This window comes from Streptomyces sp. 71268, from assembly GCF_029392895.1.
In the GTDB taxonomy this organism is placed as follows: domain Bacteria; phylum Actinomycetota; class Actinomycetes; order Streptomycetales; family Streptomycetaceae; genus Streptomyces.
In genome coordinates this window covers 4,255,177-4,312,491 of record NZ_CP114200.1, presented here as the reverse complement: position 1 = coordinate 4,312,491, position 57,315 = coordinate 4,255,177, and the positions used below count along the sequence as shown (strand labels likewise).

Here is a 57,315-nt window from a genome sequence, read left to right as displayed (position 1 = left end):
CCTCGCCCAACGAGCGTAGCCGCGAGGGAATCCGAGACCGGGCAGGCGCCAGCGTGGCGACCGAACCGCGACCTGTGCCGGCCCGGGGGGGCGGGCCGACCCGCACCGCATCCGCCGGGAGCCGCCGGCGGACCCGCCGCAAGAGCGGCGCCGGGCACGGGCGTGTCCGGTACGGGCTGCCGGCGCGGGCGTATGCCGCCGGGTGTCGGGGACTGTCAGGACGCCATGAAGGGCGCGTCGTCACGCCACTTGAGGATCTTGTCGAAGCTGACGACGGTGCCGTCGCGCCCGGAGCGGTTCCGGTAGCGGACGCGGTCGGTGAGTTCCTCGATGAGGAACAGCCCGCGCCCGTGCTCGGCCAGCGGCGTGTCGCGAGGGGTGGCGGGCTGGCGGGCCTGGTGCGCGGGGGCCTGGCACGCGGGTTGCGAGGTGCGCGCGGCCAGCGCGCGGGCGTGGCGGCCCCGGGGGAGGCCCGGGCCCGAGTCGGTGACCTCGATGCGGCAGGTGTCGCCGTCGATGAAGGCCGTCACTCGGTAGTCGGTGCTCGACGCGTCGCCGCCGTGCTCGACGGCGTTGGCGCAGGCTTCGGAGAGGGCGAGGGAAAGATCGTAGGAGACATCGGGGTCCACGCCCGCCGTCTCCATGGCGCCCACCAGCAGGCGCCGGGCGAGGGGCACGCTCGCGGCCTCGCGCCGCAGATGGAGGGACCACCAGATGCTCATGCTCCAGCCTCCCGGTCGCGGCTCGACATATCGATACGTATTGCCTGTCCCGAAGGTCGGTAAGCCCGCCTCCGGTGTGACTACGCTCATTCGGCGGATGTGGTTGAGGGCGTAAGCGGTGTAAGGAGCTGGGGCGCGGGGCCATCCGTGTGACGCGGGTGGCCCTCTCCGACGGCCCGTGGCACCCCGTGCCGCGGGTCGCCGGTGGGGCGTCCGGGGCGGGGCGTACGCGCCGGATGTCGGAGCGAGCCCCGTCCCGAAGGCGTACGCGGTCCCGGGCGGGAGCCCGGGTCCGCGCCGCACCCCACCGCTTCCTCACTCACCGCATGCCGCCGCTCACGCGAGTCCCCCGGCACCCCGACGTGAAACGCGCCACCCCGGGATCGACTCCCGCCGGGTGGGACGGGCCGCCGTCCCGTGGGCCGGCCCGAACGCGCCGCCGCCACGTGGCCCACCCCGTACGCCCATCCGACGGGTGTCGGCGAGGAACCACCGAAAGGCCCCCACCCCTGCCGTGGGGGGACGTTTCGCCCGGTGGGATGATGACGCAGCCATGTTGTGCCGCACGTCGCCCCGCTTCCGCCCCTCGGGGAGCTCATCGCTCCGCGGGCGGATGGTGCGTGCCGGCGCCGGGCTGCGGCTGCTGCGCGCCGCGTTCTTCACCACCGTCTGTGTCGCGCTGACCGCCGGCGGCCACGTGCTGGCCTCGTGCGCGGCGGTGCCCGGGTGGACGCTGGGCGTGGCGTGGCTGGTGACCTTCGCCGTGGTGGCCCCGCTGGCCGGGCGGCAGCGCTCGCTGCCGGGCATCGCGGCCGGCCTCGCCGCCGGGCAACTGGTCCTCCACTCGCTGTTCGCGCTCGCCCAGCGCGGGGTGGCCGGCCTGCCGGCCGTCGGGCACGCGCACGGCGACGGCGCCCGGGCGCTGCCCCCCGGCGTGGCCCCCGACAGCGCCGACGGGCGGCTGATCGTCCTCGCCGCGCGGCTGGTCTGTGACGAGCCGGGCCGGATCTCGGTGGCTAAGGCGCGGCGGATCGTCGGCGACTCCGGGCTCGACCCCGACCGGCACGCGCAGGCCGGCACGGCCGTCGCGGGCGCGGTCCGGCACGGCTCCGGGTCCGTCCTGGACGCGGTGCTGCCCTCGCTGCCCATGCTGCTGGGGCACCTGCTGGCCGCGCTCGCCGCCGGCTGGCTGCTACGCCGGGGCGACGCCGCCCTGTGGCGCGTCGTCGCGCTGTCCGCGGCGCCCGCCCGCGAGGTGGCCGACGCGGCGCTGGTACGCACCCTGCGGGCCGCGTTCGCGCTGGTCGGCGCGGTGTGCGCGGGGCTGTCCCGGTCCGCTGTCGGGCCGCGCCCGTGGGTGGCCCGCGCCGGGGGCGAGACGCCCGCGCGGCCCCGGGTCCTCGCGCTGAACCACGCCGTGATCCGGCGCGGGCCGCCGCGCTACGACCTGGCGGCCTGACGCGAGACGCCCACTCCGGTAGTGCCGGGGCGGTGTCGCGCGGTCGCCCACCGCTGCGCTCACCTTCCCCGTAACGTCCCAGGAGTCCCTGTCATGAACGCCATGCGCACCTCGCACCCGGCGCCCACCGCCCCCGACGCCCACTCGACCCCAGCCCCGGACACGGCCCCGGCCGCGACCCGCGCCGCGCGGCGCGCGGGCGGAACGGGGCGGCTGCTCGCCGGCGCGGGCGCGCTCGCGGCCGGCGCCGTCCTGCTGTGCTCCGTGCCCGCCCTGGCGCACGTCAGCGTGCAGCCCGGCGAGGCCGAGCGGGGCGGGTACGCGACGATCAACTTCAAGGTGCCCAACGAGCGCGACGACGCCTCGACCGTGAAGCTTGAGGTCACCTTCCCGGCCGACCACCCGATGTCGTCCGTGATGCCGCAGCCCGTGCCCGGCTGGCAGGTCAAGGTCACCAAGGGCAAGCTCGACAAGCCGCTGGAGTCGCACGGCAAGAAGATCACCGAGGCGGTCAACAAGGTCACCTGGACCGCCGACGGCGACGGCGTGCGCCCGGGTCAGTTCCAGCAGTTCCCGCTCTCCGTCGGGCAGCTCCCGGAGAAGGCCGACCACCTGGTCTTCAAGGCCCTGCAGACGTACTCCAACAAGGAGGTCGTCCGCTGGATCGAGGAGCCCAGGGAAGGCGCCCCCGAGCCGGAGTCCCCGGCCCCGGTGCTCAAGCTCGTCGCGGCCGACGCCGCCGCCACGGGCGGCGCGACCGACACGAAGAAGAGCGCCACGGGCGAGGACGCCTCGGGCCAGCCGGCGAACACCGCCGCTGACGACGACGACAGCGACACCACGGCGCGCGTGCTCGGTGGCGTGGGCATCGCGGCCGGCATCGCGGGCGTGGCCTTCGGCGTCTTCGCCGGCCGCCGCCGCTCGGCCTGACCCCACCGCCCGCGCCCGCACCCGGGCCGCGCGCCGCCGCCCCGTCCGCCCGACCCGTCGCCCACCGTGCCCGCCGCCACCGCGGCGCGGCGCGGGACGCGCGCGGGCAGGCCGTACCGGGGTGAGCCGTGCGCGGGCGGGTCGCGCCGCGCGTACGCGAACCGACCGCACCACTTACTCACCCTCACCCGACCGTCCAGCACCAGCACCCTCTGGAGAGAACTCCATGCGTAGCAAGTCCGCGGGCGTCGCCCTGGCCGCTGTCACCGTGCTCAGCCTCACCCTCGCCGCCTGTGGCGGAGGCGACTCGGACGACAAGGGCGTCGCCACCGTCAAGTCCTCCCCCTCGGTCAAGGACAAGGGCGCGATCGTCCTCGACACCCCGAAGCAGAAGCCCGACCTGGTGCTCACCGACACCGACGGGAAGAAGTACGACCTCATCGAGCGGACCAAGGGCAAGCCGACCCTGGTCTACTTCGGCTACACCTACTGCCCCGACGTGTGCTCGATGGTCATGAGCAACGTCGCCCTCGCCAAGGCCAAGCTGCCCAAGGCCGACCAGGAGAACCTCCAGGTCGTCTTCGTGACCACCGACCCGGACCGGGACACCCCGAAGCGGATGCGGAGCTGGCTCGACGGGCAGGGCGGCAAGGACTTCACCGGCCTCACCGGCGACATCGAGACCATCCAGGCCGCGGCCAAGCCGCTCGGCATCTTCATCGAGAAGCCGAAGAAGGAGAAGGACGGCACCGTCACCGTCAACCACGGCGCCGAGGTCATCGGCTTCTCGCCCAAGGACGACAAGGGCCACTGGCTGTACATGACGGAGACCACCACCACCGCCTACAGCCGTGAGCTGCCCAGCATCGTGAAGGGGCAGAACCCGTGACCCGCCCGCCACAGGGCCCGGCGACAGCGCGGGGGCCCCGCGCGCGCCGGGTGTCCAGGACGGCGCTCGCCGCCGCCACCTCGTTCACCCTCGGACTCGGCGGGCTGCTGCTCACCGCGTGCGGGTCGGACGACGACAAGGACGCGGGCGGCTCCGCGAAGCTGGCCGTGGCCGGCGCGTACCTGCCGCAGCCGCCCACGCCGGACATCGCGGCCGGTTACCTCAGCGTGCGCAACTCCGGCGACGCCGCCGACCGGCTCACCTCGGTCACCACGGCGCTCTCGGACCGCGTCACCATGCACACGACCGAGGGCACCGCCATGCGCAGGGTGACCGAGTTCGAGGTGCCCGCCGGCGGCGAACTCGACCTCGCCCGTGGCGGCGACCACCTGATGCTGGAGAAGCTGACCCGCCAGCCGAAGGTGGGCGAGACCGTCACGCTGACCCTGCACTTCGCCAAGTCCCCGGCGATCGAGGTCAGCGTCCCGGTCAAGCCGACGTCGTACCAGCCGGAGGTCTGACCCGCATGCCCCAGCCCCCTGCCCAGGCCCCGTGGGACGAACGGTCGGCCGTGCCGGCGCGACCGGGCGCGCCCCGGGCGCGCCGGGCGCTGACCGTGCTCGGCGCGCTGCTCGCGGCGCTGCTGTGCGCGCTCGGCGCCGGCGCGTCCCCGGCCGCCGCGCACGCCGCGCTGACCGGTACCGACCCGGCGAAGGACGCGGTGCTCCAGCGGGCGCCCGAGCGCGTCACGCTCACCTTCTCGGAGGGCGTGCTGCTCTCGGACGACTCGGTGCGGGTGCTCGACCCCCAGGGGGAGCGGGTGGACGACGGCAAGCCGGCGCACGTGGCCGGCAAGTCGTCCACGGCCACCGTGGGGCTGCGCTCCGGGCTGCCCGAGGGCACGTTCACGGTGGCCTGGCAGGCGGTCTCGGAGGACAGCCACCCGGTGGGCGGCGCGTTCACCTTCTCCATCGGCGCGCCCTCCAAGACCTCCGTGGTGCTGCCGAGCGCCGAGCCCGACGGGACGGTCTCGGCGCTGTACGGCATCGCCAGGTACGCGGCGTACGGCGGGTTCGTGCTGCTGGTGGGCGGGTGCGTGTTCGCCGGCCACTGCCACGCCAACCGCGCCGTGCGGCGGGTGGCGGCGACCGGCTGGGGGACGCTGTTCGGCGCCACCGTCGCGCTGTTGCTGCTGCGCGGCCCGTACACCAGCAACGGCAGGGGGCTCGGCGCCGCGTTCGACCTCGGCCTGGTGCGGGACGTCCTGGACACCAAGCCGGGCACGGCGCTGCTGTGCCGGCTGCTGCTGCTCGCCGCGGCGGCGGTGTGCGTGGCGGTGCTGTTCGGGTCGTACGCGCCGGCCGGCGACGGGCGGGCCCGTGGCGGCGTCGGCCGACCCGCGCGGCCCGCGCGCGGTGGCGGCCGGACACCCGTGGCGGGGCCCGCCCTGGCCGGGCGGACCGACTTGGCGTGGTCCGTCGGCGTCGGGGGCGCCCTCGTCGCCGGTGGACTGGCCGCCACCTGGGCGCTGGCCGAGCACGCGTCGGTGGGCATCCAGCGGACGCTGGCCGTGCCGGTGGACATCGTGCACCTGCTGGCCGTGGCCGTCTGGTTGGGCGGGCTGACCGCGCTGCTGGTCGCGCTGCGGACCGAGGCGCGGCTGCCCCGGCTCGCGGTGCGCCGCTTCTCGCGGCTGGCCTTCGGCTCGGTGGTCGCGCTGGTGGTCACCGGGCTCTACCAGTCGTGGCGGCAGGTCGGCTCGTGGCACGCGCTGACCGACACCGAGTACGGGCGCTGGCTGCTGGTGAAGGTCGGCCTGGTGGTGCTCCTGGTGGGCGCCGCCGGCCTCTCGCGGCGCTGGACCTCCCGCCTGGACACCACCCCCGACACCGCGTCGTCACCGCGCGGCGCGGCGACGACGGCCAAGGGGACCGGCAAGGCGACCAACAGGGCTGCTGGCAAGGCCGCCGCCACGGCGGAAGCCAAGGCCAAGGCCGCGTCGGAGGCCAAGGCCGCGTCGCGGGCCAAGCCGGAAACCGAGCCGGAGCCCAGCCCGGAAACCAAGGCGACGGCCAAGACCAAGGGCACAGCCGGGGCCAAGGCGAAGCCCGGGGGCACCCCCGGGACCAAGCCCAAGGCCAAGCCCGGGGTTAAGGCCAAGGCCACCGGCGGCGACGCGCGGGCCGCGCAACTCGCCCGGCAGCGGGCCGCCGTCAGCGCGGCCCGCACCCGCCGCGAGCGCGACGCGGACCCGACGCGCTCCGGGCTGCGCCGCTCGGTGGCCGTCGAGACCGGCGTCGCCGTGGTCCTGCTCGCCGTCACCACCGTGCTCACCGGCACCCAGCCGGGCCGCGCGGAGACCGAACAGGAGGCGGCCGGGCAGAGCGTCACCACGGGCCCGGTCAGCCTCAGCGTCCCGTACGACACCGAGGGCCTGAACGGGCGCGGCACCGCCGAGGTGACGCTCGACCCGGGGCGCTCGGGCGACAACACCTTCCACGCCTACCTCACCAACCCCGCCGGCAAGCCCGCCGACGTCCCCGAGCTCAAGGCGTCCCTCACCTTGCGGGAGCGCGGCATCGGCCCGCTCGGGATCTCCCTCAACCGCGTCTCGGCGGGCCACTGGAGCGCGACCGGCGTGCAACTCCCCATGCCAGGCGACTGGCAGCTCTCGTTGACCGTACGCACCTCCGACATCGACCAGGTGACGGAGACCGACACCATGAAGGTCGGACCATGACTTTGGACTCCATCTCCCGCCGCCGCCTCCTCGGCACCGCGGGGGCGGCGGGCGCCGCCGGGCTCGTCGCCGGCGGCGCGAGCGCCGTGGCGGCGGACCGCGCGACCCGCGACGACGCCGGGACCACCGCGCTGACCACCATCGGCGCCTCGGCCGTGGACTTCGGCGGGCAGGCCCGCGCGCACGGCACGCCGCAGGCCGGCATCCTCGACCCGCACCAGGTCCACGGCCACCTCGTCGCCTTCGACCTCGCCCCGCGCGCCGACCGCAAGGCCGCCGCCGCGCTGCTACGCCGCTGGACCCAGGCCGCGCGGGCGCTGGTCGAGGGCCGCCCCGCGGACCGCGAGGACACCGGCAGCGCGCTGGACGCGGGCCCCGCGTCGCTCACCGTCACCATGGGCTTCGGGCGCACCTTCTTCGGCAAGGTGGGGCTGACCAGGCAACTGCCGCAGGCGCTGGCCCCGCTGCCGGACTTCTCCTCCGACGTGCTCGACAAGGCCCGCAGCGACGGCGACCTGTGGCTCCAGATCGGCGCCAACGACGGGCTTGTGGCCTTCAACGCGCTGCGCGTCCTGCAACGCGTGGCCGGCGACACGGCCAGGGTGCGCTGGCAGATGACCGGGTTCAACCGCACGCCGGGCGCCACCGACAAGCCGCGCACCACCCGCAACCTGATGGGCCAGATCGACGGCACCAACAACCCCAAGCCCGAGGAGGACGACTTCGACGCCCGCGTCTTCGTCCCCAAGGGCGGCGACGCCAGCTCACCCGCGTGGATGGGCGGCGGCTCGTACGCGGTGGTGCGGCGCATCCGGATGCTCCTGGACACCTGGGACCACCTCTCCCTGGAGCAGCAGGAGCGCGTCATCGGCCGCCGCAAGTCCGACGGCGCCCCGCTCTCCGGCGGCACCGAGACCACGCCGGTGGACCTGGAGAAGTTCACCAAGGACGGCTCGATCGCCATCCGGGGTGACGCGCACGTGCGGGTGGCCGCGCCCGAGTCCAACCAGGGCGCGGCGATGCTGCGCCGCCCGTACTCGTACCACGACGGCTTCCGCGACGACGGCCAGCCGGACGCCGGGCTGTTGTTCATCGCCTGGCAGGCGGATCCGATGCGCGGATTCGTGCCCGTCCAGCGCAAGCTGGACCGGGGCGACGGTCTCTCGCGCTTCCTGCGGCACGAGGCGAGCGGCCTGTTCGCGGTGCCGGCGGCGGCGAAGCCGGACGAGTACGTGGGACAGCCCCTGCTGGAGGGCTGACGAACGCCCCCAACTCCCCTTTGTAGCGAGGCAGTTCACGCACGCGACGTGAACCGGTGGCCGAGCCGCAGGGGCAGCCCGGCCCGGCCACCGGGGTGGTGGCGGGGCCGGGGCCGCCCCCCGAACGGTGCGGCCCCGGCCCCGCGGCTCAGGCGCCGGCCGGGCGTTGTTGGCCGGCCGCGTAGTAGGCGAGCAGTTCCGGTGCGAGCGGCGGCACGTCGAAGGGGGTGCCGCCGTCGCGCAGCGAGCGGGTGGCCATCTCGCCGGCGGCCACGCTCATCCGGGCGGCCACCGGTGAGGTGTCGGTGGCGCCGCCCTCGCGCACGAAGCGGCAGAACTCCGCGATGATCCGCTCGTCCGCGCCGCCGTGTGAACCCTTCGCCTCCGGCACCCGGAACTCCGCGTCGCCGCCGGACCGGTAGCCGGAGGGGCCGGTGTTCCACAGCTTGACCAGGTCGCCGGGGCCGTCGCCGAAGTTCTCGATGCGGCCCTCGGTGCCGATGACCGTGTAGTTGCGGAAGTAGTCGGGGCTGAAGTGGCACTGCTGGTACGCGGCGATCACGCCGTTGTCCAGCCGCATGTTCATCACCGACACGTCCTCGACGTCCACGACGTGGTGCAGGTCGCGGCGCGCGGTCGGCGGCCAGTCGAACTCGCGCAGCCAGCCGTCCGGGCGCGGCGTGTCCGGCTCGCGGCGCGGCAGGTCGCCGTAGACCATGAGGTCGCCCAGCGCGTTGACCCGCTCGGTGTAGCCGCCGGCCAGCCAGTGCACCACGTCGATGTCGTGCGCCGCCTTCTGGAGCAGCAGCCCCGTGGTGCGCCGCCGGTCCGCGTGCCAGTCCTTGAAGTAGTAGTCGCCGCCGTACGAGACGAAGTGTCGCACCCACACCGTCTTCGGCTCGCCGATGTCGCCCCGGGCGATCAGGTCGCGCATCAGCCGCACCACGCCCATGTGCCGCATGTTGTGCCCAACGTAGAGTCGGGTGCCGCTCTCGTAGCCGGCGCGCAGGATCGCGTCGCACTGCTCGACGGTGATGCCCAGCGGCTTCTCCACGTAGGCGGGCTTGCCGGCCGACAGCGCCGCGCGGGCGATGGTCTCGTGCGTGTCGTCGGGCGTGGCGACGATGACCGCGTCGATGCCCGGGTCGTCCAGGAGCGTGCGGTGGTCGGCGACGGCCCGCGCGCCCTCGAACCGCTCGGGCACCCGGGCGCGCACCGCCTCGTCGGTGTCGGCGACGGCGGCCACGACGCTGCCGTGGCCCGGCCGGTGCGCGGCGACAGCCAGGTTGGCGCGCAGCCCGAGGCCGATGACTCCGATGCGCAGGTCTTCCATGTCCTTCTCCCTCGGTGACCGGCACGCCCCGCCCCCGGGGGGGGGCGACGGCAGGGCGCGCCGGCGTGGATGGCCGGTCTCCCGGTGCGGCTACTTGGCCTGCTTGCCCTGCTTGCCCTTCTTCTCGCTGGCCAGCGACTCCTCGTACTCCCTGCGGATGCGGTCGCCGCCGCCGGAGCGCCAGCTCTTGAGCAGCCCGTCGAAGTCGGAGAGCGACTTGCGGCCGGCGATGATGTCGAGCACGCCGTCGTTGAGCGCCTTGGTCAGGGACGCGCCCTTGTCGGCGTTGGTGTCGGAGTAGTGGCCGATCACCGGGCTGGCCTGGCCGATCTTCAGGAGTTCCTGCTGCCAGCCGTGGATGCGGCGGGTCAGGTCGGCCTTGCCGGGCAGGTAGAGGTACTCGGGGGCGTTGGCCAGGAAGGCCAGCGGCATGGCGGTGGTGAGCGCCTCCGCGTTGCCCTTCTCGGTCAGGACGACGTCGCCGTCGCCGGTGCGCTTGTGGTGGGTGCCCTCGGCTCCGTTCTCCAGGAACAGCCGCTCCTCGGTGCCGAACGGCGCGGCGAGGAAGTCGAGCACGCCGAGCAGGGTGGGGATGCGCTTGCTGTCGGCGCCCTTGCTGATCGCGGTGAAGCCGACCGAGCCGGCGCCGAAGTCGAAGTGCGCGCTCACCCCGGGCTTGGCGGCGAACGGCACGATGACGCCGAAGGGGAACTCGTACGTCTTCACGTCCACCAGGAACGACGGGAAGGACTGCACGTAGGCGCCGAGGGTGCCCTGCGCCATCTTCTCGCGCGTGGTGGTCAGGTTCGGGTCCGGCCAGAAGAGGCCGGCCTTGAACACCTTGACCGCGAATTCCAGGGCCTCGAAGTACTCGTCGGTCTCGTACCTGGCGGTGAGCTTTCCGCCGTCGAGCCGCCAGGAGGAGGGCGCGCCGAACCACTGCGCGAACATGTTGTGCGCGTTCACGTACGCCGGTTCCAGGACGTACTTCTTGCGCCGCGTGTCGAGGAGTTCCTTGCCCTTGTCCAGGAAGTCCTGCGCGCTGTCGAAGGCGTATCCGCCGACGGGCTTCCAGAAGTCCTCGTTGACGACGTAGATCTGTCCCATGCGCCCGTACGCGACGGGAACTCCGGCGATCTTCCCGTTGATGACGGCGGTCTTCCACGCGTAGTCCGGGAGGTTGGCCAGGTTGGGGTACTTCTTGACGGCGTCGCCGGACAGATGCGAGGTCAGGTCGTGGAACTTGGCCTGCAGGAGTTGCGGGACCTTGCGCAGGCCCTGGTTGGGCGGGAACCACACCAGGTCGGGAATGTCGCCGCTGGCGATGATGGCGTTGAACTTCGTGAGGTAGGCGTCGGCGCCGCTGTCCACGACGATGTTCATCTTGAGCTCGGAGCCGAGCCGCTTGTTCAGCTCCTTCCAGTACCCGTTGCGGTCCATCGCGGGCGCCGGCGTCGTGAACGTCTCGGTCAGCGCGCTGATCGAATCCCCGTCCCCCGGCGGCTTCGGCACCGAGCGCACCAGCTTCTTCGGGTAGCGCAGGTAGGCGGCGTCCAGCCCCTGCGCGTTGCCGGCGAGGTCGGCGGGCGCGACGTTGGCGGGCACGTACGTCGGCAGCTTGACCTTGCGGAATCCCTCGGCGCCCTTGCCGGTGGCGCTCGTTCCGGTGGTGCAGGCGGAGAGCGTGCCGAGCCCGGTCACGGCGAGTCCGGCGGCGCCGGCGACGCCGAGGAAACGGCGCCGGTCGAGCCGGTTCAGGGCGCCGAACACGGACGCGGAATCCGCCAGCGGCGCGCGCTGACCTGTCGCCCGCGCGCTGTTCTCCTGCTGCCTGTCGGAATGCTGAGGGGGCATGGGGTTCTCCTGACGGGTGGTGCGCCGGGCAAAAGGGTGCGGGTGAGTGCGACGACGGGCTTTCAGCCCTTGATGGCGCCGGTGAGCACGCCCTTGGCGAAGTACTTCTGGAGGAAGGGGTACACGCAAAGAATCGGAATGAGCGCGAGGATGAGCACGGCCATCTGGAGCGAGATGGACGGCGGGAGCTGACTGACGCCCATCGCCTTGGCGTTGATGCTCTCGCCCTGTACGACATAGGAGCGCAGGACGACCTGGAGCGGGTACTTCCCGGAGTCGTTCAGGAACAGCAGCGCGTTGAAGAAGCTGTTCCAGTAGCTGACCCCGTAGAACAGGCCGACGACCGCGATGACCGCCTTGGACAGCGGCAGCACGATGCGGCACAGGATGGTCAGCTCGCCGGCGCCGTCGAGTCGCGCCGCCTCGTACAACTCGGTCGGAATTCCCTGGAAGAACGCCCGCACCACGATGACGTTGAAGACGTTCAACAGGACCGGCAACACCAGCGAGGCGTAGCTGTCCAGCATGCCGAACTCCTGCACCACCAGATAGGTGGGGATGATGCCGGGCGTGAACAGGAACGTGCCGAGCACCAGCAGCAGGATCGGCTTGCCGCCCACCATGCCGGGGCGGGACAGGCCGTAGGCGAGAGCGATCGTGCACAGGACGCTCAGCACCGTGCCGACGCCCGTGACCACGACGCTGACCATCGCCGCCCGGGTCACCACGCCACCCTGGAGCAGCACGTTGTACGCCTCGAACGTCGGGTGCTCCGGGATCAGCACGTAGCCGCCGTTGGCGTCCAGCTCCTCCTGGCCGGCGAGGCTGGTGCCGAGCGCGAGCAGGAACGGGTAGCCGACGGCCACCACGATCAGGACCAGGACGACCGCCTTGGCGCCCTGCCCGTACCAACTGGGCCGCTCCATCCACGGCGGGCGCTCGGGGCGGGCCCGGCGGCGCCGGAAGCGGGGGCCGCCGGGGCCGCCGGGGCCGCCCGAAGGGCCTGGGGCGGGCGACTTGCGCGGGGACAGCAGCGAGGTGGTCACTTGTACACTCCCTGCTCGCCGAAGCGGTGGGCCAGCTTGTTCGCGGCGAGGATCAGCACCAGGCCGATCACGCCCTTCATCAGTCCGGCGGCCGTGCTCATGCCCCAGTCGCCGTCCACGACGCCGTGGAAGTAGACGTAGGTGTCGAGGACTTCGGACGCCTCGGCGCCCACCGCCTCGCGCTGGAGCAGCATCTGCTCGAAACCGACGTTGAGGATGTCGCCCAGGCGCAGGATCAGCAGCATGATGATCACCGGCCGGATGCCCGGCAGCGTCACGTGCCACATCCGCCGCCAGGGCCCGGCGCCGTCCATCGCCGCCGACTCGTACTGCGCGGTGTCGATGGAGGCCATCGCGGCGAGGAAGATGATCGCGCCCCAGCCGCAGTCCTTCCAGATCATCTGGGAGGTGACGAGCAGCTTGAAGGTGTCGGGGTTGGTCATGATGTTGCCGACGCCGACCCCGTGGTCGTTGAGGAAGCTGCTCACGGTGCCGGTGCCGCCGAGCACCTGCTTGAACATCGCCACCACCACGACCCAGGACAGGAAGTGCGGCAGGTAGACCACGGTCTGCACGAAGCGCCGGAGCGTCTCGCCGACCAGCGAGTTCAGCAGCAGGGCCAGCGCGATCGGCGCGGGGAAGTACAGCAGCAGTTGGAGCGCGGTGATCTCCAGCGTGTTGTACACCGCCGTCCAGAACTCCGGCTGCTCGACGAGCGCGCTGAAGTTCCGCAGGCCCACGTACGGGCTGTGCTTGAAGCCCAGGAAGGGCTGGTAGTCCTGGAAGGCGATGACGTTGCCGAGCAGCGGCAGGTAGAAGAACGCCCCGAAGTACGCCACGCCGGGCAGGCACAGCGCCAACAGCACCCAGTCGCGCCGCAGTCGGTGGCGCAGCGGAACGCGACCGAGCTTGCGCTGAGCTCGCTTTCCCTTCGGGCTGGGGGCCGCAGAGGGCGGGGCTTCGTGCTGCGACGTGCCCGGACGGGCAGACGAGGAAACGGAAGCCGTCACATTCACCTCCGGCAGTGAGAGCGAGAGCGGATGCGGGGCAGCCCGCCCGGGACGCGCGGAGACCGCCGTGCGAGGTGAGGTGACTGCCGAGTCCTCGTGGTGGGAGCACGCCGGGGCGCGCGGCGGAAGCCGCACGCGGCGACGTTCACCACGAGGCGGCTTCATCTTGCACGCCACTGCTCGAAGGTGACAAGAGGTGTTCATAAAGATCTGTAAACGCGCAGAATCACACTCCACGGTGCGTGACCTGCGCGTGTCCGAGCGCTACCCGGGGAGGCGGCGCCTCCCCGGGCGGCCCTCACGCCTGGATCACGGTCACCCCGCGCTCCTCGAACCGCTTGGCCTGCTCCGGCGCGTTCGAGTCCGTGACCAGCACGTCGATGGCGCCCACCGCGCAGATCCGGGCGAACGCCTGCTCGCCCAGCTTGGAACTGTCCGCCACCACCACGAGCTTGCGGGCCTGGCCGGCAAGCAGCGCGTTGATGCTCGCTTCACCCTCGTCGTGCGCACTGGCGCCAAGTTCCGGGTGCAGGGCGCCCACGCCGATGAACGCGATGTCCAGGCTGATCTCGCGCAGGATGTGCCCGGCCAGCGGCCCGATCAGCTCGTAGGACTGCGGCATCGCCACCCCGCCGGTGGCCACGATCTTCACGTGCGGGCGTACGGCCAGCTCGTTGGCGATGTTCAGCGCGTTGGTCACGATCGTCACCACCGGCTCGTCGGCCTTGTCCGGCCCGTCCGTCCTGGTGGCGATGGCGCGGGCCACCTCGGTGGTGGTCGTGCCGCCGTTGAGGCCCACCACCATCCCCCGGCTGACCAGGCCGGCGGCGGCCCGTCCGATCCGCTCCTTCTCCTCGCCGTGCCGCATGGCCTTGTAGCGCAGCGGCAGGTCGTACGCGACGGTGTGCGCCACCGCGCCGCCTCTGGTCCGGGTGAGCAGCCGCTGTTCGGCGAGATGGTCGAGGTCCCGGCGGATCGTCGCCGCCGACACGTCCAGCTCGGCCGCGACGCTGTCCACCTCCAACTGCCGCCGCTCAGCGAGCAGTCCCAGCAGCATGTTGTGTCGTTCGTACCGGTTCACTACACCTCCACCACGTCGCGACCGCGGGCTGGCGGCGCGGGCCCACCGCTGGCGCGGGGCCTTGCGGGTCGTCGTCGTTGTCGTACTGCCATGTGTCCTGATGTCGCGGGGCTCCGCGCGTAGCACGGCCGCCACACCCGGGTTCCCGCTGGTCGCCGCGGCGCCGGGCGGGCCACGCCGGACGCGGCCGGGGGACCGCGCCGCGCCGTACGCCGCGTACCACGCCGTACGCGGCCTCACGGTGGCCGTCCACGGCCACCCCACATACGGCGGGACCGCGAGCGACGGCCCCGCGCCTACTGTGCCCCGCCGCGGAGCAGGGTGGCATACGCACCCACATGACTGCTCACTCGTGAATCTTGGCTTATCAATCCAAACAAAAACATCCAAGAGCGCACAGCCGTGCGGCGGGGTCATCCGCTCCAGGCATGATCGCGCGCCACCGCGCCGGTCGCGACACTGGCCCCGCCCAGCGCGCGAACCCGGCCCGCACCGATCCGTCGCCGCACGTGAACGGCCCGGCCGCCCGCCGGAGAGGCGGACGGCCGGGCCGTGGCAGCGGGAAGCGGGAAACCCGCCTGGTCAGGTCAGGTTCGAGACGCAGAAGGGGTGGCCGGCGGGGTCGAGCAGCACCCGCCAGCGGTCGGGCTCCGGCTGGAACTCCGCCTTGGTGGCCCCCAGGGCGAGGAGCCGGGCCTCGGCGGCCTCCAGGTCGTCCACGGCGAAGTCGATGTGCGCCTGCTTCTCCTGGGCCGGGTCCGGCCAGGTCGGCCGGCGGTAGTCGGCGAGCCGGTTGAAGCCCAGGCCGGGCGCGCCCTCCTCGCCCAACATCACGAAGTCGTCGGACGAGAAGGCCACGGGCAGGCCCAGGATCTCGCCGTAGAAGCGGGCCAGGACGGCGGGGTCGGGGCAGTCGAAGGTGACGGCGGCGTAGCGGAAGGCGGGCGTGGAGGTGGTTTCCGTAGGCATGGCGCAGACGCTAGGCCGTGACCCGGACAGATCCGGTCCGGGTCATCGAGCGGATGTGCCGAGCCCGGCCAACCCGCTGGTCAGCCGCCGGGCCGGCGGGCCGGGGTGGCCCGGGGTCGCCCGGCGCGTGGAAAACTGCGCCGGTGACCGCTGCCTCCGCCCGCCTGCTGCGCCTGGTCGCCCTGTTGGCCGCCCGCCCCTCGTGGACCTGCGGTGAGCTGGCCGAACGCATGGCGGTCACCGACCGCACGGTGCGGCGCGACATCGCCAAGCTGCGGGAACTCGGCTACGCCGTCGAGTCCGACCCCGGCCCCTGGGGCGGTTACCGCCTCCGCCCGGGCACCCGGACACCGCCGCTGGTCCTTGACGACGAGGAGGCCATCGCGGTGGCGGTCGGGCTGCGCGGGGCCGCGCTGGGCGGCTCGCTCGGCGGCGACCAGGCGGCCCTCTCGGCACTGCTCAAGCTCGGTCAGGTGCTGCCGCGCCGGGTGGCGGACCGGCTGGCGGCGATGGACTCCGCCCTCGTGCACATCCCCCGGTCCAACGAACCGCAGATCACGGCCGACATGCTGCGGGAGCTGGCCGCCGCGTGCCACCGGGGCGAACGCGCCCGCCTCGCCTACCGCGACCGGAACGGCAAGGCCACGGTCCGCGAGGTCGATCCGTACCGCCTCGTGCACACCGGTCGCCGCTGGTACTTCGTCGCCCGCGACGTGGCCCGGGACCAGTGGCGGACCTTCCGCGCCGACCGGGTCGACCGCCTGCACCCCAGCGGGCGGCCGGTGGAGCTGACCGACCCGCCCGACCCGGCGCGGCTCGTCTCCCGCTCCATCGCGTGCCGCCCCTACCCGCTCACCGTGACGGTCCGGCTGCCGCTGCCCCTGGACGAGGCGCTGCGGTTGATACCGGCGACCGTCGGCGCGCACCGCCCCGACGGCCCCGACGCCACGGTCGTGGACGTCGGCGGCCCCGACGCGGACGGCCTCGCCCGCTACCTCATCGGCCTGGCCACCCCGCTGCGCGTGCTCTCCCCCGACTCCGTACGACAGGCCCTGGCGCGCCGCGCGCGCGAACTCCTGGCCGACAACGCGGATGAAGTGGGGCCGGGGTAGCGAGAACGAGAGCACGCGGTCGCGCGCGGGCGGCGCCGGCGCGCCCGCGCAGGCCATGCCGGCGCGTGTGCGCGTGTGCGCGTGTGCGCGGAAGCGCCGGCCCGGGCCGGGCCGCGAGCGGGCGGGCCGGCCCGGGCCTCGCCCCGCGCGCCCGGCCCCCTGCCGGCCGGCGCGCGGAACTGGCCCCGCCCTCGCCCTCCGAAGAGGGGTCCCGTCGAGGGCGGGGCCGGTCGGGGGCTGCGCGGGGCCCGGTCAGCCGTCGGCGAGGATCACCGAGCGCGTCAGGTGGCGCGGGTTGTCCGGGTCCAGGCCGCGGCGGTCGGCGATGGCCAGTGCCAGGCGCTGCACCCGTACGAGTTCCGCCAGCGGGTCGAGCCCGCCGGCCACCCACAGCGCCCCGGTCTCCCGCACCTGGGCGGCCAGCCCGTCCGGCGCCGCGCCGAGCATCCAGGTCGCGGTGCCGGTGGTGCTGATGCTGATCGGGCCGTGCCGGTACTCCATCGCCGGGTACGACTCCGTCCAGGCCAGGGCCGCCTCGCGCATCTTGAGCGCGCCCTCGTTGGCCAGCCCGACCGTCCAGCCCTGGCCCAGGAAGGAGAACTGGTTGGCGTCCACGAGGCCGTCCGGCAGCGGCTCGCCCAGCGCGGTCTCCGCGTCCCGCACGGCGGCCTCGGTGTGCAGCCCGAGGCTCGCGCGCAGCAGCGTGAGCGCGCTGGTGGCGAACCGGGTCTGCACGACCGAGCGCTCGTCGGCGAAGTCGAGCACGACGACCCGGTCGGCCGCCGTCATCACCGGCGTGTTCGGGTCCGCGGTGATCGCGAGCGTCCGCCTCCCGCCCCCGCGCACCCGGGCCAGCAGGTCGAGCACCTCGGTGGTGGTGCCGGAGCGGCTCAGCGCGACCACGCGGTCGTAGCGGCGGTTGGGCGGGAACTCGGAGGCGGCGAACGCGTCCGTCTCGCCCTGGCCCGAGCCCTCCCGCAGCGCGGCGTACGCCTGGGCCATGAAGTACGAGGTGCCGCAGCCCACGACGGCCACCCGCGCCCCGCGCTCGGGGAACGCGTCCCGCTGCGCCTCGGCCAGCTCGGCCGCGCGGCTCCAGCACGCGGGCTGGCTGGTCAGTTCCTTCTCGACATGCGTCACGGCTACTCCGAAGCGAGAGGGGATGTTTATTGATGCAGTCTAGGTGACGGTTTCAAGCACATTCAAGCATTCGTCAGCCACTTCCGAGGCCCGTTCTCGCATCGCCCGCTCCGTACGGAACAACGCGCCGCCCCTGGTTCGGCACCGGGCCGAGCGCCGGTCCGCCGACCGCGCCCGTACCGCGCCGACCGGCGCGCGCCCGCGCGAACCGCTCACGGCGCACGGCGCACGCACCACCGAGGCACCGCACCGACCCTACGCAGCCACCCGCACCCCGGCCCGGCCTTCACCGCCACTCCATGTGCCGTGCGCCGGACGGGCGTTGAGCCATCCGAGAGGGGACGGGTGGTGGGCGCTGTCTCCGTGGGGCGGCATCTACTGGACGAGCGCGGGAGGAGGCAGCCGGAGGCTGGTGAAAGGCCGTCAGTTCCGTTGCTGGTGGCGCCCGACGCGCGGCACGGCATGATCACGGCAACACCCGCCGACGATCCACCCGCCGCCGGCCCGGGCCGGGGGGCGACCCCGGCGGCCGTCCAGGCGACCTCCCGGCGGCGGCGTGCCGCGGGAGGCCCGTCGCGCACCGGTATCGTGGCGACCTCCCACCGGATCCACGGGCAGCATGCCGCGCGGCCCGCGCACCGCCTCGGCGGGTGCGTGGGGGTTGCCGGGTGCGGGGCACCGGCCCCGCGCGCCGTCGCCGCGCGTCGCGGCACGCGCCCGACGGACGTCAGATCGCGAGGACCCATGGTGATGTCGCCCAGCCGCTATACGTATCTCGGCCCCGAGGGCACGTTTACCGAGGCCGCGCTGCGTACGCTGCCGGAGGCGGCCACGCGCGAGCTGGTCCCCATGGTGTCCGTGCCGGCCACGCTGGACGCCGTGCGGTCGGGCGAGGCCGCGGCGGCGCTGGTGCCCATCGAGAACTCGGTGGAGGGCGGCGTCACCGCGACCCTGGACGAACTCGCCACCGGCGGGCCGTTGATGATCTACCGCGAGGTGCTGCTGCCCATCGCCTTCGCCCTCCTCGTCCGCCCCGGCGTGAAGCTCTCCGACATCAAGACGGTCACCGGTCACCCCGTGGCCCAGCCGCAGGTGCGCAAGTGGCTCGCCAAGCACCTGCCGCACGCCGTGTGGGAGTCGGCCGCGTCCAACGCGGACGGCGCGCGGCTGGTGCAGGAGGGGCGGTACGACGCGGCGTTCGCGGGCGAGTTCGCGGCAGCGACGTACGGGCTCGAACCGCTGGTCTCCGACATCCACGACGCGCAGAACGCCCAGACCCGGTTCGTCCTGGTCGGCCGCCCGGCCCGGCCCGCGGCGCGCACCGGCGCGGACAAGACCTCGGTCGTGATCTGGCTCGGCGACGACCACCCGGGCGCGCTCCTCGAACTGCTCCAGGAGTACGCGGCCCGCGGCGTGAACATGATGCGGATCGAGTCCCGGCCCACGGGCGAGGGGATCGGTCGGTACTGCTTCTCCGTGGACTGCGAGGGCCACATCACCGACCGCCGGGTCGCCGAGGCGCTGATGGGCCTCAAGCGCATCTGCCCGAAGGTGCGCTTCCTCGGCTCCTACCCCCGGGCCGGCGTGGACCCCTCGGACGTGGGCGAGTTGCGGCACGGCACCTCGGACGCGGACTTCGTGGTGGCGGCCGAGTGGCTGGCCCGCTGCCAGGACGGCCGCGCCTGAGCCCCGAGGGCCCGCCCGGGCGAACGGCCCGGCCCGCGACCCGGCCCACGCCTCGCGGCCCGGCCCACGCCTCGCGGCTCGGCCCACCCCAAGCGACCCGGCCCGCTGCCCACAGCTCACCCGTACGAGGCACGGCAATCCACACAGTTGCAAAGTTATCCACAGGTGGGGGTCGGCCTGTGAATAAGTCGACATGGAGATTCCGGCCTAGCCGACACTTGCCGCAAACCACCCAAAACCCGACAGGCGTAACTTCTCCTTTCACATCGACCCCGCTTTCTTGATCGACGGCATCGCAGCCGCGAAGAAGGGACCCAACTCACTCGATAGAGGGTGTGAGACGGAGATGACGGGGGAATCCATGGCCCAGCAATTCGGGGGCGAAATGTCCGACCTTGAAGTCCACAGATTGTGCACACAGCCTGTGGATAAGTTGTGCGTCACGGCGACCCACCTGTGGACAACCCGGCCCGCCAACTTTCCTTTCCACAGCGGAAATCAGTCAGCCTGGCGCAACTTCGTACCCCCTGCGGGGGAATACGCGCCGTATTCTTGACGGGCTGCGGCCGGTTTTCCGGCGAGCCGCCCCCCACATTTCCGGGCGATCCCCACCCGACATCAACGCCGCAACTCCACCGCTCCCCGCTTTCCGGGGCAAAGTTGGGCAAATTTAGGCAAAGGCGCCCGCAAAGGAATATCGCGTCGAGCCAGCGGAGCACGCACCGGTAACCTGGAGGAGTGATTGACCTTCGCCTGCTCCGTGAGGACCCCGACCGTGTGCGCGCCTCCCAGCGTGCCCGTGGAGAGGACGTCGGCCTCGTCGACGCGCTCCTCTCCGCCGACGAGCGGCGCAGGTCGTCCAGCGTCCGCTTCGACGAACTGCGCTCCGAGCAGAAGCAGCTCGGCAAGCTGATCCCCAAGGCCACCGGCGACGAGAAGGCCGAGCTGCTGCGGAAGGCCGGCGAGCTGTCCGCCTCCGTCAAGGCCGCCGACGCCGCGCAGGACGAGGCCGCCGAGGAGACCCAGCGGCTCCTTCGCCAGCTCGGCAACCTGGTCCACCCCGACGTCCCGGTCGGCGGCGAGGAGGACTTCACCGTCCTGGAGACCGTCGGCGCCCCGCGCGACTTCGCGGCGGAGGGCTTCGAGCCCAGGGACCACCTGGAGATCGGCCAGCTCCTCGGCGCCATCGACACCGAGCGCGGCGCCAAGGTCTCCGGCTCGCGCTTCTACTACCTCACCGGCGTCGGCGCGCTCCTGGAGCTGGCCCTGGTCAACGCGGCCATCGCGCAGGCCACCGCCGCCGGCTTCACCCCGATGCTCACCCCCGCGCTGGTCAAGCCGCGCGCGATGGAGGGCACCGGCTTCCTCGGCCAGGCCGCGGAGAACGTGTACCACCTGGAGAAGGACGACTACTACCTCGTCGGTACGTCCGAGGTGCCGCTCGCCGCGTACCACATGGACGAGATCATCGACGCGGACAAGCTGCCGCTGCGGTACGCGGGCTTCTCGCCCTGCTTCCGGCGCGAGGCCGGCACGTACGGCAAGGACACCCGCGGCATCTTCCGGGTGCACCAGTTCGACAAGGTGGAGATGTTCTCCTACGTCGCGCCGGACGACGCCGAGGCCGAGCACCAGCGGTTGCTCGACTGGGAGAAGCAGTGGCTGACCGGGCTCGAGCTGCCGTTCCAGGTGATCGACGTGGCCACCGGGGACCTCGGCGCCTCGGCCTCGCGCAAGTACGACTGCGAGGCGTGGATCCCTACCCAGGGCAAGTACCGCGAGCTGACCTCCGCGTCGAACTGCGACGAGTTCCAGGCCCGCCGCCTGGCGGTGCGGATGCGCGACGGCAAGCACGTGAAGCCGCTGGCCACGCTGAACGGCACGCTGTGCGCCGTGCCCCGCACCATCGTCGCGATCTTCGAGAACCACCAGCGCCCGGACGGCTCGGTCGCCGTCCCGCCGGTGCTCCGCCCCTACCTCGGTGGGCGCGAGGTGCTCGAGCCGGTCGCCCCGTGAGCGCCGCGCCCGCCCCATCGCTTCCGTACCAGCTCATAGCGACCGACCTCGACGGCACACTGCTGCGCACCGACCACACCATCTCGGAGCGCACCCGCGCGGCACTCAAGCGCGCCACGGCGGCGGGCGCCCTGCACATCGTGGTCACCGGCCGCGCCGTGGGCTGGACCCGGCACATACTGGACGACCTCGGTTACCAGGGCCTCGCCGTGTGCGGCCAGGGCGGGCAGGTCTACGACGCGGGCGAGCACCGGTTGCTGACCTCGGTGACCCTGGACCGCCGGCTCGCCGCCCTCGCGCTCGCCAAGATCGAGTCCGAGGTCGGCCCGCTGTACCTGGCCGCCGGCCGGGACGGCCTGGAGGGTCGGGTGCTGTTCGGGCCCGGTTACCAGGTCGAGGACCGCACCCTGGAGTCCCCCGTCTTCGAGCACGTGGACGAGGTGTGGGAGGCGCCGCTCAACAAGCTCTACCTCCAGCACCCGACGCTGACCGACGACGAGTTGGCCGCCGCCGCGCGTGGCGTGGCCGGCGACCTGGTGGGCGTGGTCATGGCCGGCCCCGGGATGGTCGAGATCCTGCCGCTCGGCCTCACCAAGGCGACCGGGCTCTCGCTGGCCGCGCGCCGGCTCGGGGTCACGGCCGCGGGCACGATTGCCTTCGGCGACATGCCCAACGACGTGCCGATGTTCGGCTGGGCCGGCCACGGCGTGGCCATGGCCAACGCCCACGCCGAGCTGCGGGCCGTCGCCGACGAGGTCACGGCGTCCAACGACGACGACGGCATCGCGGTGGTACTGGAGAAGCTGTTCCCGTAGCGGACGCCCACCGTCCGGCGCGGGTGGTCGGCCGGGCGCGCGGGCGGCAGGACGTACGGACGACCGGGCGGCCCGGCGCGCGCACGGCCGGTGCGGGCGGGCCGGCGAACGCGTCGCGGGCCCGCCCGCACCGGGCGTCGATGCCTAGCCGAACTGCTTGACCGCCTGGTAGTAGGTCCACGCCGTGCCGTCGCAGGCCGTCTTCTGGGCGCCGCTGTACCGGTTGCACACGCGCTTCAGGTCCTCGTGGAAGGCGCTGTCGAGGCGGGGCTTGTTCGCGCTGAACGTGCCCGCCTTCTTGTAGTTGCGGTAGCCGAAGTCGTGGCGCGCGCAGGAGTTCTGGAACGGGAAGCCGAACGGGTTGTCGGGCGAGCTGCTGCAGTAGTCCGTCGACCAGTCGAAGCCGTACGCGGCCCACGCGCCCTGGTTCTGGCGGGCGGAGTACCACGCGTTGTAGCTGGTCGCGCTGGTCTGCGTCCAGCTCGAGAGCACCTGCGGCTTGTCGGCGGGGGCGGCCGAGGCCGGCGAGGCGACCAGGGTGACGGCGCTGACCGCGGCGACCGCGGTGGTGGAGAGGGTGGCGACCATCCGACGCATGAGGGTTCCTCCGTTGAGTACGCCTGGGGCGGGTGAGTGCGGCGCGTGCGTGGGGTGTGCGCGCATGCCGGAGTACGCGGCGAGGTGTGGGGTCGCTGGCGTACGGGTGCGGTATGGGTGCGCGGCATGCGCGGGGTACGGGTCGGGCGCGTGCGTGCGTACGGCGGGTATACGCGCATAGACAGCACGCGTAGACACCGCGCGTAGACCCGCGTGCGAGGAACAGGGTTCCGCAGGTACCTGTCAAACAACAAGAGCCGTGCACGGACGTTCATATGAACAGCGCGCGACCAGTCGGCTCACCCCGGCGCGCGCTAACGTCGCCTGCGCGGCGAGGCCCCCGCGAGCACCGGGCCCGGGCCCTTGATGCGGCGGATCATCGGCGAGGTCTCCAGCAGGCGGATGGCGGGCAGGGCCGCGATCCGCGTGGTGAGGTAGCGGTAGAGGGCCGGGACGTCCGTGCAGCTCACCATGGCGAACAGGTTGTGCTGCCCCGTGCTCGCGAAGCAGCAGGCGATCTCGGGGTGTTCGGCGATCCGCTCCCCGGTCTCGTGCAGCTCGGCCGGCGACACCGACATCCACAGGGCAGCGCGGGTGTCGAGGCCGAACATCCGCATGTCGTAGTCGACGTCGAAGAACAGCACGCCCTGCTGCCGGAGTTCGGCCAGCCGGCGCCGCACCGTCGACTGCGACCAGTTGGTCGCGGCGGCCAGTTCGGCCAGCGGGGCCCGCCCGTCGATCTCCAGGACGCCGAGCAGCCGCTCGTCGGCCTCGCCGAGCACCACCGGAACGCCCGCCCCCGCCGGCCGGCCCGCCACCGTCCCCGCCGTGCCCCCGCCCGGGTTCGTCGGACTCCCGCCCGGGTTCGGCGGGCCGGCGCCCTCCTCCGTACGCAACCGCTCCACCTGCCGCTCCGAGAGCGCGCCCGACTTGTTGACCAGCCCCTGTTGCCCGCCGAAGAACTGGTGCAACAGGCAGTGTGCCGTCACCCCCACCACCTGCGGCGTGCGCGGCAGTTCGCGCAGCAGCAGCTCGTCGCCGTCCTGCCCGCTGCGGCTGCGCACGACCACGGCGACCTCCGTACCGCCGGTCATCAGGCTCACCCAGGACGTGTCCGCGCGGCGGGCCAGCGCCTCGGCGACCGACAGGGCCGCGTCGGGCCGGCACTGCACCCGCAGCGACCACTCGACCTCGCCCAACGCCGTGGTGTCGGTCAGCCCGAGCACCCGCACCAGGCCACGGGTGCGCAGCCGGGTGTAGCGGCGGGCCACGGTCTGGTCCGAGACGCCGAGCACGTCGGCGATCCGGGCGAAGGGGGCGCGCCCGTCGATCTGGAGGGCGTGTACGAGTTGGCGATCCACATCGTCGAACGCATCGGTTTTCACCATTCCACGCTAGCCCGTGTCGGATATCGCCACGCGGCGGGGCGCTGGCTAGGGCCGACCGGCTCCCGGAACGGAGGGTGGGCGCCGGCTCGCACACGAGCCGCACACCACGAACGAGGGAGAGAAAGCCATGGCGAGGGACACGGGCCCGGGGGCCGGGGCGGGTGCCGGCACCGAGGTCGGTGCGCGCGGCAAGTGGTGGCCCCTGGTCGCCATCACGCTGGGCAACTTCATGCTGATCATGGACGTCACGATCGTGAACACCGCGCTGCCCGAGATCGCGCGGGATCTGGACGCCTCCTTCACCTCCCTCCAGTGGGTGATGGACATCTACGCCCTGGCGCTGGCAGCGCTGTTGATGGCGGCGGGCTCGGCGGCCGACCTGTTCGGGCGCCGCCGGCTCTACCTGCTCGGCCTCGCCGTCTTCGCGCTGTCCTCGCTGGCCTGCGGCCTGGCCCCGGACCCGGGCCTGCTGATCGCGGCCCGCGCGCTGCAGGGCGTGGGCGCGGCGGCGATGTTCGCGACCAACACGCCGCTGCTGATGGCGACGTACGCGGGCCGGGACCGCGGCGTGGCCTTCGGCGTGTGGGGCGGTACGAGCGGCGCCGCCGCGGCCGTGGGGCCGGTGCTCGGCGGGGTGCTCACCGAGGGCCTGGACTGGCGGGCGATCTTCCTGGTCAACCTGCCGCTGACGGTCTTCGCCGGCTGGCTCACGCTGCGCACGGTCGGCGAGTCCACCGGCCGCGCGGGGGGCCGCGTGGACGTGGCGGGCGTGCTGCTCTTCACGGGCTTCGCCGGCGCCCTGACGTACGGGCTGATCCGCGGTGGCGAGGAGGGCTGGGGGGACGCGGGGACGGCGCTCTCGCTGGGCGCGGCCGGGCTGGCGCTGGTCGGCTTCGTGCTGGTGGAGCGGCGGTTGCGGCAACCCATGTTCGACCTGGGGCTGCTGCGCAGCCCGGCGTTCGTGGTGCTGATGGTGGCGGCGGTGGTGCTCCAGGCGTCCGCCTTCCCCTACCTCACCTACGTCGCCATGTGGTTGCAGTCGGTGCTCGGTATGAGCCCGATCGAGGCGGGGCTCGCGGTGACGCCGCTCGCGGTGGCGGCCCTGGTCGTCGGCGTGATCGGCGGCAGGCTGCTCAGCCACCTGCCGCCCAGGGTCCCGGTGAGTGGCGGGCTGTTGCTGGTCGGCGCGGGCGCGCTGCTGAACGCCGCGCTCGTGGACGGCGACGCGGGCTGGGCCGCGCTGGCGCCCGGGCTCGCCGTGGCCGGCCTCGGCGTCGGCCTGGCCACGCCGGTGCTGGTGTCGGCGGCGCTCGGCCTGGTGCCGGGCGAGCGGGCGGGGATGGCGAGCGGCGCGGTCAACACCTCGCGCCAGTTCGGATACGCGCTGGGCATCGCGGTGCTCGGCACGGTCTTCGCCGCGCGCGTGCGGTCCGTCTTCACCGACGGCACCGCGGCGGCCGCTGCCGCGCCGGAGACGGCCGCCGGCGCCCCGGACCCCGAGGCGGCGGGCCACGCGGCCGAGGCGATCAGCGGCGGCCACGCCGCCGACGTCGTCGCCGCCGCCCCGCCCGGGCCCGCGCGGCACGCGGTGGAACGGCTGGCCGGTGACGCGTTCGTGGCCGGCATCGACCGGGTGTGCCTGATCTCGGGCGTCGTCGCGGTGGCCGCCGCGCTGCTGGTCTTCGCGGTCGTACGCGACGAGCGCGGCCAGGGCGACCGAGGCAGTGCTGGCGGCCAGGGTGGTCAGGCCGATGAGGGCGGCCAGGGTGGTCAGCGCGACGGCACCCGTTCGGCCTCCGGCGCCACGGGAGCCGGGGAGACCCGGGGCGCCGGGGGCGTGGTCGGGGCGGCCGGGACGGGTGGAGTGGCGTCGGCCGGCGCCTGATCGGTAGTGGTCCGCTGGAGACCCGGTGTGGTCCCGCTGGAGGGTCGCTGGCGCCCGGTAGGGGACGGACGGGCGGCGGAAGTTCGCGTCCGGAACGGGCCGCCCGTCCGCCCGTGGCCCGGCGCGCGCCGAACTGGGGGCGAGCGGGACGCCTCCCGCCCCCGGCACGGCGCGCGCCGGCTATCCGGAACTCCCTGGGACAAAACGCCTTTTGTTGCGCCCCCCGGAGCGGGCTGCGCAACAACGGGACGCCTCCCAAGACTGCTGCTCGGTGCGACGGCCACCGCAGGGCCTGGGCCGATGCCACGGCCCGGCGGTCAGCCCCGTACCGAACCGTGAGTTGGACAGGCGGCGCGCGCCGCACGGCCGCTCGCGGGACGAGGGCGACACATCAGATCGCCCCGCCCGCACGGCCGTTGTGGCGCCGCCCCTCACTGGGAGGAACTCCGAACCATGAACGTACGCAAACGGCTCGTGTTGTTCACGGCGGCGGCCACCGTCTCGGGCGGCCTCGTCGCCGCCCCCTCGGCCACCGCGGCCTTCGCCGAACAGCACAGCGAGACCAGCGCGACCGTGCTCAAGGCGCCGAAGGACTGTCCCAAGGGCTACCTGTGCGTCTACCCGAAGTACAACTTCAAGGGCAAGGTCAAGAAGGTCCAGGACAAGAACCGCGACCTGCGCAAGTACGGCGGCGCCTTCAAGGCGCCGAAGTCGGCCTACAACAACGGCAAGAAGTGCAAGCAGGCGGTCGTGTACGCCAAGCCGCACTTCAAGCCGAAGGGGTACAAGCTGAACAAGGGCACCGGCTGGAAGAAGATCGGCAGCAACCTGCCGACCATCTACTCCAACAGCTGGGCCGGCTGCTGACCTGAGTCCTCCCCTCGCGGTGGCCCCGCCCGCGCCCTCGGCGGCGAGCGGGGCCACCGACCGCGCCCGTGGCGCGGGGCGGGCGGGCGGGCCGAGCGGGCCCCAGGTGGGCGAGCGGGCCGGTGGGCCGAGCGGGCCCCGGACGAGCGGGCCGGGCGGGCCCCGGGCAGGCCAGGCGGGCGGGCCCCGAGCGAGCTCCGGGCGGGTCAGGCCGGCGGGCCGGGCGGGCTGAGTAGCGGTACTCATCCGGTTCCCCGCCCGCCGCTGCGAGGGTGGGCCCATGCCGTACCTCGCGCACCCCGCCTCCCTGGCCCACCCCCCGGGCCCCGCGCCCTCTCCGTACTCCGCGCCCGCGCCGGAGATGGCGCTCAGCGACGCGGGCGCCATCGCCGTGGGCGTCCCGCTGTGGCTCGCCGCGATCGGCTGCGTCGGTTACGTGTTCTGGTGGGCTCTGAAGGGCGTACTCGCCTTCGTCTTCGTGGCGTTGGCCGGCGTGTTCGGCGTCAGCCTGGACCCGGAGCGCCTGGGGGCGAACCCGCTTCGGCCAGCCGTACCCGCGCTGGTCGTACCGGTCAGCGTGGCGCTGTGCGGTCTCGCGTACGGCGTACCGGCGATGCGGACGGCGCCCGGCAGCCACCAGTTCGCCGTGCTCGGCGCCCTCGCCCTGCTCGCCCCGCTGGCCACGGCGCTGCGCGTGTCCCGCCGACCGTCGGCGGCTGACGGTTGAGACCCGCCGCGGGCAGCAGGCCATGGCTCACGGCCCATGGGTCACGCCCTACGGCTCACGGCTCACGCGGAGTCGGCCGGGCTCCGCTCACCGCCCGTGCCGACCGCGTCAGTCGAGCCGGCCGCGTCGATGAGCAGCCTGGCGGCCACCGTCGCCCCGTCGGTGCGGATCGTGCCGGCCACGGCGCTCGCCCGGGCGCGGGTGCCGGGGGCCAGGGCCGTGGTGAGCGCGGCGGACAGCGAGTCGAGGGTCGGCGTCCGGCCCTCGTGCGCCACCCCGATGCCCAGCTCGGCCACGCGGGCGGCCCAGTACGGCTGGTCCGCGATCTGCGGGACCACGAGCTGGGGCGCGCCGGCCAGCGCGGCCGTCGTCGTGGTGCCGGCGCCGCCGTGGTGCACGACGGCGGCCACCCGGCGGAACAGCGCCTGCTGGTTGACCTCGCCGACGACGTGGCAGTCGGCGCCGTCGTCGATCGGGGCCAGGTCGGCCCAGCCACGGGCGAGGACGACGCGGCGGCCCCGCGCGCGGCACGCCTGGATGGCCACCCGGGCGACGTCGCGCGGGGCGTAGCTGGCCATGCTGCCGAAGCCCACGTACACCGGCGGTTCGCCGGCGCCCAGGAACGTCTCCAACTCGGCCGGCAGCGGGCGCTCGTCTGGCAGCAGCCACGCCCCGGTCCGCACGACGTCCAGGTCGGTCAGGTCCCGCGACGGGCACAGTGTCGCGTCCGCGGCCAGCCACGGCCGGTCGGTGAGGACGTGGTCGCGGACGTTGTCCACCGGCGGCAGGCCGATCGCCGCCCGGTGCGTGTTGAGCGCCTGGCCGTACAGCGCGTTCACCCGCTCGGCGTCCTCCTTCCACAGCACCCGGTTGTCGGTCTCGTCCCGCGCCGACGGTGTGCCCGGCCGCGCCCCGGGCCGGGCGTGCCGCGACGGCAGGCCCAGGGTGTGGAAGCAGGCGAGTACGTAAGGGATGCCCAGCTTCTCCGCCACGTCCCGGGCGCCGGCCGGCATCAGCCCGGTGGCGAGCAGCGCGTCGCAGTCCTGGGCCGCTGCCGTGAGCGTTTCGAACCGCGCGGCGACCAACCGGGGAGCGAGCCGGAAGGCGTCCTCGGTCGTCGGGGGTTTAGGGCCGGCGACCACCGAACGCACCGTCGGCCCGAGCGGCACCAGCGGCACGCCGACCCGTGCCAGCAACGTCGCGAACTCCTCGTCCGGCGGCGCGCACACCCGTGCCTCCACACCGAGTTCGCGCAACGCCACCGCCAACCCCGCCAGCGGCTCGACATCGCCGCGCGATCCCCACGTCGTCAACAGCACTCGCACTTCGGGACTCCTGTTTTCGCAGGTCAGACTCTCGGCCGCCGATTGTGCGGTACACCCGGGGCCTTGCCGCAAGCCCCCCGGCGCGCTATACGTTGAGAGTGGCAAGGAGGCGGAACTCCTTGCCTTCGCTTTTTTGCGCGACATCGCCGGAACCTCCCGAGCCGCCGCACGGCCTTCCGTGCCGGACGGTCAGCCTCGAACGGCTCCCACCTTCACAGAGTTACGCAACCCTGTTGAAAAAAGGCGCGTGACGAAACCTTGTTCCCCCTGTGTTGGTTGCGCGAAAGTTCGGGGCGCGGCGACCGGTCCCCACCCGCGCCGCCAGCCGAGCGTCCCTCCCGAGCCCCGCACTTCCGCGGGGCGTCACCCCCCTGCCTGGGCCGTTCGCGCTGCAACCGGAAGGAAAGAGCGTGAGAGGTTCCCGCACGTACGTCCTCGCCGCCGCCGTCGGCGCCCTGTTGTCCGTCACCGTGGTCTCCGGCGCACAGGCCAAGGACGACTCCGCCCCCATGACGCCCCGGTACCAGCCGGAGATGGTCAAGGCGCTGGCCACCACGCTCGGCGTGAGCGAGGACGCCGCGATCGAGCGGCTCGACTCGCAGGCCGAGCAGCAGAACACCCTCGCCAGCCTCGGCAAGAAGCGGATCGCCACCCAGGGCGCGTTCTTCGACAAGGCGGGCACGCTGGTCGTGAACGCGCCGGACGCCAGGACCGCCGACCGGATCGAGGACGCGGGCCTGACGGCGCGTGTCCCGGCGCGCGGCGAGTCCGCGCTCAACGCCGTCAAGGCCAAGCTCGACGCCCAGGCCGCGCGGCAGACCCCGTCCGGCATCGCCGCCTGGTCCGTCGACCTCCAGTCCGACAGCGTTGTCGTCGAGGTGGCCAGCGACAAGAGCGCCGGTGCCCGCGCGTTCCTGAAGCAGGCCAGGTCGCTCGGCAAGGCCGTCCGCGTGGTCGAGGGCAAGCAGCAGCTCGCCCCGCAGGCCCTCGTCTACCCGGGCAGCCGGATGACGTTCAACGGCTACCTGTGCTCGGTCGGCTACGGCGCCAAGGACAGCTCGGGCCGCCAGTACCTGGTGACCGCGGGCCACTGCATCGAGGACCTGCCCGACCTGTACTACGACAACCAGCACTTCGCGAAGGGCGAGCGGACCCGGTTCGCGGTCGGCACCAACAGCGTCGACATGGGCATCGCCCGGGTCGACTCCGACGACCAGATCGCCACCAAGGTCGGCACCTGGGGCAGCGCCGGGACCGTCGCGGTCAAGGGCAGCAAGCGCGCCGCGCCCGGCGCCGCGCTGTGCAAGTCCGGCCAGACCACGCAGTGGACCTGCGGCGCGGTCAAGTCGTACAACGTCACCGTCACCTACGTCGACCAGAACGGCGGCCCCGACACGGTCGTGCGCGGTCTGGGCAGCTCCTCGGTGTGCACCCAGGGCGGCGACAGCGGTGGCGCGTACATATCGGGCAACCAGGCCCAGGGCATGACCTCCGGCGGCCCGACCAACCAGAAGTGCAACGGCAGCGTCAACTCGCCCGGTTCGTCCTACTTCCAGCCCCTCGACGACGCCCTGTCGTACTACGGGCTGAGCCTCAACCTCGGCTAGGTCACACTCACCTCACGGGACACGGGGGCCGCTCGCCGGATACGGTGAGCGGCCCCCGCACTGTTTGGCATCGGTATCGCGAGGTCACCCGCGCCGTCACCACGCATCCACCCCCCGACCCCCACCCAGCATCCCGTGCCACACCGGCACCACCGCGCACCACGTCGGTGCCCCTGGTACCCCCGTACCCCGGCACCACCGCGCACCGCTCCGTACCGACGCGCGCCACGCCCTCGCGAGACCGTGCGACCCCCCGGAGACGTCATGGACAAGATGACCCACGGCGACCCGGCCGGCGGCCCGGGCCACAGAGCCCCGGCGCCGACCGCCTCACCGGCCCGTACCGCCAGGCCCACCCGCCCCCGTCCCCGCCCGAAGAACTCCGTACCGACCGGCCCCGTACGGAACAGCTCCATACCGACCGGGCCCCTACCGAACAGCGCCACCCCGAACGGCACCGCGCCGAGCCGCGCCACACCGGGCGCCAACGCCGCACGCGGCAGCGCACCGGGCGGCGGCACATCGGGCGGCAGTACATCGGGGGGCGACGCCGCGGGCGGACGTGCACCGGACGGCGACGCTGCGGGCGGCGCGTCGCTCGGGGCGGTCACCCTCACCAAGCCACGGGTGATCGCCGCGGCCGGGGCCCCACCCAGACCCCTGGTACGGGCCAACGCGACGTCGCTGGCCGAGCCCGAGGACGCCGCCCCCGCCACCGCCGCCCCCCTCACCACACACGTCACCTCCGCGACCTCCTTCGCCGCCGTCTTCCGCGAGGCCCTGCGCCAACGCGGCCTCCCGCTGGAACGGGTCAGGGAACGGCTTGAGGCCCGCGGCATACGGATCAGCCTGGCCACCCTCAGCTACTGGCAGCGCGGCCGGAGTCAGCCGGAGCGGGCCCAGTCGCTGCGCGCCGTGGACGCGCTGGAGGACATCCTCACGCTGCCCACCGGTGCCCTGCGCTCGCTGCTCGGCCCACACCGACCGCGCGGGCGAGCGGTCTGCGAGCTCCAGGACCTCAGCGCGTCACAACGCGTCTTCGGCGAGAACTCCACCGTCGAACAGGCCCTGGGCGCCGCGTTCGCGCACTTCAACGAGGACCTGTGCTCCGTCGTCATCCGCGAGACGCTGCGCCTGGACGAGCGGCGCTGCATCCGCAGCACCTCCGTGCACCAGGTGCTGCGCGCGACCCGCGACGGGGCCAGCCGGTTGACGGTCGTGCACTGCATCGACGACACCGCCGCCGAGTCGATCGACGTCGTCGTACGCTGCGGCAAGCCGGGCTCCGTGCGCTTCCTGCCCGAGCTGCGCTGCATCATCATCGAGGTGCTGCTCGGCCGCGAGTTGGCGCGCAACGAGACCGCGGTGATCGACTACGAGGTGCTCCTCGGCCCGAGCAACGTGCCCTCCACCCATCACGAGCGGCGCACCCGGGTCCACCTGCGCGAGTACCTGCTGCACGTCTACTTCCACCCCGACGCCCTGCCGGCGGGGTGCCACCGCTACTACCGCGAGCGGATAGGAGCCGAGAAGCGCAACAGCCGCCGCCTCGCGCTCGACGTCTCCCACTCGGCCCACATGCTCCCGATCCGCTGCCCGGCCGGCGTGCACGGCATGTCCTGGGAGTGGCCCACGGACTGACCACTGGCCTGACCGGCGAACCGGCTCGAGGCCGGGGCGGACGGGTCGGCACCCGCCCGGCACCACGCCGCGCTTCCGGACGCGCGGCGCCGTGACGGGCGGGTTGCCGCCCGGGGCTCCGTTGCGCCGACTTCGCCCTGACCACGAGGATCTGCGCCGGCCACCTCCAAGTCAATCCACGGGTTTCCTTGCAACTCCCCAAGCTATGGCTTGGCTCGCCGCGCTCGTCTAGCGTGACCCGATGACCCTCGACGATCTCCGCGCGTTCCTCGCGGTCTGCGAGGCCGGCAGCCTCAGTGCCGTGGCCCGCGACCTGTCCTGCACCCAGTCGGCCGTCAGCCAACGCGTGCGCCGCCTGGAGCGCGAACTCGGACTGCCGCTGCTGGAGCGCCAACCGCGCGGGGTCGCCCCCACCCCCGCCGGCCGACTGCTGCGGCATGCCGCGCACGACGGTATCGGCGCGCTCGACCTGGCCGTACGGCAGTTGCGCGAGATACGCGACGGCGCGGCCGGCACCGTACGCATCACCACCGGCGCCATCTCCGTACGGCACTTCATGTCGCAGGCCGTCGTCTCCTTCCGGACCCGACACCCGCAGGTGGGCCTGGAGTTCCAGACCTCCAACTCGGGCCGCGGCTGCCTCGACGCACTGGCCGCCGACACCGCCGACCTGGCCTGGATCACCATCGGCCCGCCCGTACGCGGCGTCCAACAGCGCCCGGTGGTCAGCCTCCCGTGGGTACTCGCCGTACGCGCCGACGACCCGCTGGCCACCCGCGCGACCGTCGGCCCCGACGACCTCGCCGACATCCGACACATCCGCCTCCCGGAGAACTCCACCTCGCGCCGCTCCCTGGACGGCCATTTCGCCCAGCAGGGCACCGAACCGGACGCCAGCACCAGCGTCGCTGACTGGGACACCGCCATGCTGCTGGCCGAACTGGGCCTCGGACACGCCATCGTGCCCGCCCTCCCGGGCTGGCGCGCCGCCGAACACCCCGGGCTGCGCCTCATCCCCATTCCGTCCCTCCCCCCGCTCGCCACCGGTTGGGCGGTCCGCCGCTGGGAGACCCTCAGCCCGGCCGCCCTGGCCTTCGCCGACGCGGTGGCGACCAGCCTGACCCCACCCCCTCCGGCCACGCCCGCCCCGTCCCCCGGCGCCACCGGGGCACCGCCCGCCCCCGACCCGCTCATCCACGCGCCGGCCTGACCCCCGCGCGGAGGCTCGCTCACGACGGCGATCCGCACCCTGCGCTGGCGGCCCAGACAGCGGGCCGCCCACGCAGCGGACCGTCGGCGTAGCGGACCGTCGGCGTAGCGGACGTCGGTGTAGCGGACGTCGGCGTAGCGCGCGTCACGCTCGGCGGGGAGGTCCCACCGTGGACGCCAGTTGTAGGATGACCGGGCAACCTACGGAGCACGCGAGAGGGCGAGAGCCATGACACTGCGGGCAGCGGGGCGGAAGTCGCTCGTGGACACCGTCGTGGAGCAGTTGCGCGCGCAGGTGGCGGACGGCACCTGGCGGGTCGGGGACCGGGTGCCGACCGAGCACGCGCTCGCCGAGCAGCTCCAGGTGGGCCGGAACACCGTGCGTGAGGCCGTACGCGTCCTCTGTCACTCCGGGATGCTCCAGTCCCGACAGGGCGAGGGCACGTTCGTCGTGTCCACGGCCGACCCGGCCGCCGTCATGCGCGGCGTCCAGCGCGCCGGCATCCGGGACGTGCTGGAGCTGCGCATCGCGCTGGAGGCCGAGGGCGCCCGCCTCGCCGCGCTCCGGCACAGCCCGGACGACCTGGAACGGATGCGGGCCGCGCTCGCCGCGCAGGCCGCACTCGCGCACGCCGACGGCCCGCCACCGCAGGGCGCGGACCTGGAGCTGTACGCGGACCACGACGTCGCGTTCCACCGGGCCGTGGTGGACGCGGCGCACAACTCCGCGCTGAGCGCGACGTACGGCTGGTTCAGCAGCTCCGTACGCGAGGCCCTGCTCACCGCGCTCGGCGACCACGACATGCCGCACATCGACCCCGGCGACCACCACGCGGTCATCGACGCCATCGCCTCCGGCGACCCGGCGGCGGCCGAGGGCGCGGCCCGGGCGCTGCTCGCCGCCCCCATGCGGGCGGTGGACGCGCTGCTCGCCCCACACCCCTAGCCCAGTCCCCCTCGCCCACACCCCCGCGCACCCGAGAGCCGTCCCCCGCCCCCATCGAGACTCCCGCCCTCACAGCTCACCGCAGGCCCCCGCGCCCCGCCAGATCTTTCTGCCCCACCCCGCCCGGAACGCGAGTCCGCTCACCAGCCCGGAAGCCTGTCCGGTACAGCCCGGAAGTCCGTCCGGTACGCCCCCACGCCCGAGATCGACGAAAGGTAAGCCGCCTATGTCCGGGATATCCGGGCCCAGCACCGCGCCCGATGTCCGGCTCATCGATGCCGAAGAGGACCTGGTCCCCACTCCGCCGGTGGCCGCCGCGCGGCGCACGCTACGCGCGCACCCCGCCCTGCTCCTCCTCGGCATCGTGCTCGCCGCGCTCAACATGCGCGCGGCGCTGGCCGGCGTTTCCCCGCTGCTCGGTGAGATCAGCGACCACTTCCACCTCGCGGCGACCGCGACCAGCCTGGTCACCACCATCCCGCTGATCTTCATGGGAGTGGCGTCGCCGCTCGCGCCGAAGCTGGCCCGCCGGTTCGGCACCGAGGCGGTGCTGCTGGCAGCCCTGGTGTTGCTGTGCGGCGGCATCCTGCTGCGGGTGGCGCCCCCGGTGGTCACGCTGTTCGTCGGCGGAGCGTTCGTCGGCACGGCCATCGCCTGGCTCAACGTGTTGATGCCGGGCCTGGTCAAGCGGGACTTCCCGGAGCGCGCGGCGGCCATGACGGCCGTGTACTCCACCGCGATGATCATCGGAGCCACCGCGTCCGCCGCCGCGGCCGTCCCGCTGGAGAACGCCCTCGGCGGCTGGCGCGGCTCTCTCGCCTCATGGGCACTGCTGGCCGCGGTCGCCGCGCTGCTCTGGGTTCCCCAGGCGGTCATCGCCCGCCGCGGCGTCCGGCACGGCCAGCCCGCGGCAACGCCGGCCGCCCGCCCCGCCACCACCGCACCCGTCGGCTCCGGGACCACCGCCGACCCCGACGCCTCGCGCCTGTCCCGCACCCCGCTGGCTTGGCAGATCACCCTGTTCATGGGCTCGCAGTCACTCGTCGCGTACGTCGTGATCGCCTGGCTGCCGACCGTCTTCACTGACGACGGGATGAGCAAGTCGACGGCCGGGCTCATCTTCGCCTACAGCACGCTGCTGCAGGGCGTCGGCTCGTTCGTCGTGCCACTGCTCGCCGGGCGCATGCGGCAACAGCGGCTGCTGGCGGTCGGCGTCGCCTCGCTGATGGCCTGCGGCGTCGTCGGACTGCTCGTCTCGCCCACGGACGGGGCCTGGCTGTGGGCCACGCTGCTCGGCATCGGGCAGGGCGGCGCGCTCGGCCTTGCCCTGACGATGATGGTGCTGCGCGCCCGCGACGCACACACCGCCGCCCGCCTCTCCGGCATGGCCCAGACCTGGGGCTATCTGCTGGCCGCCGCGGGCCCCCTGGTCCTCGGCGCGGTACACCAGGTCACCGACGGCTGGACGCTGCCGCTGCTCCTGCTGCTCGGCGTCTGCGCCGGCCTGGCCGCCCTCGGCCTCGGCGCGGGTCGCAACCTGAAGGTCTGACCTCCCCACAACAACTCCTCTCCCTGTCCCAGCCGTCCACCGCGCCGTCGCCCCGGAGCCCCCGCTCCGGGGCGTCGGCGCGTGCGGCCGTTCTGTTCTGTTCCATTCCGTCCCGTCCCGTCCCGTCCCGTCGAGTCGTGATCGCGCGCTGTTTCTCCTTGGGGCGGGGTGGGGCACGGCGGCGTGGGTGGGGCGGCGCGGGTTCGCGGGGGGGTGGGCTCGGGTACGCGGGGGCGGTTTCGCGGGGGTGGGCTGGCGGGCCCGGGCGGCGCGGGGAGGTACGGGCCGGGTCGGGTCCGGCCGCCACCGGCGGTGGTGCCTTTCGCCGGCCCCCGTGGCGGGGCGGGGCAGATCAGGACGGGCCCGGGCACTCCACCTCGTGCAGCCGCCGCGTGTCGACGTCGTAGATGAAGCCGCGCACCGACTCCTTGTGCGGCACGAACGGGTTCAGCAGGACCCGGGCCACCGACTGCCGCACGTCCTCCTCCAGCCGCTCGAACCCCTCCGCCGCCCACGGGGGCCGCACCCCTGTCTCCGCCTCGATGTCCCGCTTGAACGCGTCGTCCGACAGGCCGAGCATCCCGCACTTGGTGTGGTGGATCAGCATCACCTCCCGCGTCAACAACTCCCGCTGACTGACGACGAGCGACCGAATCGCATCGTCGCTGGCCGCGCCCCCCGCGTTGCGGATGACGTGTGCCTCGCCGAGTCTGAGGCCGAGCATCGCGTACACGTCGATCCGCGCGTCCATACAGGTGATCACGGCCAGGTGCCTGCTGGGCGGCTCGCCGAAGGGCGCGACGGGGTCGGAGGTCGCGTACGACTCGTTGTTGGCCAGGTAGACGTCGGTGACGGACACGGGGAGCCCTGCTTTCTGTAGCCGACTCCCCGCACCGTAGGAAGTCCGGCGGCCGTACGGGGCGCGCGCGCCGACGCATACACGCAACCGCAGTACCGCACACCCGCCACCCGGACGCATCCGGCCCCGCCCCGCCGCACCGCACCGCACCGCGCCTCCCTCACACGCCCCCGCCGCCGCACCGCCCCTCCCTGCCTCGCCTCGACGCCGCCGCCCGGCTCCCGCCGAGCGCGCCCGGCGCTCGCTGGGGCTCCAGTGGCCACATCGACGGGTGGTCTCGGCGCGGCGACCGGACCCCGACGCTGGTGGCGCCCCCTGCTTCACCGCAACCGCCTGGCCGGCGCGTATACACGGCGATACACCTCCCCCCGTCCCCGTTACCGGCCTACACCGGTGATCGATGCCCCATCTCGTCAGTGCCCCCTCTGCCCCAACGCCCGCAACACGGTCGGCGCTTCGTCGGGGTGCAGCCGTATCTCGGTATCGCCGGACTGCGAGCGGAAGGCGACGCTGATCTCGTCCGCCGACACCGGTAGCAGCGGGGGCCAGGAGCCCAGCACCTGTTGCCTTCGCCCCTTCTCCTGCCACGCCACTGGGTGTGGACCCACCGCGAGGTAGCCGTTCCTCCACTGTCCGTCGGTCAGTCGCGCGTCCCGCACGTCGCAGGGGAACAGTGCCGTCTCTCCCCGGGCGAGACGGCGCAGCCGCCGCTGTCGCCTGCGCCGCTGGGCCCACGCGAACGGGTTGGCGTACGCGAGGGCTTCCGCGACGACACGGAACACGACGAGCACCAACTCCGGCATGGGGCGATTACACAGGCCGCCATGAACCTCTCCTGGGACCACCCTGCCTTCAGCGGGAGGCGAGTGCTCCCGCGCATGGATCGGCGGGCGGACGCCGTGTGGCGGACTCATGCCGGTTGTCCAGCCGCTCGCGCCTCTGTCTGGTCGGGGATCGGGGAGGTGTCGAGCCGCTCCAGCATCCGGCGCAGCTCGGCCACCTGGGCCTCCGGGAGTGGCAACAGGGGCAGTCTGGGGCTGCCGGCGGCTCGGCCACGGATCTCCAGGCCGGCCTTGATCGCGCGCGGCAGCCCGTACCCCACGATGAACCGTAAGAACGGCAGCAGCTCCGCCAGTACCGCATCGGCCCGCTCTTGTTCCCCGGCCGTCGCCGCGGCGTACAACTCCAGACACCAGCGCGGGGCCAGGCAGGGCGCCGCCGTGCACCAGCCGACCGCGCCGGCACGGAAGGCTTCGAGAGCGAGCGGATTACTCCCGTTGTAGACCGACAACGCGCCGTCCGACAGTTCCCGGATGGCGCGGAAGCGTGTCGCGTCGCCGGAACTCTCCTTCACCATCGTCAGGTTGGGGATCTGCCGCGCGAGAGCGACCACCGTCTCGGGTGGCAGGTCGACGCCGCTCGTGCCCGGGTTGTTGTAGAGCATGACCGGCAGGTCGCTCGCGTCGGCGACGGCGGCGAAGTGCCGCGCGAGTTCCGCGTCGGTCAGCTTCCAGTACACCTGCGGAAGCACCATGATCGCGGTAGCTCCGTGCCGGGCGGCGACGCGGGCGCGACGTACCGTGCCCTCCGTGCTGTAGTGCGCGACGCCGACCACCGTGGGAACCCGCCCGGCGACGGCGCTGAGCGTCGTCTCGCAGACGGCGTCCCACTCCGTCTCGCTGAGGTAGGCGCTCTCGCCGGTGCTGCCCAGTGGGGCGATGCCGTGGCTGCCGGCGGTCACGAGGCCGTCGGTGAGGCGGTGCAGCGCGGGAAGGTCGAGCGCGCCGGTCTCCGGGGTGAACGGGGTGACGGGATAGGAGATGACGCCGGCCAGCGGTGGTGGTGTCGTCGAAGGTCGCGCCGTCCGTGTCCGCGCCATCAGAGCCGCACCTCGCCCGTGACGCAGTCGGGGTGGCGGCGGAGGGCCTTGCGCGCGTAGTAGGCGAAGTTCGCCTGGTTGCGGCGGTCGGTGGAGGTCCAGTCGTGGGCCTCGCGGGCCAGCTCGGGCGGCAGCGGCTTGATGGTCCCGGCCGCCATGGCGAGGAGTTGCAGGCGTGCCGCGCGCTCGATGAGCAGGGCCAGGTTGCACGCCTCCTCGACGGTGGCGCCGGTGACGAGTTGGCCGTGGTGGGCCAGGAGGATGGCGCGCTTGTCGCCGAGGGCCGCCGAGATGATCTCGCCCTCCTCGTTCCCGACCGGGACACCGGGCCAGTCCTTGAGAAAGGCGACGTCGTCGTACAACGGCGTGGTGTCCATCTGCGAGATTACGAGCGGCACTTCGAGCATCGCGAGCGCCGCCGTGTGCAGTGCGTGGGTGTGGACGATGCAGTTGACGTCCTCACGGGCCCGGTAGATCCAGGAGTGGAAGCGGTTGGCGGGGTTCGGCATGCCCTCGCCCTCAAGGACCTGGAGGTCCTCGCCCACCAGCAGGAGGTTGTCCTCGGTGATCTCGTCGAAGCCGAGGCCCAGGCGCTGGGTGTAGTACGTGCCGGGTCGCGGGCCACGTGCGCTGATCTGGCCGGCCAGTCCCGAATCGTGACCGCCGTCGTAGGCGATGCGGCAGGTCAGGGCGATCTTCTGGCGGGTGGTCAGCTTCGAGTCTCCGAAATGGCCGTTCATCTGGCGCTCGGCCCGATCAACGAGCATGGCCTTCGAGTCTTGCAGCGTGTTTGCCATCGTCTGCTCCAGTTCCGAAGCGCCGGCGATGCCGGCGTGCCCCGTCGTCCGGCGTCGCGCCTGCTGCGCGCAGCACCCCTCCGAGGAAACTACGTTCACCATAGGACACCTTGTGTCCTGTCGCAAGGGTTCCGCGCCAGGTGCTCCGATGTCACGCGGTCACCCGCCGGGGGGCCGCGCGCCGCGGGCTCGCCGCCGACCGAGCTGTCCGTCAGCCGGCGCCACCGGCGGACGGGGCCGACCGGGGCCGGGCCGGCGCGGGGCCGGCGGGACATACTTGGTGTCCCGCCCGGCCGATCCCAGCCCGCGCGGGGTGGCGTGAAGGGGAGAAGTCAGTGATCAATCGGGTACGGCAGCTACGTAAGGAGCGCCTGCTGACCCTGGAGGCGCTCGCCGAGCGCACCGGGGTCACGAAGAGCTACCTGTCCAAGGTCGAGCGCGGCTACAGCACTCCGTCCATCGCCGTCAGCGTGTCGCTCGCCAAGGCCCTGCACGTCCCGCTGGGCAACCTGTTCGCCGACGCGACGGACACCTCCGAGATCACCGTCACGCGGGCCGGCGAGCGCCAGGTGCTCTCCTCCGACGGGGAACCCGGCAGCCGGTACGAGGGGATAGCCCTGGAGGCCGGTGACAAGCGGATGACACCGTTCATGCTCTACCCGCCGCACGACGCCGGGCCGGCGCCGTTCCGGGACCATCCGGGCGAGGAGTTCGTCTTCGTCCACGCCGGCAGCGCCGAACTGATCTTCCCCTCGATGACCGTCCCCCTCGAACCGGGCGACTCCGTCTACTTCAAGGCCACCACGCCGCACAAGGTCCGCTCCACGAGCACCGAGCGCGCCGCCGTACTGCTGCTGGTCAGCGACGACCGGGAGGCGGCGCAGACCGCCCACCCGCACCTGCCCTGACCTCCCGTGGCCCGTGCCGCCCGGCCGCTCCGGGCCGCCGCACTGGCCCGACTGCCCTGCCCGGCCACTGCGCCCCGACCGCGCCGTACTGGCCGCTTCGATGCCGACTCGCCGTCGCATGTTCTTCGGTAGCCGCGTTACGGCACCCGGCGCGGGGAGCGCGGCCCGCCACGTACGGTTCCAGGCGCCAGCAGACCGCGTTCAACGTGCGCTTCACGAGCAGCGCGGGACGAGTACCGGTCGGACCCGGCGCCCGGGCCGCCGCCGGGCGCTGCCTCGCTCATTGCGCCCGGTGTATCTCCACGCCTTCCGGCAGGCCGAATCGCTCCAGCAGGTCCGAGTACCAGCCGTCGCGCAGGGCCGTCTCCACGGGTTCGGGTGGACAGCAGGTCAGGCCGGCCTCCTCGGCCCAGGACAGGGCGTCGGCAACGGCCTGGCCGCGGTGGTAGCCGGGCGGCATCGCCTCGTAGGCCGTGGCCGCCTCCTCGGAGAACACCCCCTCCCAGCGCCGGCCCGACGGCGTCGCCCCGTACGCCACCGCGCAGTCCTCGTCCATCACGTAGATCGCCATGGCCGGGGCGCCCGTCGTCGCGACCAGCTCTGCCACCGACAGGCTCGGCCGTAACCCCCAACGGTCATTCAGCCACAGTTCGCGCCAGTCCCCCCGGACGTACTCCGCCAAGACCGCGCTCCCGTGGGCGGCGACGGCGGGCTCCTTCGCTAGCGTGTCATCGCCCTTGGCGACGATGATCCAACCCGAGTACCCCATGCCACAGACGCTACTCGCCACCTCTGACAACGCCCCCCATGGCAACCCCCATGCCAACGGTCAAAAACTGTTCAACCTTTGGCTTGTACACGTGCCGTTGAGCTGACGGTCACCTGTAGGTGTCGGACCGGTGACCGCACGGTGCCCGCAGGGTTAGCCCCCACGCGACGGCCGGTTCCAGCCCCTCCCCACGGGCCGCTGCCGTCCGTGTCAGCGGGTCATCTCCAGGCGGCGGGAGGCGGGTTGGCCGCACGGCGAAGACGTTCCCACCCCGCGAATACGACCAGCCCGGCCAATCCTGGCCAGCGGTCGGCCGGCGCCAGGGCCAACGTCACCGCCCCGCACGCCACATTGCCTCACCGCCCGGCCCCACCCAGCGGCTGCCAACCGCCGGACGGGTGCCGGTGGCGTCGTCACTCCTCGCCGGCCAGCGTGAGACCGCGCAGCTTCTGGCCCGCGTACCAGGTGGCGACCACCGTCACGCCGACGAGCAACACGACGGCCACCGGAAGGCCCACGTCCGAGGTGATCACGCCGCCCTGACCGATCTTCTCGGCGGCGGCCAGGGACCACTGCTGGACGCTGAGTTGGCGCGCCCCGGTGACGTACGTGCCGAACACGGACTCCCACACCAGCGCGTACACCAGGCCGGCGACGACCGCGTGCCGGGTGACGGTGCCGAGCAGCAGGAAGATGGCGCTGTAGGCGATGGAGGCCATGGCGGCGGCCGAGGTGTACGCGCCGGCTATGCCCTGACTGTTGCCGTTCAGGATCAGGCCGGCGATCAGGGTGGGTATGGCGGAGAAGGCCATCGTGACGCCGACCGCGACGAACAGCTTGGTGACGATGATCGTTGGCCGCTTCACCGGCTTGGCCAGCAAGTACACCACCGAACCGTCGTCGATCTCCGGGCCGATGGCGCCGGTGCCCGCGATGACGCCGATGAGCGGGACCATCACGGACAGCGCGAAGCCGCCCAGGATCGCGTCGGCGGTGGCGTCGTCGGCCCCCGTCATCAGCCGGATCGCGATCGAGATCACGACCAACAGCGCGGGCAGCGAGAAGAGGATCAGCGCGCGGCGGCGGCCGAGCAGCGCCCGGTAGGTGAGCCGGGCGACCGTGGGGTTGTACATCGCTGGGGCTCCTTGCGTTATGCCGCGACGAGGTAGGAGAAGACGCTCTCCAGGGACTCGTCCGAAGGCGAGACCGTGAGGAGCGTGATGCCGTGCTCGCGGGCGACGCGCGGCAGCAGTTCGGTGAACCGGTTGAAGTCGACGGCCTGGATGCGCAGCGCGCCCTCCTCGGTGTCCACCTCGATGCCCGCCGTGGACGCGTCCGCGATCAGCGCGGCGGCCAGCGCCCGGTCGTCGCTGGAGCGCACCAGGTAGCGGTGCGGGCGGTCGGTCATCAGCCGGCGGATCTTGCGGAAGTCGCCCGACGCGGCGTGCCGGCCGGCGACGATCACCTCGATGTGCGCGGCCAGTTGCTCGACCTCTTCGAGGATGTGCGAGGAGAACAGCACGGTGCGCCCCTCGGCACCCATCTGTCGCAACAGGTCCATGAGCTGCATTCGCTGGCGCGGGTCCATGCCGTTGAACGGCTCGTCGAGCAGCAGCACGGACGGGTCGTGGACCAGCGCGGACGCCATCTTCACGCGCTGCCGCATGCCCTTGCTGTACGTGGAGATCTTGCGGCCCGCCGCGTACTCCATCTCCACCGTGGCCAGCGCGCGCTGTGCGGCGGCGCGCGGCTTGGGGAGCCCGTGCAACTCGGCGTTGGCCAGCACGAACTCCTGCCCGGTGAGGAAGTCGTACATCGACTCGCGCTCGGGCACGATGCCGATGTGCCGGTAGCTCTGCTCGTTGCGCCAGATCCGCGTGCCGTCCAGCGTGACGGAGCCGGTGGAGGGCGCGAGGAAGCCGCCCATCATGTTGATCAGCGTGGACTTGCCGGCGCCGTTGGGGCCGAGCAGGCCGGTCACACCCGGGCTGATGGTCATCGTCACGTCGTTGACGGCGACGACGTTCCCGAACCAGCGCGAGACGTTGTCGATGATGAGAGTGCTCATGGGCGCGGCCCATTCCTTCGGGGGGTGGTGGCGGGCGACGGACGGACGGCGGCGTCCGAGAGGTGACGGTGACCGCGCGGGTGGCGCACCGCCAGGCGATCGCTTGTGGTCGCACACCGATCAACGGGGCACCTCGTACGCGCGCGGGCGGTCACAGCCCGACCTTCCGGTAGCGACGCACCAGCAGTCCGTACGCGCCGGCGACCAGCACGGCGTACACCAGCAGGTACACCACGCCAACGGCCGCGTCCGGGCCGAACTGGCCGGGCGCCGCGGATGTCGCGCCGAGGAAGGCGGAGCCGATGCCGTCGATGAGCGTGATGGGTGAGAAGAGGCCGATCCACTCGATCGCGCCCGTCTCACCCTGCTCGTTGGCTATGCCCTGCATCACGCTGACCGCGCCGTACGAGATGGTCAACACGGCGATGACGGCGGCCACGCCGAAGCCGCGGCGCGGCGTGAGTGCGGCGATCACGAGGCCGATGCCGGCGAAGAGGAGCGAAAGCAGAGCCACGGACACCATTCCCTGTGCGAACCCCTTCGTCTGGTCCACGAAATCGAGCTTTCCGAGCAGCGCCCCCACATAGAGGATCAGCACGGGTGTCGCGGTGAGCAGGAAGATGGCCGAGGCCATCGCGGCGAACTTCGCGACCACGTAGTCGGCCGTCTCGATCGGCCGCGAGAAGTACAACGGAACGGTCTTAAAGCGCAGATCACGCGAGACCGACTGTGGTGCCTGGGCGGCCACGAACAGGCCGATCACGGCCTGCAGGATGATCGCGTACCGCGTGTACTCGACCGGCAGTTCGTCGGTCTTGGTCGCCACGGCGACCGCCACGATGATTCCCGCCGGCAGGCACATCACGCCGACCAGCAGCATCGGCAGCACCTTGGACTTGGCGGAACGGCCGAGTCCGTAGGCGCCCCGCAGGCTCTGTGAGAAGAGCGAGCGGCGGGCGTAGGCGCGGCCGAGGCGCGGGCCGTCATAGTGCCGGTAGCCGATGTTGTGGATGACATCGGCGGCCGGCGCCGCGCCGCGCGGGACCTGCCGCGCGCCGGCCGCATCGCCGGCTTGCGTCTTAGGCGACATCGCCGCTGCCTCCTTCCTGGTGCTGGCGCGCGGCGTCGTGCTGCGCGGGGTGCTGGTGGGCGGGCGACCGCGGGGCAGCGGGCCGTGGGGCGGGCTCGCTGGCAGCGGGCCGCGAAGTGGGGGACTGCGAGCTGGCCCCGGGCGGCGGGTCGGCCGTCGCGGAGTCGGTGCGGAACACCTCCGCTATGCGGTGCCTGCGCTGCTCCATCCGCACCAGACCGAGGCCGAGGCCGGCGACCGCGTCGCGCACCGCGTCGTACGTCGGGTCGCCGGTGACCTCGACGAACAGGACCCTGGTCGACGCCGGTGAGCCGTCGGCCTCCCGCTCGGCCGTGGCCACCGCGATCCCCGCGCGCTCAAGCGCCTCACGCAGCGCGGCCGTGCCGTCCGGATGCGCGTCGCTGTCCGTGACCTCCACCGCGAGCGATGCCGTGGCCTGGGTGAAGTCGTCGGTCGACGAGGACCGCAACAACTTGCCGCCGTCGATGACGACGACGTGGTCGCAGGTGCGCTCCAACTCGCCGAGCAGGTGCGAGGTCACCAGAACGGAGATGCCGAAGTCGGTGTGCACACGGCGGATCAGGCCGAGCATCTCGTCCCGGCCGACCGGGTCGAGGCCGTTGGTCGGCTCGTCGAGCAGCACGAGCTGCGGATCGTGGACGAGCGCCTGGGCGAGCTTGACCCGCTGCTTCATACCGGTCGAGTAGCCGCCGATCGGGCGGTACCGCTCCTCGTACAGACCGACGTGGCGCAGCGTGTCCGCCGTGCGCTCGCGCGCGGCGGACGGTGGCAGCCCGGACATGCGCGCCATGTGCACGACGAACTCGGTCGCCGAGACGTCCGGCGGCAGACAGTCGTGCTCGGGCATGTACCCGACCCGCTCTCTGATCGCCCCACCTTCGCTGGCGACATCGAGACCGAGCACGGCCGCCTTCCCCTCGCTGGCGGGCGCGAGGCCGAGCAGGATCTTGATCAGCGTGGACTTGCCGGCGCCGTTGGCGCCCACGAGTCCGGTCACGCCCGGAGCGATGTCGAGGGAGAGCCGGTCCAAGGCGGTCACCCGGGGGAACCGCTTGCTCAGACCTTGGGTAGCGATCACAGTCACGAGTTCGAAGGTAGTGCCGCTTCTGGCTGCCGGCGTCCCTCCACGGGCCCTTTCGCCCTACGACCGGAGTCGTAGAAACCCGTAGGGGTACAGGCCCCAAGGAGAACACCCGGCGTACTCCTTCGTCGCTCAGAACCGGCGTGACCAGCGGTTTCAACGTAAGGGTCGGAGTACGGGCAGCCCCGACCCACGAGAGTGCTCCCCGGACGCGCCAGGTGTTACCGAGGGTTTTCCACAGGCCGGTCGGACCTATTGACGTAGCCGGCGGTCATTGTCACATTCATCAGTGTCAAGTTGCGGGACCGGACGACGGACTCCCCCGGGCCTTCCGCGTCTGCGGGCCTGCCCTCGGCCCGAATCCGCAGCGGGGCAACGGGGCTTCATGACATAGGGAGGGGACGGGTGCCATGACCACATCGGTGGACGATCGGCTCAGCACGCGACGTGCCGGCCGCGCGCCCGAACTGCGCGGTTTCCGTGAGGTGCAGCGGCTCGCCTACGCGTGTGCGGAGGCCGTCGCCGCGCAGTTGCGCCCCGGCGTGAGCGAGCGTGAGGCGGCCCGGATGCAGCGGGAATGGCTGCGCGAGCGCGGCGTACGCGACTGGTTCCATCTGCCGTTCGCCTGGTTCGGCGACCGCACGGCCTTCACCGACTTCCGTTTCCCGCTCCAGTTCTTCCCCACCAACCGGAAGCTGGAGCCGGGGATGCCGTTCATCCTCGACATGGCCCCGATACTGAACGGCTACACGGCGGACATCGGCTACTCCGGCTTCCTCGGCCCGAGCCCACTGCACGACAAACTACTCGCCGACCTGCGGGAACACCGCGAGTTGATCCTGCGCGAGGTACGGGAGCGGCGCCCGCTGCGCGAGATATACGAGGACGTGGAGCGGCTGATGGCCCGGCAGGGTTACACCAACCGCCACCGCGCCTACCCTTTCGGCGTCGTCGCGCACAAGGTCGACCGGGTCAAGCAGCGTCGTTGGGCGCCCACGGCCTTCGGGTTCGGCGCGCAGAGCCTCAAGGGCCTGGCCAGCGACGCGCTGCGCGGGCACCGGGAGGGTTGGTCGCCGCTGTGGAGTCCGTACCGCTTCTCCGACCACCCCCCGCAGCCCGGGCTGTGGGCCGTGGAGCCCCATCTCGGGTTCCGCGGCGTGGGCGCCAAGTTCGAGGAAATACTCGTCGTCACGGACTCCAAGGACTGCGAGCAGAGCGCCTTTTGGCTGGACGACGACCTACCTCACGTGCGGCGCTGGGCCGAGGAGAAGGCGGCGTGAGCGCACGCGACGGCGGGCCGGGGGCGAGCCCCGCGAGACGCCCGGCGTGACGGGCCCCGAACGCGAGGGCGGGATCGACAGCGCCGACGGGGCTCGCAGGATCGGCAGGGCTGGCGGGAATGGCGAGGCCGGCTGTACGGGCGGAGTGCGCGACGTGGGCGGGGCTCACACGGGTGGAGACGGCACGGCTGGCGGACGGGGAGCGGATGCGCGGGGCGCCGCGGAGGCCAGCGGTTCCGAGGCGGCCAACAGGGACAGGGCAGCGAACAAGGCCGTGACGGCCGACGGAATGGAGGCGAACGCAGTGGCAGCGAGCACCGGTGCGCAGGGCGCGGTGGAGACGGGAGCGCTGGCCGGGGCGACCGAGCGCTGGGTCAGCACCGGCGGCGTGCAGTTGTGTGTCGCCGAACTGGGCGACCGTGAGCGACCGACCGTCGTGCTGGTACACGGCTTCCCGGACAGCAAGGAGGTGTGGAGCGAGGTAGCGAAGCGGCTGGCCGACCGGTTCCACGTCGTCCTGTACGACCTGCGCGGCTGCGGTCGGTCGACCGCGCCGAAGCCGCTGCGCGGGGGCTACACCCTGGAGAAGCTGACCGACGACTTCCTGGCCGTGGCGGACGCCGTCAGCCCGGACGCGCCGGTGCACCTGGTGGGGCACGACTGGGGCTCGGTGCAGGGCTGGGAATTCGCCACCGTCGGGCGTACCGAGGGCCGTATCGCCTCCTTCACCACCATGTCCGGACCCTGCCTGGACCACCTGGGCATCTGGCTCCACAAGCGCGCCACGCGGCCCACTCCCCGCCGAGTCGGCCAGCTCTTCGGCCAGGGTGTCAAGTCCTGGTACGTCTACGCGTTCCACACCCCCGTCGTGCCCGAGGCGCTGTGGCGCGGACCGCTCGCCAAGGCTTGGCCGGCGCTGCTGTCCCGGGTCGAGAAGACGCCCACCCGCAGCGAACCCGGCGGCGACTACCCGACCTCGTCGCTACCCACCGACGGGGCACGCGGCGTGTGGATGTACCGGGACAACGTGCGCGCCAGGCTGCGCCGCCCCCGCACCGACGCCTACGCGCACGTTCCGGTCCAGCTCATCCATCCCACCGGTGACATCTTCGTGTCGGAGCAGGTGTTCGACGAACTCGACCAGTGGGCGCCCCAGTTGACGCGGCGCAGCCTGGTGGCCAAGCACTGGGCGCCGCGCACCCGGCCGGACCAGATCTCCGCATGGATCGCGGAGTTCGTCACCAACGTGGAGGATGGCACGCCTGCCAGGAGCCCGCGCGCCGCGAGCCAGTACGCGGCGCGCTTCGGCGGCCAGCTCGTGCTGGTGACCGGCGCGGCCAGCGGTATCGGCCGGGCCACCGCGTTCGCGTTCGCGGAGGCGGGTGCGCGCGTGGTGGCCGTGGACCGGGACGCGGAGGGGGCTGCCCGCACCGCCGAGATGTCCCGGCTCATCGGCGCCCCGGAGGCGTGGAGCGAGCAGGTCGACGTATCCGACGGGCTGGCGATGGAGAAGCTGGCCAACAAGGTCGCCGAGACGCACGGCGTGGTGGACGTGCTGGTCAACAACGCGGGCATCGGTGTATCCGGCGCCTTCATGGACACCAGCCCCGAGCACTGGCAGCAGGTACTCGACGTCAACCTGTGGGGCGTCATCCACGGCTGCCGGACCTTCGGAAAACAGATGGCCGACCGCGGGCAGGGCGGCCACATCGTCAACACCGCCTCCGCGGCCGCCTTCCAACCCACCCGCATGCTGCCGGCGTACGCCACGTCCAAGGCCGCCGTGCTGATGCTCAGCGAGTGCCTGCGAGCCGAACTGGCCGGCAAGGGCATCGGCGTCTCCGCCATCTGCCCGGGCATCGTGAACACCAACATCACCACGACGACCCGCTTCGTGGGCGTGGACCGCGAGGAAGAACAGCGCCGCCGCACCCGCAGCACCCGTCTGTACGGCAAGCGCAACTACCCGCCGGAGAAGGTAGCCGACGCGATCCTGCGCGCCGTGGCCCGTAACCAGGCCGTGGTCCCGGTCACGCCGGAGGCCCGCGGCGCGCACCTGCTGTCCCGCTTCGCTCCCAAGGCCCTGCGCGCCCTGGCCAGGCTCGAACCCAAGGGGTGACCCCGCTTCCCACGGGCGGGGCCCACCAGTCACCAGTCACCAGTCACCAGTCACCAGTCACCAGTCACCAGTCACCAGTCACCAGTCACCAGTCACCAGTCACCAGTCACCAGTCACCGCGTAACGCTCGGGCGCCGGTGAGGTCACGGGGCGGTGGGCAGGACACCGGAAACCGGAAAGGAGTCGTGCGCCATGGATGGACGTGCTGCGGCGAGCGGGCACGAGTACGGGGGCGGGGACCAAGGCGGGCTCGCTGGGGCCGGTGAGCGCCCCGCGGGCGCCAGTGCCGAGGACGGGACGGGCACCGGCGTACGCATCGCGCCGCGCCGTGTCTCCTTCGACTGGGACGGGACGCCCCTGCACTGGATTCCGGGCGAGCCAACCGCCACCCATGTGATCAACGTGCTGCATCTGCTGCTTCCGGCCGGTGAGCGGTGGTTCGTGAAGGTCTTCAAGGAGGCCCTGCCACTGGTCACCGACCCGGACCTGCTGCGCGACGTGAAGGGGTTCATGGGCCAGGAGGCCACGCACAGCACGCAGCACACGTACGTCCTCGACCACCTCGCGGCCCAGGGCCTGGACACCGCGCCGTACCTGCGCCGCCTGGACTTCCTCTTCGATGTCCTGCTCGGCGACAAGCCGCCGTTCAGGCAGCCGGTGCCCCCACGCGAGTGGTTGCGCTTCCGGCTGGCGGTCATAGCGGCCATAGAGCAGTTCACGGCCGTGCTCGGCGACTGGGTGCTCGGCGCCAACGCGCTGGAGGAGGCCGACACCGACCCCGTCATGCTGGACCTGTTGCGGTGGCACGGCGCCGAGGAGGTCGAGCACCGCTCCGTCGCGTTCGACATGTACCAGCACTGCGCCGGCACCGGCGCGACCGGCTACGCGCGGCGGCTGTACGCGATGGCCGTGGTGGCCCCCGTGATGCTGTGGCTGTGGGCGTCGGGCACCGCCTACTTGCTGCGCCACGATCCGGTACTGGCCCGACGCCTGCGGTACTCGCTGCGCGAGCACAACCGGGCGGTGGCCAAGGGGTTGTTGCCTACCTGGGGAGAGTTGGGCCGAGCGATACCCCGCTACATGAAGCGGTCCTACCACCCCTCTCAGGAGGGCTCGCTGCGCCGGGCCGTGGAGTACCTGGCCTCGTCCCCGGCGGCTCGCTCGGCGGCAGGAGCGATCGCCCGCGCCACGCTGTAGGAAGCCGCAGACAGACACCGTCCAGCCCGCCCGCGACCCCGCCACCACACGAAGCCGAAGCACAACAACAGCAAGGCAGGCCCAGGCAACGTGCGGCAGGCGTAGGCAGCAGGCCACCAACGCGACCGCGCGTACAACGACCACACAGCACTCGATGGCAACCACGATGAGAACGACGAAGACGACACAGTCGCCGGAAGAGAGAAAGGGGCAAAGCGTGTCGGAACCAACCGCCGAACCCGCCGTGCCCCCCGAGTACCGGATCGAGGAGCTGGCCCACCGTAGCGGCGCCACGGTCCGCACCATCCGCGGATACCAGGACCGCGGGCTGTTGCCGAGACCCGAGCGGCGCGGGCGGGCCAACGTGTACGGAGCCGAGCACCTGGCCCGGCTCCAACAGATCTCGGCGCTGCTGGAGCGCGGCTACACACTCTCCAGCATCAAGGAACTCCTTGAGGCATGGGACGCCGGCCGCGACCTGGGCGGGGTGCTCGGCCTGGTCGCCGAGGTGGAGGGCCCCTGGACCGACGAGAAGGCCGCTCGGATCAGCCGGGCGGAGTTGGCCGACAGGTTCGGTGGCGCCCCCGACCAGGCGGCCATCGCGGAGGCCGTCGAGCTGGGCATCTTGGAGCCGGACTACGATTGCCCGGACGCCTACGTGGTGCCCAGCCCCCGGGAGTTGTCGGTGGCGGCTGAACTCCACGCGGCCGGAGTGCCGCTGTTGGCCATCGCCGAGCACGTACGGGAGGTGCGCGGCCAGATCGAGCACATCGCGGTCCGGTTCCTGGACTTCACGACGGAGCACGTGTTCCAGCAGTACCTGGACCACCCTCCGACGGACGCGGAGGCCCAGGAGGCGGCGTTCCTGATCCGCCGCTTCCGCCCGCTCGCCCAGCAGACCATCGACGCCGAACTGGCCCGTGCGATGCGGGCGGTGGCCACCCGGTACCTGCACCACCACCTCGACCAGTTCGGCCCACTACCCCGCCCGGACACCCCCCGGCCCGGCGGCTCCCTCCGACCCACCACCGCTCACCCTCACACCCGGCGACCCGACGAGACCCAGCCCCCACCCACGACCCGACCAGCCCCTGAGCCGACTGGCCCGCCTTCCGCCCAGTACGTCACCGGGTCAGGCCCCCGGCCCGGCGCTGCCACCGGAAGTGGGGACAGCGGATCGACCGAAGTACGAACCGGCAGCGGGTCGGAGGGCCGGACGCGGTCCCAACCGACGGCCGGAGGGCCCGGCGAGCGGGACGGGTGGCAGCAACCTCAGGGCGACCAGGCGGAGGTCACGCTGCCGGCTGAAATCGTCCGCGTCGTGCGCGAGTTGGTCGGCGACGCCAACGTGTCCACCTTCATAGCGGGCGCGGCAGAGCGCGAGGTGTGGGCCCGTCGCATGGATCGCCTGGCCATACCCGAGGCACCGCCCTCGGAGCCCGGCGGCTGAGGTACCGAGCGTGGGCCGCCCCTAGCCCTTCCGTCTGGTTCCAGTACCACCCGCGCCAACCCACGCCCACACCCAGCTCAAGCCCGCGCCGCACCCAGCCCACGACCCAGCCCCGCGCCCACTGCGCACCGCTTCGCCCGCAGGTTCCGTCCGGCATCATGGGAAGGCATGAGACCTACGAACGTCCCGCCTGGTCCGCCGGGCGGAAACGGTGGGAGCGGGGCCGGGGGGTACGGGCCCGGCGGGCGGCGCGTCGACAGTACGGAGAGCGCCGTAGCCGCTGTGCTGGCCGTCGCGGAACGGTACGGCCGCCAGGCCAACGTGGAGCACTCCATCGGGGCAGACCAGTCGGGCCGCCGCCTCGCCGCCGGGGCGTTCTCCGTCGCCGACCCGGACGGCTCGCTCCCACACGAGGCGTTCATCGAGATCCCGGGGCGGCCGACCGTACAGATCCACACGTTCAGCGAGGGCGACGCGAACATCACGCTGGACACCGTCGAATTCACCGGCGTCCCGCGCGAGCAGGCACCCGCCTTCCTCGACGCCGTCTTCGGCGGCCGGGCCTGGATACGCACGCGGTTGTTCCCGGCCTCCCAGGTGCTGATCGTTCCGCTGCCCGGCGACGTCACGTACAAGGAGCCGGTCCTGGGCACGGGGAACCTCACCCCCTGGCTGAACAGCATCATTCGCTGAGGCGCAGCCCGGCGGGATGGCGCGGCCCCATGCGAGGGGCAGATGGGGCGGGCCCACGCGTCAGGCCAGGCCTCACGAGCCAGGCCACGGGGGTCGCGGGCCAGGCCGGGAGCCGCGGGTCGGGCCGGAGGCCGCGCGGGGCCGGGGCGGCGGGCGAAAGGCGCGCGCCGGGGCTGGGGGCGGCCGGTCGACGGGTCAGTGCGGGGGGCGAGAGGAGGCGACGGGAGAAGGGAGGAGGAAAGGAAAGGTCGACGTCAGAGGCCCGGCGCGCCCCATACCGGGAACCAGCGGCCCAGGTCCTTCTCGATGCGTAGGTCGTCGGTGAGCAGGGCGCGGATCTGGAGTTCGAGTCCGTTGTCCCGCTTGCTGGTCGCGTCGGGCAGTGGGGCGAAGGGGTAGAAGGTGCCGCGCTTGTAGAGGTAGACAAGCGCGAGAGGGCGGTCCCGTGCGTCGCGGAAGCTCAGCAGCGAGCAGAGGAGTTGCGGCCCGAACCCGCCGTCGCGCAGCGTCGTGTTGACCGCGTGCAGGTCGTTGACCAGGGCGGCGGTGTCGTCCGGGGCGTGTCGAGTGAGGAGCCAGGTGAAGCCGTAGGCGTCCTGGCTGAACTCGACCGGAATGCCGCCGCGCTCGGTGTCGGCGTCGAGCAGGTCGCGTACCTCGCGTTGGAGGCCGGCGAACGCGCCGCCCTCCACGCTCGCGAAGCAGACCGAGCCCTGGCCGGTCGGCGTGAACCCGGCGCCGGACTCCAGGGTGATCGCCGCCGATGGCAGTGCGAACAACTGGTCGAGGTTCGGGCGGGCCGGCTTGCTGCGGCCGAGCAGGGTGTCCAGGAAGCCCACGAAGATCGTCCTTTCAGAGGCGGGAGCGGAGGGCGGAGGAGGAGGCGGAGGGGGCGGGGGAGGCAGGGGGGCAGGGGGGCAGGACGGAGAGTGGGAGACCAGCACCACCGACACGCCGCCACGCCACCCACGCCCTGCCCCGCCGACACCGTGAGCCACGCATCGGCCGCCCGCCCCCCGCTTAGGGGCTGGCCAGGCTGCGACCCGAAGCATGGCGAACGGGATGAATGGAACGAACGGAGCGAAGGGAGGGTCGGGGGCGGCAATCAGGGTCGGCCGAGCTGTGCGGAGATGCGTCCGAGCTGGTCCAAGCGTTGCTCCAGCGTCGGGTGCGAGGACAGCAGCTTGCTGAGGCTGCTGCCGGAGAAGGCGGGGGCGAAGTAGAACGCGTTGTACGGCTCGGCCTGCCGCAGGTCGCGGGTCGGGATGCGGGCCATCTCGCCGGTCACCTTGGTCAGCGCGGCGGCGAGCGCGGAGGGGCGGCCGGTCAGCAGGGCGGCGGCGCGGTCCGCGGAGAGTTCGCGGTAGCGCGAGAGCAGCCGGGTCAGCAGAAAGCTGATGGCATAGACGACGGCGCTGACGAGCGGGATGACCAGGAGGGCGACGCCGAGGCCGTTGTCCCTGTTGTTGCCCCGCGTGAGTCCGCCCCACAGGGCGATCCGGGTGATCAGTCCGGCCAGTACGCCGAGGAAGGAGGCAATGGTCATGACCGCGACATCGCGGTGCGCGACGTGTGACAGCTCGTGCGCGATGACCCCCTCCAGTTCCTCAGGCTCCAGCCGGCGCATCAGCCCGGTCGTGGCACAGACCAGCGATTTCTGTTGGCTACGGCCGGTGGCGAAGGCGTTCGGTACGTCGCTGTCGGCTATAGCCACCCGGGGCTTGGGCATGTCGGCGAGCGCGCACAGCCGGTCCACGGCGCCGTGCAGTTCCGGCGCCTGCTCGGGGGTGACCTCGCGCGCGCCCATGCTGAACGCCGCGATCCGGTCGCTGAACCAGAACTGGGCGATGAACATCCCGCCCACGAGCAGCACGATCAACGGCCACGCGTTACCCAGCAGCGCCACCAGGACGCCGACGAGGACCACGTACAGCAGCCCGATCAGGAACATGGTGCTCACCATGCGAGTGGCCAGCCCGCGGTCCGGCGCGAATCGCGTACGTGACATAAGCCCCTCCTCTGCGCTCTCTTACGATTCTCCCCCTTTGCGGGGTATTCGTGAGATAAGTGCAGACCCTCGGGCGCCGCGAGCGGGGGTGCGACTCCGGAACGAAGAAGGCGCGCGACCGGTCGTACGGAGCCTCAGTGGGTCCGGGCAGGGCGTGCCACCAGCCTCGCGCGACCAGGCAACCGCGCAGGTCAACGCGGGTGTGATGGGAGTCGAGAAGGGGAACGTCGGCTCCGGTCCAGCAAGCCCTGCGCCGATCAGGGGACGAGGCGCGCCGCTTCTCCCCCGAGCGGAGCGCTCGGCCGGCCGCTCAGGCCGGCCGGCCCAGGGGCGCGGCCCAGCCAACAGGCGCGGGCACGGGGCCGCGCCGGCCCGGGTCGGCGCCTGGGCGCAGCCGGGTCGGCGCGGGACAGGGCGTGTTCCGCCGTGAAGCGGCGGAGACGGCGAAGGGGTGGGGGGCGTGAGGGCAGTGGGGGTTGTGGGGGTAGTGGGGGTAGTGGAGGGGGCGGGGTCAGGTGGCGCGGAGGAAGGCGCTCGTGGCGACCTGGCCGATCATGCGCAGCCGGGTGTCGCCCGCGAGGCGCTTCTCGGTGGCCTCGCGCACGCCGGCCCACCGACCGTCCCCGTAGTCGTCCATCACGATCACCGCGCCCGGCGCGGCCACCTGCTCGGCCCACTCCAGGTCGTTGGCGACCCCCTCGAACGAGTGGTCGCCGTCGATGATCAGGACGCCGTACTGCCGGTCGGACAGTTCCTCGCGTACGGCGGGGTCCTCCGAGAAGCCCCTGCGCAGTCGCAGCCGCGCGTCCTCGACGCCGGCGTACGCGAGGTTGGCGCGCACCACCGCCTCGGTGACGGGGGTGCCCGACGGGTCGGACGAGATCTCGAAGCCGGGCTGGAGCTGCACGGGTGAGAGCGGGTCGACGATGGTGAGCTGGTACGGGAGCCCGGCCCGTAGCAACTGGCGGGCCATGCCACCGGCGAACAGCCCGTACAGCGTGCCGATCTCCAGGATCTCGCCGTTCGGCGGGTTGAGCAGCGGCGTGGCGGCGAGCTTGCCGAGGATGTTGCGGGTGGAGCCGGCGATGCGCCCGACGCCACGGTTCTCCAGCTCCACCAGGGTGCGGTAGGCCAGAACGGTTTCCCTGTACGCGCCGTCGCGTCCGGTCACGACGGCGATCTGGGCAGCGAGTTCCACGATCTCTTCGCGGCTCGGCTGCCGGTCGGTCAGCCTGCCGTCGCGCCCGAGCAGCAGGTCAGTGGAGTGCGCGCGGCGCAGCTCCTCGCGGAGGACGGTGAGTTCACGGCGGGCTGAGCGAAGCTTTCTGTCAATGCGCTGGTCGAGCTGGTCAAGTACGGGCCGCAGCGCGCGACGGGCGGAACGGGAAGCGATCAGAGTGCTGTGGAACTTCACACAGCGGACCCTAGGTGCGCGCCCCGGCGCTGTGAAGCCGTGTCAGCCAGCCGTTGAAGGTCGTCAGTCAGACGAACTACATGGTCAGCGCCTGTCTTTCGGGCGTTCACCAGGCGTTGCCTGTACCGCCACCCGCCGGCCACCACGCGAGACGGGCTGTCCCCGAGCCGTACTCCCGCCCCGCCTCGCCGCTCGCACGGATGCCCGACGCCCCCCCTCGGAGTCACCGGGCTTCAAGCCGCCACGACCCGAGCCGCCACCGCCCAAGTCGCGCCCACCCGAGCCACCGCACCCCCGATCCGCCATGCCTCCCAGCCGATACGGCGCCGCGATCCGCCTCCCTAGCCGTTGAGCTGGGCCAGGCCCTCCGTCGCGATCTTCTCGAAGACCGCGGGGTCGGCGGCGAAGACCGAGTCGGGAATCGGGGCGTGCAGCACGATCTCGTCGAAGCCCAGCTCCGCGTGCGCGCCGGCGAAGTCCACGAACGCCCCTACCGAGTCCAGCGGACGGTCCGGGGTGAAGCCGGTGAGCAGGATCTTGTCCAGCTCGCCGACATCGCGGCCGGCCTCCGCGCACGCCTCGCCGAGCCGCCCGACCTGTCGTCCGATGGCGGCGAGCGAGTCGGCGGCGGTGGCGTCCTCCGCGAGCTTGGGATCGCCGGTGGTCACCCACGCCTGCCCGTACCGCGCGGCGAGCCGCAGTCCGCGCGGCCCGGTCGCGGCCACCGCGAACGGCAGCCGGGGGCGCTGTACGCAGCCGGGTATGTTCTGCGCCGCACCCGCCGCGTAGTACGCGCCCTCGGCGGTCACCTCGCCCTCCGAGAGGAGCTGGTCGAGCAGCGGCACGAACTCGCCGAACCGCGCCGCCCGCTCACGCGGCGACCACGGTTCCTGGCCGCCCCCCAGCAGCGTCGTCGCGTCGAACCCCGAGCCACCCGCGCCGATGCCCAGCGTGATCCGGCCGTCGGAGATGTCGTCGAGCGTGATGAGTTCCTTGGCGAGCGTCACCGGGTGACGGAAGTTCGGCGACGTGACCAGCGTGCCCAGGCGTATGCGGGAGGTCGCCGCGGCGGCGGCGGTCAGTGTCGGGATGGCGCCGAACCACGGGCCGTCGCGGAAGGTCCGCCAGGACAGGTGGTCGTAGGTGTAAGCGGTGTGGAAGCCGAGGTCCTCGGCGCGCTCCCACTCCGCACGACCACCATCGGACCAGCGGCGGATCGGCAGAATCACGGTGCTCAGTCGCATGCGTCGAGAGTAGGGGCCGGGTACGACACTCCGGTACGCCGCCCGCGAGCCGCGCCACCCCCCTCCCGTCGCCGGCCACCACCCACGACACCCCCACGCCACACGCCTCGCACCCGCCCGCCAACCGGCCGCCAGACCGCCCGCCAACCCGCTCACCCACCGCCAGGCCACCCGCCGACCCACCCACCGACGCGCGCGCCACCCCACCCAGACCACCACCCCCACCCAAACCACCAACCCCACCCAGGCCGTCAGCCGGGTGCCCAGACCGCCACCCGGACACCCAGGTCGTCAGTCCTCGTCGAGCGCGCCGGTGGCCGGCGCGGGTAAGCCGAGCAGGTCGCGCATCGACCGTGCCGCCCTGACGGCGGCGTCGGCGCAGCAGTTGTTGAAGAGGACGTGGACCTCGTCCGCTCGCTCGGCCAGCGCGTGGACGCGGGGCGTCCACTCCGACAGTTCGGCGGGCGTGTAGTCGTGGCGGAACCTGTCCTCCTTGGTGCCGGTCCCCCAGGCGTCGCTGCGGCCGTGGAAGCGTACGACCGCGAGTTGGGGCCGGGTGACCCGCGCGACCGGTGGGACGGAGGTGGGCAGCGTCCGCGCCATGTCCACGGCCACCGCGGCCGCGTCCAACTCCGT

48 protein-coding genes and 1 pseudogene (1 of these 49 only partly in view) are annotated in these 57,315 nt (G+C 72.7%); 24 read left to right on the top strand and 25 right to left on the bottom strand.

Features of this window, described 5'->3' with window-relative positions:
- Positions 1-215: 215 nt before the first annotated feature.
- A complete protein-coding gene (locus OYE22_RS16625; RefSeq protein WP_277321140.1) occupies positions 216-722 on the bottom strand; it encodes an ATP-binding protein in 507 nt (168 codons plus the stop codon).
- A gap of 613 nt (positions 723-1,335) precedes the next feature.
- Between OYE22_RS16625 and OYE22_RS16620 the strand changes: the two genes are divergently transcribed.
- The 6 genes from OYE22_RS16620 to efeB all read left to right on the top strand — a co-directional run bounded on the left by OYE22_RS16620 (position 1,336) and on the right by efeB (position 7,999).
- Positions 1,336-2,181, top strand: a complete 846-nt coding sequence (locus tag OYE22_RS16620; RefSeq protein WP_277321139.1) for a hypothetical protein — start codon at positions 1,336-1,338, stop codon at positions 2,179-2,181.
- A gap of 93 nt (positions 2,182-2,274) precedes the next feature.
- The gene (locus tag OYE22_RS16615) at positions 2,275-3,111 is read left to right on the top strand and encodes a YcnI family protein (protein ID WP_277321138.1); all 837 of its coding nucleotides are present in this window, start codon (positions 2,275-2,277) and stop codon (positions 3,109-3,111) included.
- A 226-nt stretch (positions 3,112-3,337) separates the two neighbouring features.
- Positions 3,338-4,000, top strand: a complete 663-nt coding sequence (locus OYE22_RS16610) for an SCO family protein (protein ID WP_217196859.1) — start codon at positions 3,338-3,340, stop codon at positions 3,998-4,000.
- On the top strand, positions 3,997-4,521 hold the full coding sequence (locus OYE22_RS16605; protein ID WP_277321137.1) for a copper chaperone PCu(A)C: 525 nt from the start codon (positions 3,997-3,999) through the stop codon (positions 4,519-4,521). The genes OYE22_RS16610 and OYE22_RS16605 overlap by 4 nt, the downstream gene beginning before the upstream one ends.
- A gap of 5 nt (positions 4,522-4,526) precedes the next feature.
- The gene (locus tag OYE22_RS16600; protein WP_277321136.1) at positions 4,527-6,740 is read left to right on the top strand and encodes a copper resistance protein CopC; all 2,214 of its coding nucleotides are present in this window, start codon (positions 4,527-4,529) and stop codon (positions 6,738-6,740) included.
- Positions 6,737-7,999, top strand: a complete 1,263-nt coding sequence (gene efeB, locus OYE22_RS16595) for an iron uptake transporter deferrochelatase/peroxidase subunit (RefSeq protein WP_277321135.1) — start codon at positions 6,737-6,739, stop codon at positions 7,997-7,999. The genes OYE22_RS16600 and efeB overlap by 4 nt, the downstream gene beginning before the upstream one ends.
- A 148-nt stretch (positions 8,000-8,147) precedes the next feature.
- Here efeB and OYE22_RS16590 read toward each other — a convergent pair whose 3' ends face one another.
- The 6 genes from OYE22_RS16590 to OYE22_RS16565 all read right to left on the bottom strand — a co-directional run bounded on the left by OYE22_RS16590 (position 8,148) and on the right by OYE22_RS16565 (position 15,292).
- Positions 8,148-9,332 carry a Gfo/Idh/MocA family oxidoreductase gene (locus OYE22_RS16590; RefSeq protein ID WP_277321134.1) on the bottom strand — a complete coding sequence of 395 codons (1,185 nt, stop codon included), beginning with the start codon at positions 9,330-9,332 and terminating at the stop codon, positions 8,148-8,150.
- A 90-nt stretch (positions 9,333-9,422) separates the two neighbouring features.
- Positions 9,423-11,186, bottom strand: coding sequence for an extracellular solute-binding protein (locus OYE22_RS16585; RefSeq protein WP_277321133.1), 1,764 nt, complete (start codon positions 11,184-11,186; stop codon positions 9,423-9,425).
- Between the two features lie 62 nt (positions 11,187-11,248).
- Complete coding sequence (locus OYE22_RS16580; RefSeq protein WP_277324171.1) at positions 11,249-12,112, bottom strand: carbohydrate ABC transporter permease; 864 nt, start codon at positions 12,110-12,112, stop codon at positions 11,249-11,251.
- Between the two features lie 116 nt (positions 12,113-12,228).
- Positions 12,229-13,125, bottom strand: a complete 897-nt coding sequence (locus tag OYE22_RS16575; RefSeq protein ID WP_232544601.1) for an ABC transporter permease subunit — start codon at positions 13,123-13,125, stop codon at positions 12,229-12,231.
- Between the two features lie 415 nt (positions 13,126-13,540).
- Complete coding sequence (locus OYE22_RS16570; RefSeq protein ID WP_277321132.1) at positions 13,541-14,323, bottom strand: DeoR/GlpR family DNA-binding transcription regulator; 783 nt, start codon at positions 14,321-14,323, stop codon at positions 13,541-13,543.
- Positions 14,324-14,905: 582 nt separating this feature from the next.
- On the bottom strand, positions 14,906-15,292 hold the full coding sequence (locus tag OYE22_RS16565) for a VOC family protein (protein ID WP_277321131.1): 387 nt from the start codon (positions 15,290-15,292) through the stop codon (positions 14,906-14,908).
- Between the two features lie 143 nt (positions 15,293-15,435).
- On the opposite strand from OYE22_RS16565, the gene OYE22_RS16560 reads away from it, so the two are divergent.
- Positions 15,436-16,404 carry a YafY family protein gene (locus tag OYE22_RS16560; RefSeq protein WP_277321130.1) on the top strand — a complete coding sequence of 323 codons (969 nt, stop codon included), beginning with the start codon at positions 15,436-15,438 and terminating at the stop codon, positions 16,402-16,404.
- A gap of 252 nt (positions 16,405-16,656) precedes the next feature.
- Here OYE22_RS16560 and OYE22_RS16555 read toward each other — a convergent pair whose 3' ends face one another.
- Positions 16,657-17,544, bottom strand: a complete 888-nt coding sequence (locus tag OYE22_RS16555) for an SIS domain-containing protein (RefSeq protein WP_277321129.1) — start codon at positions 17,542-17,544, stop codon at positions 16,657-16,659.
- A 750-nt stretch (positions 17,545-18,294) separates the two neighbouring features.
- Here OYE22_RS16555 and pheA point away from each other — a divergent pair.
- From pheA to OYE22_RS16540, 3 genes are all read left to right on the top strand, one after another.
- Complete coding sequence (gene pheA / locus OYE22_RS16550; RefSeq protein ID WP_277324170.1) at positions 18,295-19,230, top strand: prephenate dehydratase; 936 nt, start codon at positions 18,295-18,297, stop codon at positions 19,228-19,230.
- A 738-nt stretch (positions 19,231-19,968) separates the two neighbouring features.
- On the top strand, positions 19,969-21,246 hold the full coding sequence (gene serS / locus OYE22_RS16545) for a serine--tRNA ligase (RefSeq protein ID WP_277321128.1): 1,278 nt from the start codon (positions 19,969-19,971) through the stop codon (positions 21,244-21,246).
- Complete coding sequence (locus OYE22_RS16540) at positions 21,243-22,061, top strand: HAD family hydrolase (protein ID WP_277321127.1); 819 nt, start codon at positions 21,243-21,245, stop codon at positions 22,059-22,061. Before serS ends, OYE22_RS16540 begins: the two co-directional genes overlap by 4 nt.
- 144 nt (positions 22,062-22,205) lie before the next feature.
- Here OYE22_RS16540 and OYE22_RS16535 read toward each other — a convergent pair whose 3' ends face one another.
- Together OYE22_RS16535 and OYE22_RS16530 are read right to left on the bottom strand one after the other, a co-directional pair.
- On the bottom strand, positions 22,206-22,658 hold the full coding sequence (locus OYE22_RS16535; protein WP_277321126.1) for a phospholipase: 453 nt from the start codon (positions 22,656-22,658) through the stop codon (positions 22,206-22,208).
- Between the two features lie 314 nt (positions 22,659-22,972).
- Complete coding sequence (locus OYE22_RS16530) at positions 22,973-24,043, bottom strand: Lrp/AsnC family transcriptional regulator (RefSeq protein ID WP_277321125.1); 1,071 nt, start codon at positions 24,041-24,043, stop codon at positions 22,973-22,975.
- Positions 24,044-24,173: 130 nt separating this feature from the next.
- Here OYE22_RS16530 and OYE22_RS16525 point away from each other — a divergent pair, with 130 nt between their 5' ends.
- From OYE22_RS16525 to OYE22_RS16515, 3 genes are all read left to right on the top strand, one after another.
- On the top strand, positions 24,174-25,931 hold the full coding sequence (locus OYE22_RS16525; RefSeq protein ID WP_277321124.1) for an MFS transporter: 1,758 nt from the start codon (positions 24,174-24,176) through the stop codon (positions 25,929-25,931).
- Positions 25,932-26,384: 453 nt separating this feature from the next.
- Positions 26,385-26,798, top strand: coding sequence for a peptidase inhibitor family I36 protein (locus tag OYE22_RS16520; RefSeq protein ID WP_277321123.1), 414 nt, complete (start codon positions 26,385-26,387; stop codon positions 26,796-26,798).
- 280 nt (positions 26,799-27,078) lie between these two features.
- Positions 27,079-27,525: a hypothetical protein gene (locus OYE22_RS16515; RefSeq protein WP_277321122.1), complete on the top strand. Its 447-nt coding sequence runs from the start codon at positions 27,079-27,081 to the stop codon at positions 27,523-27,525.
- 62 nt (positions 27,526-27,587) lie between these two features.
- Here the strand turns inward: OYE22_RS16515 and OYE22_RS16510 are convergent, their stop codons facing one another.
- Positions 27,588-28,850: a glycosyltransferase gene (locus tag OYE22_RS16510; protein WP_277321121.1), complete on the bottom strand. Its 1,263-nt coding sequence runs from the start codon at positions 28,848-28,850 to the stop codon at positions 27,588-27,590.
- Positions 28,851-29,260: 410 nt separating this feature from the next.
- Here OYE22_RS16510 and OYE22_RS16505 point away from each other — a divergent pair, with 410 nt between their 5' ends.
- The 5 genes from OYE22_RS16505 (at position 29,261) to OYE22_RS16485 (ending at position 35,802) form a co-directional block, all read left to right on the top strand.
- Positions 29,261-30,457, top strand: coding sequence for a S1 family peptidase (locus tag OYE22_RS16505; RefSeq protein ID WP_277321120.1), 1,197 nt, complete (start codon positions 29,261-29,263; stop codon positions 30,455-30,457).
- 264 nt (positions 30,458-30,721) lie between these two features.
- The gene (locus tag OYE22_RS16500; protein ID WP_277321119.1) at positions 30,722-32,098 is read left to right on the top strand and encodes an XRE family transcriptional regulator; all 1,377 of its coding nucleotides are present in this window, start codon (positions 30,722-30,724) and stop codon (positions 32,096-32,098) included.
- Positions 32,099-32,339: 241 nt separating this feature from the next.
- The gene (locus OYE22_RS16495; protein WP_277321118.1) at positions 32,340-33,308 is read left to right on the top strand and encodes a LysR family transcriptional regulator; all 969 of its coding nucleotides are present in this window, start codon (positions 32,340-32,342) and stop codon (positions 33,306-33,308) included.
- 228 nt (positions 33,309-33,536) lie between these two features.
- A complete protein-coding gene (locus tag OYE22_RS16490; protein WP_277321117.1) occupies positions 33,537-34,253 on the top strand; it encodes a FadR/GntR family transcriptional regulator in 717 nt (238 codons plus the stop codon).
- Between the two features lie 226 nt (positions 34,254-34,479).
- A complete protein-coding gene (locus OYE22_RS16485; RefSeq protein ID WP_277321116.1) occupies positions 34,480-35,802 on the top strand; it encodes an MFS transporter in 1,323 nt (440 codons plus the stop codon).
- A 352-nt stretch (positions 35,803-36,154) separates the two neighbouring features.
- On the opposite strand, the gene OYE22_RS16480 is transcribed toward OYE22_RS16485, so the two are convergent.
- The 4 genes from OYE22_RS16480 to OYE22_RS16465 form a co-directional block, all read right to left on the bottom strand.
- Complete coding sequence (locus tag OYE22_RS16480) at positions 36,155-36,661, bottom strand: carbonic anhydrase (RefSeq protein WP_277321115.1); 507 nt, start codon at positions 36,659-36,661, stop codon at positions 36,155-36,157.
- Between the two features lie 413 nt (positions 36,662-37,074).
- Entirely contained in the window at positions 37,075-37,464 is a 390-nt protein-coding gene (locus tag OYE22_RS16475) for a hypothetical protein (protein WP_277321114.1), read from the bottom strand.
- A gap of 107 nt (positions 37,465-37,571) precedes the next feature.
- Entirely contained in the window at positions 37,572-38,540 is a 969-nt protein-coding gene (locus tag OYE22_RS16470) for a dihydrodipicolinate synthase family protein (RefSeq protein ID WP_277321113.1), read from the bottom strand.
- Positions 38,540-39,439 carry an aldolase gene (locus OYE22_RS16465; protein ID WP_277321112.1) on the bottom strand — a complete coding sequence of 300 codons (900 nt, stop codon included), beginning with the start codon at positions 39,437-39,439 and terminating at the stop codon, positions 38,540-38,542. Before OYE22_RS16465 ends, OYE22_RS16470 begins: the two co-directional genes overlap by 1 nt.
- A gap of 233 nt (positions 39,440-39,672) precedes the next feature.
- Between OYE22_RS16465 and OYE22_RS16460 the strand changes: the two genes are divergently transcribed.
- Positions 39,673-40,245 (top strand): XRE family transcriptional regulator, encoded by a 573-nt coding sequence (locus OYE22_RS16460; RefSeq protein ID WP_277321111.1) that lies wholly within the window; start codon positions 39,673-39,675, stop codon positions 40,243-40,245.
- A gap of 280 nt (positions 40,246-40,525) precedes the next feature.
- On the opposite strand, the gene OYE22_RS16455 is transcribed toward OYE22_RS16460, so the two are convergent.
- From OYE22_RS16455 to OYE22_RS16435, 5 genes are all read right to left on the bottom strand, one after another.
- A complete protein-coding gene (locus OYE22_RS16455; RefSeq protein WP_277321110.1) occupies positions 40,526-41,014 on the bottom strand; it encodes a hypothetical protein in 489 nt (162 codons plus the stop codon).
- Between the two features lie 413 nt (positions 41,015-41,427).
- The gene (locus OYE22_RS16450) at positions 41,428-42,147 is read right to left on the bottom strand and encodes an ABC transporter permease subunit (RefSeq protein WP_277321109.1); all 720 of its coding nucleotides are present in this window, start codon (positions 42,145-42,147) and stop codon (positions 41,428-41,430) included.
- Positions 42,148-42,164: 17 nt separating this feature from the next.
- Positions 42,165-43,082, bottom strand: a complete 918-nt coding sequence (locus OYE22_RS16445) for an ABC transporter ATP-binding protein (RefSeq protein ID WP_277321108.1) — start codon at positions 43,080-43,082, stop codon at positions 42,165-42,167.
- A gap of 151 nt (positions 43,083-43,233) precedes the next feature.
- Positions 43,234-44,172, bottom strand: a complete 939-nt coding sequence (locus OYE22_RS16440) for an ABC transporter permease subunit (protein ID WP_277321107.1) — start codon at positions 44,170-44,172, stop codon at positions 43,234-43,236.
- Positions 44,162-45,271 (bottom strand): ABC transporter ATP-binding protein, encoded by a 1,110-nt coding sequence (locus OYE22_RS16435; protein ID WP_277324169.1) that lies wholly within the window; start codon positions 45,269-45,271, stop codon positions 44,162-44,164. The genes OYE22_RS16440 and OYE22_RS16435 overlap by 11 nt, the downstream gene beginning before the upstream one ends.
- Before the next feature lie 413 nt (positions 45,272-45,684).
- On the opposite strand from OYE22_RS16435, the gene OYE22_RS16430 reads away from it, so the two are divergent.
- The 5 genes and pseudogenes from OYE22_RS16430 (at position 45,685) to OYE22_RS16410 (ending at position 52,013) form a co-directional block, all read left to right on the top strand.
- Positions 45,685-46,554, top strand: a complete 870-nt coding sequence (locus OYE22_RS16430; RefSeq protein WP_277321106.1) for a M24 family metallopeptidase — start codon at positions 45,685-45,687, stop codon at positions 46,552-46,554.
- A gap of 304 nt (positions 46,555-46,858) precedes the next feature.
- Positions 46,859-48,673 carry an SDR family oxidoreductase gene (locus tag OYE22_RS16425; RefSeq protein ID WP_277321105.1) on the top strand — a complete coding sequence of 605 codons (1,815 nt, stop codon included), beginning with the start codon at positions 46,859-46,861 and terminating at the stop codon, positions 48,671-48,673.
- 192 nt (positions 48,674-48,865) lie between these two features.
- Positions 48,866-49,870, top strand: coding sequence for a metal-dependent hydrolase (locus tag OYE22_RS16420; protein ID WP_277321104.1), 1,005 nt, complete (start codon positions 48,866-48,868; stop codon positions 49,868-49,870).
- 166 nt (positions 49,871-50,036) lie between these two features.
- Positions 50,037-50,834: pseudogene (locus OYE22_RS33440) on the top strand (MerR family transcriptional regulator); the annotation flags it as partial.
- Positions 50,835-51,602: 768 nt separating this feature from the next.
- On the top strand, positions 51,603-52,013 hold the full coding sequence (locus tag OYE22_RS16410) for a hypothetical protein (RefSeq protein ID WP_277321102.1): 411 nt from the start codon (positions 51,603-51,605) through the stop codon (positions 52,011-52,013).
- A 254-nt stretch (positions 52,014-52,267) separates the two neighbouring features.
- On the opposite strand, the gene OYE22_RS16405 is transcribed toward OYE22_RS16410, so the two are convergent.
- From OYE22_RS16405 to OYE22_RS16385, 5 genes are all read right to left on the bottom strand, one after another.
- Positions 52,268-52,852 carry a hypothetical protein gene (locus OYE22_RS16405; protein WP_277321101.1) on the bottom strand — a complete coding sequence of 195 codons (585 nt, stop codon included), beginning with the start codon at positions 52,850-52,852 and terminating at the stop codon, positions 52,268-52,270.
- Between the two features lie 266 nt (positions 52,853-53,118).
- On the bottom strand, positions 53,119-54,021 hold the full coding sequence (gene htpX / locus OYE22_RS16400; protein ID WP_277321100.1) for a zinc metalloprotease HtpX: 903 nt from the start codon (positions 54,019-54,021) through the stop codon (positions 53,119-53,121).
- A gap of 511 nt (positions 54,022-54,532) precedes the next feature.
- Entirely contained in the window at positions 54,533-55,435 is a 903-nt protein-coding gene (locus OYE22_RS16395) for a class I SAM-dependent methyltransferase (RefSeq protein ID WP_277321099.1), read from the bottom strand.
- 341 nt (positions 55,436-55,776) lie between these two features.
- Entirely contained in the window at positions 55,777-56,679 is a 903-nt protein-coding gene (locus OYE22_RS16390) for an LLM class flavin-dependent oxidoreductase (protein WP_277321098.1), read from the bottom strand.
- Between the two features lie 291 nt (positions 56,680-56,970).
- A protein-coding gene (locus tag OYE22_RS16385; protein ID WP_277321097.1) for a DUF72 domain-containing protein crosses the window boundary here: on the bottom strand, positions 56,971-57,315 show its final stretch. Its footprint extends 558 nt past the window's final position; only the last 345 of its 903 coding nucleotides appear in the window; its start codon lies beyond the right edge, outside the window; the stop codon is at positions 56,971-56,973.

What these genes read in the sequence shown, in the direction of transcription:
- OYE22_RS16625 (WP_277321140.1), bottom strand. Translation starts at nt 722, where the DNA reads ATGAGCATCTGGTGGTCCCTCCATCTGCGGCGCGAGGCCGCGAGCGTG.
- OYE22_RS16620 (WP_277321139.1), top strand. Translation starts at nt 1,336, where the DNA reads ATGGTGCGTGCCGGCGCCGGGCTGCGGCTGCTGCGCGCCGCGTTCTTC.
- OYE22_RS16615 (WP_277321138.1), top strand. Translation starts at nt 2,275, where the DNA reads ATGAACGCCATGCGCACCTCGCACCCGGCGCCCACCGCCCCCGACGCC.
- OYE22_RS16610 (WP_217196859.1), top strand. Translation starts at nt 3,338, where the DNA reads ATGCGTAGCAAGTCCGCGGGCGTCGCCCTGGCCGCTGTCACCGTGCTC.
- OYE22_RS16600 (WP_277321136.1), top strand. Translation starts at nt 4,527, where the DNA reads ATGCCCCAGCCCCCTGCCCAGGCCCCGTGGGACGAACGGTCGGCCGTG.
- efeB (WP_277321135.1), top strand. Translation starts at nt 6,737, where the DNA reads ATGACTTTGGACTCCATCTCCCGCCGCCGCCTCCTCGGCACCGCGGGG.
- OYE22_RS16590 (WP_277321134.1), bottom strand. Translation starts at nt 9,332, where the DNA reads ATGGAAGACCTGCGCATCGGAGTCATCGGCCTCGGGCTGCGCGCCAAC.
- OYE22_RS16585 (WP_277321133.1), bottom strand. Translation starts at nt 11,186, where the DNA reads ATGCCCCCTCAGCATTCCGACAGGCAGCAGGAGAACAGCGCGCGGGCG.
- OYE22_RS16580 (WP_277324171.1), bottom strand. Translation starts at nt 12,112, where the DNA reads ATGGAGCGGCCCAGTTGGTACGGGCAGGGCGCCAAGGCGGTCGTCCTG.
- OYE22_RS16565 (WP_277321131.1), bottom strand. Translation starts at nt 15,292, where the DNA reads ATGCCTACGGAAACCACCTCCACGCCCGCCTTCCGCTACGCCGCCGTC.
- pheA (WP_277324170.1), top strand. Translation starts at nt 18,295, where the DNA reads ATGTCGCCCAGCCGCTATACGTATCTCGGCCCCGAGGGCACGTTTACC.
- OYE22_RS16535 (WP_277321126.1), bottom strand. Translation starts at nt 22,658, where the DNA reads ATGCGTCGGATGGTCGCCACCCTCTCCACCACCGCGGTCGCCGCGGTC.
- OYE22_RS16525 (WP_277321124.1), top strand. Translation starts at nt 24,174, where the DNA reads ATGGCGAGGGACACGGGCCCGGGGGCCGGGGCGGGTGCCGGCACCGAG.
- OYE22_RS16520 (WP_277321123.1), top strand. Translation starts at nt 26,385, where the DNA reads ATGAACGTACGCAAACGGCTCGTGTTGTTCACGGCGGCGGCCACCGTC.
- OYE22_RS16515 (WP_277321122.1), top strand. Translation starts at nt 27,079, where the DNA reads ATGCCGTACCTCGCGCACCCCGCCTCCCTGGCCCACCCCCCGGGCCCC.
- OYE22_RS16500 (WP_277321119.1), top strand. Translation starts at nt 30,722, where the DNA reads ATGGACAAGATGACCCACGGCGACCCGGCCGGCGGCCCGGGCCACAGA.
- OYE22_RS16495 (WP_277321118.1), top strand. Translation starts at nt 32,340, where the DNA reads ATGACCCTCGACGATCTCCGCGCGTTCCTCGCGGTCTGCGAGGCCGGC.
- OYE22_RS16490 (WP_277321117.1), top strand. Translation starts at nt 33,537, where the DNA reads ATGACACTGCGGGCAGCGGGGCGGAAGTCGCTCGTGGACACCGTCGTG.
- OYE22_RS16485 (WP_277321116.1), top strand. Translation starts at nt 34,480, where the DNA reads ATGTCCGGGATATCCGGGCCCAGCACCGCGCCCGATGTCCGGCTCATC.
- OYE22_RS16475 (WP_277321114.1), bottom strand. Translation starts at nt 37,464, where the DNA reads ATGCCGGAGTTGGTGCTCGTCGTGTTCCGTGTCGTCGCGGAAGCCCTC.
- OYE22_RS16470 (WP_277321113.1), bottom strand. Translation starts at nt 38,540, where the DNA reads ATGGCGCGGACACGGACGGCGCGACCTTCGACGACACCACCACCGCTG.
- OYE22_RS16465 (WP_277321112.1), bottom strand. Translation starts at nt 39,439, where the DNA reads ATGGTGAACGTAGTTTCCTCGGAGGGGTGCTGCGCGCAGCAGGCGCGA.
- OYE22_RS16455 (WP_277321110.1), bottom strand. Translation starts at nt 41,014, where the DNA reads ATGGGGTACTCGGGTTGGATCATCGTCGCCAAGGGCGATGACACGCTA.
- OYE22_RS16450 (WP_277321109.1), bottom strand. Translation starts at nt 42,147, where the DNA reads ATGTACAACCCCACGGTCGCCCGGCTCACCTACCGGGCGCTGCTCGGC.
- OYE22_RS16445 (WP_277321108.1), bottom strand. Translation starts at nt 43,082, where the DNA reads ATGAGCACTCTCATCATCGACAACGTCTCGCGCTGGTTCGGGAACGTC.
- OYE22_RS16440 (WP_277321107.1), bottom strand. Translation starts at nt 44,172, where the DNA reads ATGTCGCCTAAGACGCAAGCCGGCGATGCGGCCGGCGCGCGGCAGGTC.
- OYE22_RS16430 (WP_277321106.1), top strand. Translation starts at nt 45,685, where the DNA reads ATGACCACATCGGTGGACGATCGGCTCAGCACGCGACGTGCCGGCCGC.
- OYE22_RS16420 (WP_277321104.1), top strand. Translation starts at nt 48,866, where the DNA reads ATGGATGGACGTGCTGCGGCGAGCGGGCACGAGTACGGGGGCGGGGAC.
- htpX (WP_277321100.1), bottom strand. Translation starts at nt 54,021, where the DNA reads ATGTCACGTACGCGATTCGCGCCGGACCGCGGGCTGGCCACTCGCATG.
- OYE22_RS16390 (WP_277321098.1), bottom strand. Translation starts at nt 56,679, where the DNA reads ATGCGACTGAGCACCGTGATTCTGCCGATCCGCCGCTGGTCCGATGGT.